Source organism: Mesorhizobium sp. BR115XR7A (assembly GCF_020165315.1).
Taxonomy (GTDB): domain Bacteria; phylum Pseudomonadota; class Alphaproteobacteria; order Rhizobiales; family Rhizobiaceae; genus Mesorhizobium; species Mesorhizobium australicum.
In genome coordinates this window covers 56,190-110,653 of record NZ_JAIUHW010000015.1, presented here as the reverse complement: position 1 = coordinate 110,653, position 54,464 = coordinate 56,190, and the positions used below count along the sequence as shown (strand labels likewise).

Below are 54,464 nucleotides of genomic sequence, written 5' to 3'. Positions count from 1 at the left end.
GCTCCCTGGCGACGGTGCTCGTGGCGGCCGCCTGCACCGACATCAGTGGTGCCCTGCCGCCATGAAACCGTCGACAATAAGAACCGGCGTTGGGGCGGCTCGGCCGACAGGCATTTGGCGTGCCTCACTGTCCCGGAAGCGCCGAATCGCCTTTTGCGAGGATTAGCGAAGGCTGTTTCGCTTGACTCGCCCGGCAAAAACAGGCAGCAAAAAAGCCTTGGAAGGGCTGCAATACCGCGTGCATGGTCGTGGACGAGCCTTTTTCGGCACAAAGTCCACGTCTCTCGATTGGTTTTGAGAGGGATTGGTTAACCAACTTTGTCCATATTTTGAAGCAATCGGCAACTAACGACAGGCGCGGCAAACGCGTCGGGGACCACCTGGGATCACTCACAGAATGGTCGTCGCGGCTATCACAGCCGCGGACGTGGGAGCCGATTGGAGCAAGATTGGTTGCATGGCGTTGTTGAGTCGTAAAATTGTCGGGGACAGGCGTTGCAGCGGCGAGACCGCCTTCGAAGCGCCACGTGCCTCATCCTTCACCCCTGAACGGGTTGTCCGCTGGATTGCGGTGCCGGGCGTCAGCGCCGCCGTCGGCCTATGGCTGATCGGCACCATGGCCGGCCTTAGCTCTGTCGGTGCCTCGCTTTCGGTCACGTCGGTCGGCCTGCCGCAGACGCTGTCCATGCCGGGCACGCTCGCTCTCGCCGATCCGCTGAAGCAGCATTTCCTCAGCTCTTCGGCGCCCTTCATGACAGCCAATACGCATGGCGGCGCGCAGGCGCTGCACGACCATGCCGTACAGTGCGGTGCCAGTTGCTTCAAGCTGGCCGCGATAACCTCCAAGGCGGAGAAATCCGGGCGCCTGGTGGCGCAGGCCAAGCCAACGCCGGCGAAGTCGAAATCGCAGCAGCGCTTCGAACTGATGGAAGCGTCGCTGTCGCCGACAAAGCTCGCCGCTGCCTTCGCCGGCGCGGGAAAGCCTGCGACCGCGGCCAGCACCCATCCAGTGATTTCCAGCGCCACTCCACGGATCACCGAGGCGTCCCTCGTGCCGTCCGTCCAGGTCATGGCCAGCCTGTCCAACGACATGCCGGCTCCGGCGGCGGAACGCTTCGCCCGCGCCGAAACGGGTTCCGTCGTGCAGACCGCGCCGGCGCCGATGGGCTTTGCCCAGTCGGAAACGCCCGACAACGCGCAGCTGGCGCTTGCCCTGGTCGAGTCGATGCCGGTCGAGGACGAAGCTTTCGCCTCGCCGCTGCCGATGACCGAATCCTCCGCCGATGTCGCGGTGGCGCCTGTCGAGACCCAGCAGGAACAGCCGGGCGACGCCGCTTCGCTGCCGGATGCGCTCACCGACGACGTGCCGCTGCCGACCCGCCGCCCGCAATATGACGCGCCGCGGCAACCCCGGATCGTGGAAGAGGACAAGCCGGCCGCACAGCCCAGGACCTTGGAGCAGAAGCCGGCGCCCCAGCCGAAGCCCGTCCAGCAAGCCAGGCAGCCGGCCCGGCAAGGCCGGACCCGTGATGGTGGCGACGTGCTGGCCTATGCCAAGCCGGACACGCCTTCGGGCGGCCTCGGCCAGGCGTTCAGGAACCTGTTCAACGGCCCGAGCGCCGGAAGCGGCGCCGGCCATGGCGTCGCCGTCTATGACATCAGCGCCAAGACCGTCTACATGCCCGACGGCCAGCGGCTCGAGGCGCATTCCGGCCTCGGCGCAATGGTCGACCAGCCGCGCTATGTCCACGTCAAGGACCGTGGCCCGACGCCGCCCAACACCTACAATCTGTCGCTGCGCGAATCCCGCTTCCACGGCGTCGAGGCCATTCGCCTGACCCCGACGAGCGGCGGCAACAAATACAACCGCAACGGCCTGCTCGCGCATACCTACATGCTGCGGGGCGGTCGCGCCGAATCCAATGGCTGCGTCGTCTTCAGGGACTATGCCCGCTTCCTCGCCGCCTTCAAGAAGGGCAAGGTCACTCGCCTCGTCGTGGTGGATCGCCTGAACGGATCGGCGACCCGGGTCGCGTCGAACGGAAGCGGTGCTTGAGATAAGGCGAAACCCTCCGCCACCTCCTGACAGCCTTCTGTCAGGAGCCTGACGCGGCCGCCGGCCCGTCCTCATCGCGCTCTTTCCATTTTGGCCGAGAAATCCCATATTCGGGACATGGCTAAATCCCCCGATAAAAGAACGCCGCCGACGGCGAATGAGGACCGCGCCGCGCCTAAGCGGCGCAGCCCGCTGACCGATTTCCTCGACGCCTCGGAACCGCTGCACAAGGGCGGCTTCGCCGAGATGCCGCAGGCCGAATTGTCGGGCACGCCGCTGACCGGCTCGATCGCCGATTGGGCCGAGCAGATCGAGCAGGAGGCTGAACGGGAAGGACGCGCCACGGGCAAAGGCGGCGGCGCCAAGTCGCCGAAGAAAATACCCGAGCGCTCCGCCGCGCCGGGCCGCACCGCGCGCGGCACCTCGATGGGCGGCGCCGCGTCGGCCCGCGAACGCACGGCGGCCGGCCTCAATCCGGTCGCCGGGCTCGACATCTCGCTGGAAGAAGCCGAGACGATGTCGTCCAGTGGCGTCACCGCCACGGTGGCCGCGCTCTCGGCGCTGATCGAATCCGGCAATCCGCTGCACAAGGACGGCGTGCTGTGGACGCCGCACCGCCCTGCCCGGCCGGAAAAATCCGAAGGCGGCATCGCCATCAAGATGGTGTCGGACTTCGAGCCCGCCGGCGACCAACCGACCGCCATCAAGGATCTGGTCGAGGGCGTTGACAACAACGACCGCACCCAGGTGCTGCTCGGCGTCACCGGTTCCGGGAAAACCTTCACCATGGCCAAGGTGATCGAGGAGACACAGCGCCCCGCTCTGATCCTGGCGCCCAACAAGACTCTGGCCGCGCAGCTCTATTCCGAGTTCAAGAAATTCTTCCCCGACAATGCGGTGGAGTATTTCGTCTCCTACTACGACTATTACCAGCCGGAAGCCTACGTTCCGCGCACCGACACCTTCATCGAGAAGGAATCCTCGATCAACGAGCAGATCGACCGCATGCGCCATTCGGCGACGCGTTCGCTGCTCGAGCGCGACGACGTCATCATCGTCGCCTCCGTATCCTGCATCTACGGTATCGGTTCGGTCGAGACCTACACGGCGATGACCTTCCAGATGCAGATCGGCGACCGGCTCGACCAGCGCGCTCTGCTCGCCGACCTCGTTGCCCAGCAGTACAAGCGCCAGGACATCAATTTCGTGCGCGGCTCGTTCCGCGTGCGCGGCGACACGATCGAGATCTTCCCGGCCCACCTTGAGGACCGCGCCTGGCGCATCTCGATGTTCGGCGACGAGATCGAGGCGATCACCGAGTTCGATCCGCTGACCGGCCAGAAGACCGGCGAGTTGAAGAGCGTCAAGATCTACGCCAACTCGCACTATGTGACGCCGCGCCCGACGCTCAATCAGGCGATCAAGTCGATCAAGGAAGAGCTCAAGCACCGGCTGGTGGAACTCGAGCGCGCCGGCCGTCTGCTCGAGGCGCAGCGGCTGGAGCAGCGCTGCCGCTTCGACCTCGAAATGCTGGAAGCCACCGGCTCCTGCGCCGGCATCGAGAACTATTCGCGCTACCTCACCGGCCGCCAGCCGGGCGATCCGCCGCCCACCTTGTTCGAATACATTCCCGACAATGCGCTGGTCTTCATCGACGAGAGCCACGTCACCGTGCCGCAGATCGGCGGCATGTATCGCGGCGACTTCAGGCGCAAGGCGACGCTGGCCGAATATGGCTTCCGCCTGCCCTCCTGCATGGACAACCGACCGCTGCGCTTCGAGGAATGGGACGCAATGCGGCCGCTCTCGGTTGCCGTTTCGGCGACACCGGGCGGCTGGGAGATGGAACAGGCCGGCGGCGTCTTCGCCGAACAGGTTATCCGCCCGACCGGCCTGATCGATCCGCCGGTCGAGGTGCGCCCGGCCAAGAGCCAGGTCGACGACGTCGTCGGTGAGATCCGCGACACCACCAAGGCGGGATACCGCACGCTGGTGACGGTGCTGACGAAGCGCATGGCCGAGGACCTGACCGAATACCTGCATGAGCAGGGCGTGCGCGTGCGTTACATGCACTCTGACATCGACACGCTTGAGCGCATCGAGATCCTGCGCGACCTGCGCCTCGGCGCCTTCGACGTGCTGGTCGGCATCAACCTTTTGCGCGAAGGCCTCGACATCCCCGAATGCGGCTTCGTCGCCATTCTCGACGCCGACAAGGAAGGTTTCCTGCGTTCGGAAACCTCGCTGATCCAGACCATCGGCCGTGCCGCCCGCAATGTCGACGGCAAGGTCATCCTCTACGCGGACCAGGTCACCGGTTCGATGGAGCGGGCGATGGCCGAGACCAACCGCCGCCGCGAAAAGCAGATGGAGTGGAACGCCGCTAACGGCATCACGCCGGAATCGGTCAAGTCGCGCATCTCCGATATTCTGGACTCGGTCTACGAGAAGGACCATGTCCGCGCCGACATCTCGCAGTTCACCGACAGCGCCGGCGCCATGATGGGCAACAATTTCAAGGCCCATCTCGACGCGCTGGACAAGCAGATGCGCGACGCCGCCGCCAATCTCGACTTCGAAAAGGCGGCCCGCATCCGCGACGAGATCAAGCGGCTGCACGAGATGGAATTGTCGATCTCCGACGATCCGCTGGCGCGCGAGGTGGAAGGCCAAAGTCCGGCCTCTGGCCGCGAAAAGGGGAAGCACAACAAGGGCGTGGCCAAGCATCGGACATTGGAGGAACAGGAACGGTTCCGCAAGCTCGATCAGGCACGCGCCGCCGAAGAGGCAGCCAAGGCCGCCAGGCCGAACCTCTTCCGCAAGCCCGATCTCGACGAGATGGGCGCCGACGGCGCCGTGCCGGTGAAGAAGCCACTGTTCGCCAAGCCGTCACTGGACGACATGGGGCCTGGCACCGACATGCCGACGCCGTCAGGCGCGGTGTCGCGGTCGCTGTTCAAGAAGCAGTCGGCGGAAGAAGCGCATGGCTCCGACTTCGGCATCCCCGGCGATGCGACCAAGCCGCTGTTCAAAAAGAACTCGCTCGACGAGATGACGGTGCGCCGCACCGAAAAACCGGTAGAGGGAAAAGTGCCGGCGAAGCCACAGCCAATCTCCCCCGTGGGGGAGATGTCCGGCAGGACAGAGAGGGGCGCGAAGGATCGCGGCGATGCCGACAAGCCTATCGTCCGTCAACGCTCCGGCATCGGCTCCTACGAGGACCAAGGCGACGCCCGCCGCGAAAAGCGCCGGCCGGGCAAGACAGGCAGGCCCGGACGGTAGCAATTCTTCGCGCCCCCGCTGTCCCTCCAATATAGATCAGCTTTTCCTGCCGCCTTGCCAGTGGTGGGACGAACCTATACGGGCCTTTCAATTCTGCTCTTCCGCTCCGAAAACCATCAGCCAACTCCCCATGAAACCCGGAGACATCGCCGCCTACATCTTCCTGGCTGTCACCTGGGGACTGTCGTTCCTGGTGCTGCTCAAGGTGGTGCATGCCTTTGGCTGGGTCGGCGCGGTCACCTTGCGCGCGCTGATCGCCGGCATCACGCTCTTTCTGCTTGCCGCCGCGACGCGGCGACGGCTGGATTTCAGCGCCGGCTGGCGGCATTTCGCCATGGTCGGCGCGACGACGGTGGCGGCGCAGCTGATCGGCCTGTCCTATGCCACGCCGCGCATCGGCACGGCGATGGCGGCCATCCTGGTTGCCGCCATCCCGCTGTTCTCGATGATCATCGGCCAGCTCTGGGGGCTTGAGCGCATCGCTGTTCGCGGCCTGGCCGGACTGCTGCTCGGCGCTGCCGGCATCATCGTCCTGGTCGGTTTCCCCGCCGTTCCGGTCACCGCATCCTTTGCGATCGGCTGTGCCGCCTCGCTGTTCAGTTCCTTCTCGGCGGCATTCGGCAGCAACTACGCCAATCGCCATTTGCGCTCGGCCGGCTCGCTGGAACTCACCAGCGCCGCCTTCCTGTTCGGCGGCCTGATGACGCTGCCGCTGCTGCTCGCCGTGCCGGTGCCAGCCATGCCGCGACCTGTCGATTTCCTCTACCTGGCCATACTGGCCTGCGTGATGAGCGCATTGACCTATGTCGTGTATTTCCGGCTGGTGGCCAGCATCGGAGCGACCAGGACCATCAGCGTCGAATTCGCCGTCACCACGATCGCGGTGCTGGCCGGAACGATTGTGCTCGGCGAGTCGCTGACCCTGATCCAGGGCTTCGGCGCGGTGGCGATCATCGGCGGCTGCATACTGGTGCTGGCCCCCTTCCCGCGCCGCTTGAAAGCGGCGGCCTTGCCATCAGCCTCGCCTTTGGTGTAGCCAGTCGTCACACTCGAACGTCTCGAAAGGAGGGCTCACGTGTTTACGTTCTATCGTCACCATCGTCAGCGTGGCCCGATTTGCGCCCTGCGAGCCAGCTTGCAGGGCTGACCAGGGACGGTCCGGGTTTTCTCCCGCTTCGATTTTTTGGTCTGCCCTTCGTGGTACGCAACGCCTGGCCTGATGGCCGGCACGCGCACCGTCAAAGTGCATGAGCCGGCATTCCGGCAAGACCAGAGAAATCAAAAAATGGCCCTGATCAGCCTCAAATCCCTCGGCGTCACCATGAGTGCGCCGCTCTTTTCCAATCTCGACCTCAGCATCGGCAACGGCGACCGGCTCGGCATCGTCGCCGCCAACGGCCGCGGCAAGTCGACCTTGCTCAAATGCCTGACCGGCGAATTGGAGCCGACCTCGGGCGACATCACCCGCACGCGCGGCCTGCGTGTCGGCTATGTCGAGCAATCCGTTGCCCCTGCCCTGCTTGGCCGCACTTTTTACGAGGTTGTGGCTGAGGCGTTACCGCCCGAACAGGCCGACAGCGAGATGTGGCGCGTCGATGTGGTTCTCGATTCGCTTGACGTGCCCGAGCCGATGCGCGGGCGAGAAATGCAGGCACTGAGCGGCGGCTGGCAGCGGCTGGCGCTGATCGCCCGCGTCTGGGTCACCGATCCCGACATGCTTTTGCTCGACGAGCCGACCAACCATCTCGACCTTGCGCGCATCAGCCAATTGGAAACCTGGCTCAACGCGCTGCCGCGCGAGGTGCCCGTCATCATCGCCAGCCATGACCGCGCCTTCCTAGACGCCACCACCAACCGGACGCTGTTCCTGCGCCCGGAACAGTCGCCGGTGTTCTCCCTCCCCTATTCCCGCGCCAGGGAGGCGCTGGACGAGGTTGACGCGTCGACCGAACGAAAGTTCCAGCGCGACATGAAGGTGGCGCAGCAATTGCGCCGGCAGGCGGCCAAGCTCAACAATATCGGCATCAATTCCGGCAGCGACCTGCTGACGGTCAAGACCAAGCAACTCAACCAGCGCGCGGAAAAATTGGAAGAGGCCGCCAATCCGGCGCATCGCGAGAAATCGGCGGGCGCGATTAAACTCGCCAATCGCGGTACCCACGCCAAGGTGCTGATCACGCTTGACGACGCGGCGGTCGAAACGCCCGACGGCACGCTGCTGTTCAGGACCGGCAAGCGCCACATCTGCCAGGGCGACCGCATCGTGCTGCTCGGCCGCAACGGCGTCGGCAAGTCGCGCTTCGTCACCATGATCCGCAACGCCATCCTCGAGCCGGACACGGTGCGGAATGTGAAGGTGACGCCGTCCACCGTGCTCGGCTACAGCGACCAGGCGCTGTCGGGCATCAGCGGCGACGACACGCCGCTGGCGATGGTCTCGCGCCGTTACGATGTCGGCGAACAGCGCGCCCGCTCGCTGCTTGCCGGCGCCGGCGTGGTCATCGAGATGCAGGAGAAAAAGATCGGTGTTCTGTCGGGCGGCCAGAAGGCACGGCTGATGATGCTGGCGCTCAGGCTCGCCAATCCCAATTTCTATCTGCTCGACGAGCCCACCAACCATCTCGACATAGACGGCCAGGAAGCGCTGGAGGAAGAGTTGCTGAAGCACCAGGCAAGCTGTCTGCTCGCCTCGCACGACCGCTCCTTCATCCGCGCCATCGGCAACCGCTTCTGGCTGATCGAGAAGCGGAAGCTGACCGAAGTCGAGGATCCGGAGAGCTTCTTCCGCGAGGTGGCTGAGGGAACCGGCTGAGCGGCGGGAGATCGGCATGCCTGTAAATTATTTGCTTACAGGTTCTTGATTTGTGTAAGCGATCTGTTTACATATGTCATGATCAAATCGTTCAAGAACAAGGCGCTGTCCGACCTTTTTCAAACCGGAAAAACCGGCAAGATCGATGCCAAGATGCACAAGCGCATCCTTGTTCGGCTTGACCGCCTGGAAGCATCGGAAAAGCCGGAGGAGATGAACCTTCCCGGCTTCGACTTCCACCCGCTGAAAGGCCTCGATCCCATCCGCTACACGGTCCACGTCAATGGCCCACGGTGCATTACATTTGAATTCGACGGTAACGACGCCGCCCGCGTCGATTTCGAGCAATATCACTGAGGCGGCCAGATTTGGAGAAGTTCGACGTATGACCGTGCACGAGCCGACGCGTCCGATCGAGCGTTGCCCCTCCCACCCGGGAGCGCTGCTTGAGGACATTATCCCGGCAACTGGAAAGACCAAGGTGGAAATTGCAAATCTGCTCGGGATCTCCCGGCAGCAGCTCTATGACATTATCCGCGAAAGGAAGCCGGTTTCGCCGGCGGTGGCCGCTCGCCTTGGGAAGCTGTTCGGCGACGGCGCCGCGATCTGGCTTCGGATGCAGGCGGCTTTCGATGCCTGGCACGCCGAGCGTGAGGTCGATGTTTCGGCTATTCCCACGCTCAAGGTCGCATAGGTTCTCCTCGGCGGCGCCTGAACGAGATGTAAACGCTGACAAAAAATTCTCCGGGCAATCTGTCGGATCGCCCGTTGCTGCCTCGTCCTTGGGATGCCGACACGATGATGCCGGCGCCAAACCAGGGAGAATTCGTCATGTCCGTCCTGTCATCCATCGGCCGCATCGCAACCCGGTATGCCGCGGCGCGCGCCCGTCACCGCAGCGAACGCATCCTGCTGTCGCTGCCTGCCGCGCTGCGCAAGGATATCGGCTTTCCGGAAATCCTCGACACGCGGAACAACCGTTGACGCTCGCCGCCTCTCAGGCGAGCGCGAATCAATCATGTGTATCGCCCGAAAGCGGCGTCGCACGCATCGACGCACGCTTTTCGAAAGCCTCGAACCAGCGCGTCAGCCGCGCCCGCGAACCAAACGACGGAAGATGACGGAACGCCATCCAGGACAGCGTGGTGGCTAGCGCAATATGTCCAACATGGAGCGGCGCCTCGTCGTCAAGGGCGCCCTCGGCCCAGTCGTAGGTCGCCTCGATCTTCTGCCGATATCCTTCGGCAAGAGCATCATAGCGCAGCTGTTCGGGTCTCCTTTCCGTCTCCCAGCGCAAGGCGATGCCCGTCTGCGCAAGGCCTTGGGCGGCCGATTGCAGCCGCAACGCCTGCCAGCGTGCCTCGCCGACCTGCGGCAGCAACTTCCGGTCATCATGCAGCGTATCGAGATAGGCGCAGATGACGTCGGAATCGAAGATCGCCGGCGCACCCGGACGCAGCAGCACCGGCACTTGGCCTAGCGGGTTTTCGGCGTGGACACTGGCGTTGTGCGAGGTCGGGCTGGTTTCGTGATGAATGACCTGGAGCTGATCGGCGACGCCTGCCTCATGCGCGAAGACCAGCGCCTTGCGCGCGAAAGGTGAGTGGGTCTGATAATAGAGGATCATTGTCGTCTCCGGGCTGAGTAGGCGGCGCGCAATCCAACTCTTTTAGCTTGGGAGCCGAGAGAATTGCGCTCTGATTGGAAGCCGCCGACGCAAGTTCGTTGCACGCCTTCCCAACCCATCGGTTGTCGCCCGGCCAAAAATTTTCGGCGTCCTGTAGGATTGCCGTCATCTCATCCGTCCTATGGTCCGCAAGGCCAAACCAACGTGAAGAGGAACATGCAATGACCGACCAGACCCCACCCCGGCCAAAAGTGCTTGGCGGATTGACCCCCTATATTCAGGTCGACGGTGCCATCAAGGCGGCCGAGTTCTACAAGAAGGCTTTCGGGGCCGAGGAAGTCTTTGCCTACCCGGCGGACGAAAAAGGCCGCACCATGCATATCCATCTCTATATCAACGGCTCGACACTGATGCTGGGCGACGCCTATCCGGAACACGGCCATCCGCACCAGGCGGCGCAGGGCTATACGCTGCAGCTCCATCTCGGCAAGGATGACATCGACGCTTGGTGGAAGCGCGCCGTCGACGCCGGCTGCGAGGCCGTCACGCCGCTGCAGGTGATGTTCTGGGGCGACCGCTGGGGCCAGGTGAAGGATCCCTTCGGCGTCGCATGGGCAATGAACGCACCGACGGAATAGGCTTTAGCGAGCGCGCCCCTCGCCGAGGGGATGCGCCCAATCGCGCCGGGTGTATCCCCGCCGACCCGGCGTTCGAATTCAGCAAAGAGGAGACCACCATGTCCTATGTCGATGGCTTCGTGCTTGCCGTGCCGAAGGCAAATCTCGATGACTATAAAAAGCTCGCCAACCTCGCAGGCCCCATATGGATGGAACATGGCGCGCTCGCCTATGTCGAATGCATCGGCGACGACGTGCCCTATGGCGAAATCACCTCGTTTCCGCGTGCCGTTCAGGCCAAGGATGATGAGATCGTCGTTTTCTCCTGGGCCGTATACAAATCCAGGCAGGATCGCGATGCGGTGATGGCCAAGGTGATGGCCGACCCTCGTCTGCAGCGCGATATGGCCACGATGCCGTTCGACGGCAAGCGCATGATCTTCGGCGGCTTCCAGCCCTTCATGGAACTTTGAGACAGCTCGACCGCCGTTCGCAGGCCGGCCTTACCGCGCTATCGGCCTATCCGAGCTTATCCAGCAGTGGTTTCAGCCTGTCGCCATAGCGCTTCCACAGATCGACCGAGCCCTGGTACATGGGCTGGCGCACCTGCGCGGCCGACGCCGTGCGCACCGGCCTGTCGGTCTCGTGGAACGACAGCACGGCATCGTCCCATGGCAGGCCGAGATAGTCGATCAGCGCCCGGCTCTGCCCATCCTGGTCGGCGACGAAATCCTCGTAGCGCACATCGTGCACGACGCCGGGCAGCACCTTGTGCCAATGCGCCATGATGTCGGTGTAGAGATTGTGGAAATCGGCGAGCTCACCGAGGTCATAGCCATAGCGGTGGCTGTCGCCGCGGAAATGCACCTTGTAGATCGACAGGCATGTCGCCGCCGCATCGCGGGCGCAATGGATGATCCTGGCCTTCGGCAGCATCATGTGGATGAAGCCGACAAGCAGGAAGTTGCCCGGCATCTTGTCGGTGACGTGGCGCATATGCGGATACCGGGCATGCAGCATGTCCAGATAGGCCTGCCCCGCCTCGGCGAAATCCCTATCGTCCGTGTCGGCCACCCCCCAGGGGAAGCCGCCCGGCATGTTCGACGGGAACTGCTTGCCGACCGCCGTCTTCAGGATGCTGAGCTCACCCGCGCCATAGACCTGGGGGTGACTGGCGATGATCTGTTCGACCAGCGTCGTACCCGAACGCGGCATGCCGACGACGAAGATCGGCGCGTCGTCGGCAATCGGGCTCGGTCTGTGCTTTTCGAAGAAGCCGGCATCGAACACCGTCTTCATTGCCTCGAATTCGGCGCGCGTCTTCACCGGGTCGTAGTCGATGCCCTTGCGGCGGATGGCATTGCCCTCGGCGAAATAGTCGAAGGCCCTGCCATAATCCTTGAGATCGTCATTGGCCTTGCCGAGGCCAAACGACAGCTGCATGCGTGCCAGGCTGTCCTGAGGCGCCTTGGCGTGCTGCGCCTCCATGCCAGCCATTTCGGCATCGCGCTCCTTCTGGCGCTTGACCTGCGTCAGCATCAGCCACGCGCGGGCCATGCCGGGCTGGATCGCCACCGCCTGCCGGAACAGGTCGGTCGCCTCGTCGAGCTTGCCCTTTTCCATCAGCCCGACGCCCAGTCCGTGCAGCAGGTCGGCATCCCTAGGCCGGATGGTCAGTGCCTCCTGGAAGACAGCCAGCGCCTCGTCGAGGCGTCCGGCTTCCTGCAGGGTTTCGGCAAGCCCGATACGGGCGCGCACATGGAATGGATTGCGCTGCACCGTGCCGCGATAGATGTCCTCGGCCTCGTCGAACCGGCCGATCTGCTTCAGCGACGAGCCGAGATTGTCGCGCGCCGCGAGCTGCTCCGGCCGCAGGTCCACCGCGCCGCGGAAGAAATCGATCGCCGCCGCGACACGGCCCAGATCGCGCATCACCGTGCCGAGATTGTTGAGGAAGTCGGGATTGGTCGGCTGCAGCTGAACCGACTGTTCGAGGAAATCCATGCCTTCTTCGCTGCGCCCCGTCTGGTGCAGCAGCAACCCCAGGAAATGCGCCGCGGCCGCGTGTTTGGGCTGACGCGTCAGCACCTGGCGGTAGATCGCCTCGGCCTCCTGCCGGCGCCCGGCCTGGTGCAGTTGCAATGCCTGCTGCACATACTGGTCGAGGACCAGCGGCGGCTGTCCTCCCCCGCCAGACTTGGCCGCGCCAGGCTTGGTCCCCGCACCCGCCGCTCTTCTCTGATCTCTGTTGATGGGACACCTACCGTGTTCGTGCGCCTGCCGCGATCTAGGCCATCGGCGTTACAGGTTCAAGGCTTTGCTTGATTCTGCGCCTCACGTCGCGGCGAAAGCGATCAAATCAGTCGATTGGTCTCTGCAACCTGCCTGGCCCGCCTCACAGTTCCATCGGTATCGGAGATCGTTCGCCTTGCCGCCTCGTCGCTTCTGATGGTCAGCCGCGCCGACTGGACGGCCATCGGCTTTCCGGCAGCGCCAATGGGGTACGTGGCGATTGACCTGACGATCGGATTGATCGCCATGCTCTTCCCTTTCGAAGTTCTGATTGAATCCATGGCTTTATCCCTTTTAGAAAAAATAAAAACATAAACGCCGAGGAAAAACTCGGCACATCTCCAAGAAATTTTCGAAGATATCCGCAGCCATAGCAGATTTATTCCAAAATTAATATCCGTCTATTTTTCAAATCGAAGCAAAGAATTCCGTTATTATTCTTGAATAGAGCGCCGATTTCCGTTATATATCACATATGGTTTGGGCCAGAATTGGCATCTCGCGGCGTCAGAGGTTCTCGACCCGCCAATCTCATCCCAAAAGGCCAGGACAATGCCCGACCGCACCATCCGTTCCATCGCCCATTTCACCGCGCCATTCATGCTCGGTGGCCTGGAAGGACAACTGCCGGCCGGCGACTACGACATCGATCACGACGAGGAGTTGATCGAGGGCATGTCGCGGCTTGCCTGGCGCCGCGTCGCCACCTTCATCCATCTGCCGGCAAAGGCGGTGAACAACCCGCTCACCAGCCAGCTCGTCGCCATCGACCACCTGGACCTCGAAACCGCGCTGGTGCGCGACCGGGAGAATGCAGCGTGATCCGTTTTCAACAGAATGCGCGACCGCGCACCGACACCCCCTCGCATCTCTTCGCCATCGGCCAGACCGTGCGGATGAAAAGCCGGACCGGCTTGGTCAACAAGGCCGCGGAACTGTTCGAGATCAAGAGCAGGCTGCCGGTCAAGGACGGTTCCCCGCAATACCGCATCCGCAGCGACCAGGAGACCCACGAACGGGTCACCACGGAAGACAATCTCGAACTGGCCGACAATCCGGCCAGCTGAGCGGAGGCCAGCCGACACACCGCGCAACCGCAAACGCCTCGCGGCGTTGAGCCTGCACACCCAGATGCAGGAGTTTTGCGATGTCCCTCACCGTCTTTGCCCTCAACTGTTCGCTGAAAGCATCCGGCGACAAGGAAAAATCGTCCACCGACAAGATCATCGCCGATCTGCTCGCGGCGCTCAAACCGCATGGCGTGGAAGGCGAGGTCGTGCGCACGCTTGATCATGACATCAAGCCTGGCGTGCTCTCCGACATGGGCAGGGGCGACGACTGGCCTGGCCTGCGCGAAAAGATCCTGGCCGCCGATATCTTCATTCTCGGCTTGCCGATCTGGTTGGGCCAACCATCGAGCGTCGCCAAGCGCGTCATGGAGCGGATGGACGCCTTTCTCGAGGAGACCGACGACAAGGGCCGCATGCCGGCCGCCGGCAAGGTGGCGCTGGTGGCGATTGTCGGCAACGAGGACGGCGCGCATCATTGCCATGCGGAGTGCTTCCAGGCGCTGAACGATGTCGGCTTCACCATTCCCGCCAATGGCGGCGTCTACTGGGTCGGTGAAGCCATGCATGACGTCAATTACGTCGACCTGCCGAAAACCCCCGCCAAGGTTACCGAAGCCATCGAAATGGCGGCCTCAAACGCTGCTCATCTGGCCGGCCTGCTCAAGAGCAAAGCTTATGTTGGCGTGGACAAATAATGGCCTTCCCCTCATGCGGAGACGGCAGAATCTCAGCACGGCCCCACGCCGACGATGCGGTAGTCCGAGGCCCGCGCCTCGCAGGCGTTGGGGAAGGTGCGCATCTCTCCATGCCGGCGGGCGCACACCGGAGCATATTCGCGGGTGCAGAACGTCTGCTCGCCACCGCCATCACCGCCGTGACAGGCGCCGTCACGCACGATGCGGTAACCCGCCCGATCGGCCAGACAGGCATTGGCGAAGGTCTGGCGATCTCCGCCGCGCCGGGCGCAGACCGGCTCGTATTGCTTGGTGCAGAATTGCGGTTCAGGGCGCGGCGGACGCGGTCGCGGCCCAGGTCCGTCATCGACGACGACCGTGCAGGCGGCAAGAATTGCCGACAGGAAAAGGACGGCAAAAACCTGCCGTGAAAAGATCGCCGCAAGAAACCTCATGATCGTCTCTCCCTCGATCCCCGTCCCGGTCCGTACCGCCCAAGACTGCGTGGCGGTTCGTTGATGATGATATCGATCAAAACAAGATTTGGATCAGTCACCCAATGGCGTGATCGTCGTCATTCCACCGCCAATTGCAACCCTTGTTTGCGGGTTCTGTAGAGAACGACACCCGAACCGGTGGGCCCCAGCCGCGTCCCCGGCAATCGTCGCTCCTGGCCCATCCATGACCGGTGCTGTGGGCCGATGACCCTTCCGCCAACGAAGCCTATTTGCGGCCGGTCGACGCTTTGATCGGTCGATTTTTGCGTCGGGATGCGCCCATGGCGGCGGCCCGCGGCGCTATCTTGCAACCTTCACGTTTCCGTGCGATAAATTCTGTGTTCGGGCATTTGCGACCCGGAGAGCGGAACGTTTTGGACGACCTTTCCCCGATACTGTGAATCTCTGACGGCCCCGTTTTTCGGCGGGGGGTTTGACCATGCGCCAATGCATGACTGCCGAAAGCAACCACCAGGAACTGCCCTCGACGCCAGGTGGCGGGCAGGACCACCAAGACTGAACGGGTGAAGGAGTTTCCCCAATGGCCCAAACCGGCACCGTTAAATTCTTCAATGCGACCAAAGGCTTCGGTTTCATCACGCCCGACGGCGGCGCCAAGGACGTGTTCGTCCACATTTCAGCGATCGAGGCCTCGGGCCTGCGCACGCTCGTCGATGGCCAGAAGGTCACTTTCGACGTCGAGCCGGACCGCATGGGCAAGGGCCCGAAGGCGGTCAACCTGCGCGCAGCCTGAGCAATCGGCGCGCGCGCATCCCAGGCGGATGGGCGAACGAGGAGCTTGACCAGCACCTGGGCAGGCAGACGGATTTTTGAAAGGCGCGGCGGTTTTCGCCGCGCCTTTTTCATGTCCGCCGCGCAGCGCAGACTCATCTCATCCGGAAGTTCATCCCGGGTCCGGGCCAATGACGCGCATCAAAACAAGCACTTAAAGCGACGTGCTTTAAGTGCCAGCAAAACTTTCTCTTGCCGATAGCGCTAAAATAAAGGACAAATTTGCATTCGGGCATTTGCCGGCCCGAGACTGGAGTTTATGGGATCAAAGGAGCTTCCCATGCCGCAGACCGGCACCGTCAAATTCTTCAACCATGCCAAGGGCTTCGGCTTCATCACACCGGATGATGGCGCGAAGGATGTCTTCGTCCATATTTCGGCCGTGCAGGCGTCGGGTCTCCCCGGTCTCGAAGATGGGCAGAAAGTGACATTCGACACCGAGCCGGACAAGCGCGGCAAGGGACCCAAGGCCGTCAACCTGTCGGTCGGCTGAGCCGGCTTCGGACCGGCTCCGACAGTCAGGTCCGCGCCGAAAGGTGCGGTTTTGAGGCGGTGAAAGAATGCGTGCGGCCAAATTTTCGTTCAGCCCCCGTTCAGCCACGGTCCCATATTAGTCATTCGTAAAGCCGGACTGCATCCCCTGCAAGAAACTGCACGGTCCGGTACGAAGGAGACCAAGATGAACCGCATTTTCAAGACAGCCGTGCTGTCCGCAGCCGTGGTCGCCACCACGCTGGGGACCTTCTCGGCGGCCAATGCCGATGACTGGCGCCGTTGGCACCATCACGGCCATGGCCATGGCGATGCCGTGGCAGCCGGCGTTCTCGGCCTTGCCGCCGGCGCATTGATCGGTGGCGCATTGGCCAATGACCGGCCACCGCCCGATTCCGACCGTTATTACGATGACGGTTACTACGATCGTGACGTGCGGGTGCGCCCTGCCCCGGTCCGCCGCTACTACGCGGAACCGCAGGTGGTCTATGCCGACCGTTACGCCGAACCGTGGACGCGCGGCTGGTACGAGTACTGCTCGGACCGCTACCGCACCTTCAATTCCCGTACCGGCACCTTCACCGGCAGCGACGGCGAACAGCATTTCTGCACCGCCAACTGAGGCTTCCCTGCCCCAAACAAAAATGCGCTGACCGCAAGGCCAGCGCTTTTTTGTTGTCGGTTTGTTGGGCTTCCGGCAGCGATCTCATTCAGGTCAAAAACGGGTTGGTTCGCCGTTCCTCGCCAAAACGCCCGCCGGGGCCATGGCCGCAGATGAAGCCGATGTCGTCGCCGAGCGGCAACAGCTTGTTTTTGATCGAGGCGATGAGGGCCGCATGGTCGCCCCCGGGCAGGTCTGTGCGGCCGACCGAGCCGCGAAACAAAACATCGCCGACATGGGCGAATTTGGCGGCGCGGTTATAATAGACGACATGGCCCGGTGCGTGGCCGGGACAATGCAGCACCTCGAACACATGGCCGCCGAACGACACCGTCTCGCCTTCGGCGAGGAACCGATCAGGCACGCAGTTTCGCACACCGCCGATGCCGTAGCGCCTGCCCTGGTTTTCCAGATTGTCGAGCAGCATCTTGTCGGCTTCATGCGGGCCGATGATCTCGACGCCGAGTGCTTCCTTCAGTTCCATGGCGCCGCCGGCATGATCGATATGACCGTGCGTGATCCAGATCGCCTCGGCCGCGATCGCGTTGTCCTTCAACGTTGCCAGCACCTTGTCGATGTCGCCGCCCGGATCCACGACGACGCCATGCTTGTCCTCCATATCGAACAGGATGGTGCAGTTCTGCTGGAACGGTGTGACCGGCACGATGCCGGCATTGAGCTGACCCATGATCGTCCTTTCGCTGTGTCAGCGATCATGTAGAGGCATCGCTCAAAACCGTCCACAGCCGGAAGGCCAAACAGTGCGTCTCCAAAGGAATGGGCGGCCGAAGCCGCCCATTCTGCGAAGCCCGAGATCGGCAGGCTTATTTCTTCATGGCGCCCATGACCGCGCCGAGAATGCCGGTCAGGATCGCGCCACCGCCGGCGCCACCGACGATGTTCTGCAGGTTGAGCGCGCTGCCCAGGCCGCTGGTCGCCGCCGCGGCCGCGTCAGGACTGATCGCACCGCCGCCAAGCAGGCTGCCGAGGATCGCCGCGCCGCCGACACCGCCGATGGCTCCGCCCAGGATTTTGGGAAGCTGACCCATTGCCGCCGTCTTGATCGCCGCGCCGACCGCCTGACCACCAATGATGCCTGTGATGATCTGAATGATGATCGGAAGAAGCGTGTTCATGTCCATATGATTAGTCCCTCCATAGCTGCCAGCCTCCCGGGCCGACACCATCATGAGACGCCGAATTGGAGGAAAGTCAAATGCAGAAACGCTGAAATAAAAGGGGCGGCCCGAAAACCGCCCCTGCTTGCGCGAAAAGCTGTGACTATCGTTATTCTGCGGCGATAGCATGCTTGGGTTGAACGGCGATAGAATAGTCGTTCATGAGATTCTTGGCGATCTCGCCGACTTCGAATCGGTAAGGGCCGATCTCCGAAACCGGGGTTACTTCCGCTGCCGTTCCGGTCAGGAAGCACTGCTCGAACCCTTCCAGTTCTTCCGGCAGGATGGCGCGTTCGATGATCTCCAGGCCGCGATCCCTGGCGAGACCAATGACCGTGCGGCGGGTAATGCCGTCGAGGAAGCAATCGGGCTTGGGCGTGTGGATCTTGCCGTCCTTGACGAAGAAGATGTTGGCGCCCGTCGCTTCGGCGACCTGGCCCCGCCAGTCGAGCATCATGGCGTCGGCATAGCCCTTGGCCTCGGCGGCATGCTTGGACATGGTGCAGATCATGTAGAGGCCGGCGGCCTTCGACCGCGACGGCGCCGTGCGCGGATCGGGCCGGCGCCATTCCGCCACATCGAGACGGATGCCCTTCAGCTTCTGCGCCGGGTCGAAATAGCTCGGCCATTGCCAAATGGCGATGGCGACGTTGATGCGGTTGTTTTGCGCCGAAACACCCATCTGCTCGCTGCCGCGCCAGGCGATCGGCCTGACATAGGCGTCCTGGAAGCCCTGCTTCTTCAGGAGCGTGGTCGACGCGTCGTTGAGCTCGGCCACCGAATAGGGAATCTTGAAGCCGAGCAGGCGTGCCGATTCATGCAGGCGTTCCGTATGCTCGTTGAGCTTGAAGATCTCGCCGCCATAGGCGCGCTCACCCTCGAAGACCGCGCTGGCGTAATGCAGGCCGTGGGTCAGCACATGAATCTTGGCGTCCCCCCACGGGACGAACGCGCCATTCATCCAGATGAAGCCGTCCAGTTGATCGAAGGGAACGGATGCCATGATAACCTCCCGCGGGTCGCGACCCGCATATCCTAGTGTCGTTGCGTGTTCTTTTTTGGCAGCGCCATGTGGTTGGAGACGCCGGCCGGTGTCTGGAAGCGTAAGCGGATAATCGCGCCCTGGCAAACTCAGGAAGTTCCGGAAAAACCGGCTTGCCTCGCCTTTTCGTTCGCAATCCGCCCAAAAGCTTGTCAAAAATTACCATTGCAGGGAAATTACGTCAATAGTACTGACATAATCTCCCGTTCCCATGGAGAAATGATGACGGACAAAAGCCCAGCTGCCGGAAAACCGATCAGGACCGCAATCACCAGCGAGGACGGCATCGACTTCGCCATCATCGAACTCTTCTTCTTCGCCTATCGCGACTTCACTTCCGATCCCGATCAAATCCTGGCCGACTACGGCTTCGGCCGCGCCCACCACCGCGTGCTGCATTTCGTCAACCGCCGGCCGGGCCTGACCGTCGCCGAATTGCTCGACGTGCTGAAGATAACCAAGCAGAGCCTGGCGCGTGTGCTGAAGCAATTGATCGACACCGATCACGTCGTGCAGTTGCAGGGCCCGCGCGACCGTCGCCAGCGCGAACTCTATCCGACGGCCAAGGGCCGTGCGCTGGCGCTGGCGCTGGCGCGGCCACAGTCACGCCGCATCCGTGCTGCATTGGAAGATTCCGGCGCCACCGAACGGACCTTGGTGGAACGCTTCCTCGAAGCAATGGTCAATCCGGAACTGAGAGCTCAGATCGACGTTGGGTCCGCAAAAATGTCAGGGAAAAGCCATGGAGAGCACTGAGAGGGTCGACACCGCGGCCGCACCGGATGACGACGCACCACATCTGCTCGTGGTCGACGACGACACCCGCATTCGCAATCTTCTCAAGCAGTATCTGACCGAAAACGGCTTTCGCGTCACCGTCGCCGGCAATGCCGGCGAGGCCCGCCGCAAGCTCGCCGGCCTCGATTTCGACCTGCTCGTGCTCGACGTGATGATGCCGGGAGAAAGTGGCGTCGATCTCACCAAGGCGCTGCGCGCCGAGAAGAACGTGCCGATCCTGATGCTGACGGCCTTGTCGGAGACCGACAGCCGCATCTCGGGGCTCGAAGCCGGCGCCGACGACTACCTGCCAAAACCCTTCGACCCGCGCGAGCTGATCCTGCGCATCAACAACATCCTCCGCCGTGGCGGCCCGGCGGCGACGCCCAAGGTCGAGCAGCTGGTGTTCGGCCCCTACACCTTCCAGATCGCCAGGCGCGAACTGAAGCGCGGCGGCGAGGCGCTGAAGCTGACCGACCGCGAACAGGAGATCCTGGCGATCTTCGCCGCGCGCGCCGGCGAAACCATCCCCCGCCACGAACTCGTCGGCGACGATTCGGAAGTCGGCGAGCGCACCATCGACGTCCAGATCAACCGGCTGCGCCGCAAGATCGAGCGCGATCCGTCCAATCCGGTCTGGCTGCAGACCGTGCGCGGTATTGGGTATCGGCTCAGCGTGGAATAGAATGCCGGCGGCGGCCCAAGTGCATGGTCCCGAAAAGTGGGAACCGGTTTTCGGAAAAGATCATGCTCCAACAAAGAGTTGGATCAGGATGACGATTCAGCCAAACGTCATCCCGACCCAACACCGCCGACGGATGAAAAGAGCCAATGGCGACCACGGAACTGGAACAGCCGGACAATGACGGTTTGAGTGCACGCGCCACACGGTCGCTCAAGGCGGTGCCGCGCATCTGGAACCGGTTCTGGCGCCTGGTTTCGCTTTACATGCCCAAGCGCCTCTATGCGCGCTCGCTGATCATCGTCATCGCGCCGATGATCCTTTTGCAGTCGGTCGTCGCCTTCGATTTCATGGAACGCCACTGGGCAACCGTGACGCAACGCCTGTCGCAGGCCACCGTGCGCGACATCGCCGCCATCATCGACCTGATCGAGACTTATCCGCACGACGCCGACTACGCCAACATCATTCGCATCGCGCAGGATCGCATGCAGCTGAAGGTCGATCTCCTGCCGCCCGATCCGCTGCCGCCGCCCGGTCCAAAGCCGTTCTTCTCTATCCTCGACGATGTTCTCTCCGCCGAAATCACCCGGCAGATCAACCGCCCCTTCTGGATCGACACTGTCGGCAATTCCAACATCATCGAAGTGCGCGTCCAGCTCGAGAACAAGGTGCTGCGCGTCTTCGTGCGCCGCAGCCAGGCCTATGCCTCCAACACCCACATTTTCCTGATCTGGATGGTCGGCACCTCGCTGGTGCTCCTGATGATCGCCATCCCCTTCCTGCGCAACCAGATCCGGCCGATCCTGGCGCTTGCCGAGGCCGCCGAAAGCTTCGGCAAGGGCCGGCCGATGCCGCGCGATTTCCGCCCGCGCGGGGCCGAAGAGGTGCGCCGCGCCGGCTTTGCCTTCATCCAGATGCGCGAGCGCATCGAGCGCCAGATCGAGCAGCGCACGGCCATGCTGACCGGTGTCAGCCATGATCTCAGGACCATCCTTACTCGCTTCAAGCTGCAGCTGGCGTTGGCCGGCGGCAAGGCCGAGACCAAGGCGGCGCTCGACCAGGACATCGAGGACATGCAGTCGATGCTGGAAGGCTATCTCGCCTTTGCCAAGGGCGAGGCCTCGGAGGACCCGGGACGTTTCGATCTCGAAGCCTATTTCCACAAGCTTGGCGAAGAAGCGAACTTGCGCAAATGCAGGCTGTCGACGACGCTTTCCGGCGATCCGACCGTGCATGTCAGGCCGAACGCCTTCGCGCGGCTGCTGTCCAACGTCATCGGCAATGCCTTCCGCTATGCCCGCACCGTTGAGGTCACCGCCGACCACGGCCGCGGCTCGCTTCTCGTCACCGTCGACGATAATGGGCCAGGCATTCCGGCCGACAGGCGCGAAGACGTGTTCAAGCCCTTCGTGCGGCTCGACGAAGCCCGTAACCTCGACGCCAGCGGCACCGGGCTCGGTCTGTCGATCGCCCGCGACATCGCCCGCAGCCACGGCGGCGACATCACGCTCGACGACAGCCCGATGGGTGGCCTGCGCGCGGTGATCAAGGTTCCGGCCTGATCTCTATTTGGCATGATCTTGCCTGAAAGCCGCTTTCGACCTTTCGGGATCACGGTCTGCTTCATCCGCCCGTCATGAAACCATGGTCAAGAGCGCGCATGAAGCGCGCGACCGCACTTGATTCGTCCTTGCCGCCTCACTTCGACCCCGTACCCGTCAGGGTGCGCTGGAGCGAAGCGAGGGCGGCCGCATGGTCGCCGTTCCGGCATCGTTTCAAGGCAACCGCCGACCTCCGGAGCAAAGGGCCGCCATGCGCATAGTGATGGTCACCGACGCCTGGCGCCCGCAGGTCAACGGCGTCGTCCACACGCTGGAGCGGCTCACCGAGACCCTGAAATCCTTCGACGTCGCGGTCGAGTTCCTGACCCCGAACATCTTTCGCACCCTGCCCCTGCCGACCTACCCCGACATCCGCCTGGCGCTGACCACGCCCGGCCATGTCGCGCGCCTGATCGACGGCTACAAGGCCGACCACATTCACATCGTCACCGAGGGACCGCTGGGTATCATGGCGCGGCGCCATTGCCGCAATGCCGGCCGGCCGTTCACCACCAGCTACCACACCCGCTTTCCCGAATATCTCAGCGCCCGCCTGCCGGTACCGGAGAGCTGGGCCTATCGCTGGCTGCGCGATTTCCACAATTCGGGCCAAGGCACGCTGGTCGCCACCCAGTCGCTCGCCGACGATCTCACGGCGCGCGGCTTCAACAAGCTGAGGCCCTGGACGCGTGGCGTCGACACCGAGCATTTCCGGCCCGACAAGCGCAAGGACCTCGGCTTCCCCAGCCCGGTCTTCCTCTGTGTCGGCCGCGTCGCCATCGAAAAGAACCTGTCGGCCTTCCTCGACCTAGACCTGCCCGGCAGCAAGGTGATCGTCGGTGAAGGGCCCGAGCTTGCCAAGCTGAAGGCGAAATATCCGAAGGCGCATTTCCTCGGCCATCGCCCCAATGACGAACTGGCCGAAATCTACGCCTCCGCCGACGTCTTCGTCTTTCCCAGCCGCACCGACACTTTCGGTAACGTCATCATCGAGGCGCTGGCCAGCGGCACGCCGGTCGCCGCCTACCCGGTGACCGGGCCGATCGACATCGTTGGTGATGGTGTCGGCGGTGCTGTTTCCACCGATTTGCGCGAGGCCGCGCTGGCCGCGCTCGACGTCAGCCGCGACCAGGCCCGCGAGCGCGCCATGCGCTACAGTTGGAAGGCCTGCGCGGAAATGTTTCTCGACGCGGTCGGGGAAGCACTGGGAACGACGCGCAAGCTGGCGGCCTGATCCGACAGGCCGGCGGGGACGCCAAGGAACGAGGCGGTATTCTGTTTGACCTCGGAAAGCCTAGAACAGCCTGCCGCCATCCGGCACCCTGCGTTCGATGGCGCCCAACACCACGGCGCCCTCTTCATCGGGAAAGCCGAGCGTCAGCACTTCCGACATGAACGGGCCGATCTGGCGCGGCGGGAAATTGACCACCGCGAAGACCTGTCGGCCGATCAAGGTCTCGGGCGAATAGTATTTGGTGATCTGCGCCGAGGACTTCTTCACTCCGATCCCAGGCCCGAAATCGATCTTCAGCCTGAAGGCCGGCTTGCGCGCCTCCGGAAACGGTTCGGCCTCGACGATCGTGCCGGCACGGATGTCGACACGATCGAAATCGGCAAAGCTGATTTCAGGCTTGCGCTCGTTGTTTGAACTCATGTCGAACGCTTCTGCTCAGGCGTTGCCGAAGGTCTCGAACAGCACGCCGGCCAGCGCGTCCTTGGCCGAGGTTCCCGACCAGACGACGAACTGGAAAGCCTGGAAATAGCATTCGCAGGCTTCCAGCGCCGAGGACAAAAGCACCTCGACCTGCTGGCTCGAGGGTTCGACCCCGCCAGCGAGCAGCAGCGACTGGCGGAACATGATCGCGCCTTCCTGCTCCCAGAGGTCGAAATGGCCGAACAGCATCTGTTCGTTGATCAGCGACAACAGCCGCATCACTTCCAGCGTGCGGGCTTCCGGCACCTTGATGTCGAAGGCGCAGGCAAGGTGCAGCGCCTCGAAATCCTCCATCCATGAGAAGGAGACGTGGTAGTCGGTCCAGCTGCCGGCAACCGAGATCGAGATTTCGTCATCGCCGGCCCGTTCGAAGGACCAGTCATTGTTGTGGGCCACCTGCTCGATCACATCCACCGGATGGATTTCGCGGGAAAATTCGAGTTCGAGAAGTTCCATGGAATGCTTCCTGTGTTCAGGGGGAGCGCCACACGCTCCGCGGGGCACACACGACGAACAATCTTGTCTAGAACTCGGACGGCCGGGACTTATCAACGCAAAGACCCCAGACCGAACCCCACCGCCCGGTTGCATGACCCTGCTCCGAATCATGCAACAAATTCAGTCTATTGATCGGGAGTCGCGTGAACAGCCCAATTTTTCGCACTGCGTCATTCGCATGTGGAAAGGTGCCTGTCACAAAGAGTCACGCAATGCCGGTAAGCGATTCACGGCAAAGCGATTTTTAGGCTGGTGCTTTGTGGAAAAGTTTAACGAATTATTTTTTCGGCTTGGGCTTCGCCGGCGCCGCAGGTGTGGCCTGACCGGTCAGCTCGGCGATCCTGGCCTCGAGCGTCTCGATGCGCGAGGCGAGCCTGCCGTTTTCTTCCCTCGCCTTGGCGGCCATCTCGCGCGCGGCCTCGAACTCCTCGCGCTGCACGACATCCATGGAGTTGAGGATGCGCTCCGCCTGGCCCTTGAAGGCCGTCTCCACCTCACGCCGCACACCTTGAGCGGCACCGGCCGCATCGGTCATCAGCTTGGCGAATTCATCGAGAATGCGGTTCGGTCCGGTCGACATGGCAAATCCTCGCTTGCTTGATTTGAATTAGTGACGTGGCGCGAGGAATGCAAGAACGTTGGGGTCCTATGCGACCTCCGCGCTGCTATGGCGCACGGCCCGTATGATGGGCGGGTCCTGCAGGAGCCTCTCGAACGGCTCCGAAGCTGTACTTGGTAGCGGCAACTCGCCTATTTTAAGGCCCTCGTCTCCCTCACGCACGTTTCAATCAGGACAACCAATGGCAACGCCCCCGCGCAGACCGACAAATCCGATGGAAGCCGCCGAAGCTGTTTTCAAGCCGGTCAAGAAACCGGCAGCGGCCCCGCCTCGCGAACCCTCCACCGCACCGAATGTCCGCGAGCTGGTCTCGATCAGGATCGACCGGGCCGTGCTCGATCATTTCCAGGAAGATGGTCCCGGCTGGCAGGACAGGATCAACGACGCCTTGCGCGAAGTGGTGGCCGCCAAGCCCAGGGGGTAAGCACGCCACCACGGCGACGGAACTGGAAGCGAATCTGTTCCTGGACGCGAATCTGTTCCCGGACCATTGACCCCCGTGACCTTGCCTTGACCCTGCCAAAACCCTGCCGCATGGTCCGCGCCGATCGCAACCGAGAGCTCCCCGTTGAACGAATATTTCCTGCTGCCGCTGGCTTCGCTGCCTTTTCCCAATATCAATCCGATCCTCGTCCAGATCGGGCCGCTGGCGGTGCACTGGTACGGCATCGGTTACATCGTCGGCATCCTGTTTGCCTGGTGGTATGCCAAGCGGCTCGCCGCCAATCCTAAACTCTGGCCCGACGGCGTCCTGCCGATGAAGCCTGAGGATCTCGACGATTTCATCGTCTGGGCGGCCATTGGCGTGGTTCTGGGCGGCCGCACCGGCTACGTCCTGTTCTACGACCTGGCGCGCTACATCGCCCATCCGCTTGACATCTTCGCTGTCTGGCAAGGCGGCATGTCCTTCCATGGCGGCCTGCTCGGCGTCATCCTCGCCATGACGCTGTTTTCCATGAAGCGCGGCATCCGCACCTGGTCGCTGTTCGATGTCGTGGCAGCTGGCGTGCCGGTCGGTCTCGGTCTCGTGCGCGTCGCCAACTTCATTAATTCCGAGCTCTGGGGGCGGCCCACCGATGTGCCCTGGGCGATCGAATTCCCCAACGGCGGTCCGTTCACCCGCCATCCGAGCCAGCTCTACGAGGCCTTGCTCGAAGGGCTGGCGCTGTTTGTCGTGCTGCGCATCCTTACCCATTCGCGCCTCAAGCTGAAGACACCGCGCTTTGTCGGCGGCGCCTTCATCTGCGGCTACGGCCTGTCACGAATTTTCGTGGAATTCTTCCGCGAACCCGACCAGCAGCTCGGCTATCTCCTCGGCACCAACTGGCTGACCATGGGCATGATCCTGTCGACGCCGATGGTGCTGGCCGGCATCTGGGCGATGGCGACGGCCAAGCCGGTGACGCAAACGCAGCCGCAGGCAACATGACGCGGCTGAAGGCTCGTATCGTCGACCTGATCGAGGCTGTCGGTCCGATGCCCATCAACGAATACATGGCGCTGTGCCTGTTCGATCCGCGCGATGGTTATTACACCACACGCGAGCCGTTCGGCGCGGCGGGCGACTTCATCACCGCGCCGGAGATCAGCCAGATGTTCGGCGAACTCGTCGCCGTCTGGCTTTACCAGGCTTGGGCAGCGATCGGCCGGCCGATGCCGGTCACCGTCGCAGAGATCGGCCCCGGCCGTGGCACGCTGATGAAAGACATGCTGCGCACCTTGTCGCGGCTCGATCCGGCCTTGGCCAACGGCGCCGCCTTCGCCATGATCGAGACCAGTCCGCGCTTGGCCGAGATCCAGAAGCAGACGCTTGGAGCGACACCCTTCGCGATAGACTGGCATGAAGCGATCGAGACGCTGCCCCATCAACCGCTGTTGATCGTCGGCAACGAATTGTTCGATGCGGTGCCTATCCGCCAGTTCGTCCGTGCCGGCGCCGAGTGGCGCGAGCGCATGGTCGGCCTGGACGATGCCGGCAATCTTTGCTTCTTCGCCGGCGCCGGCTCGGTCGACCCGACGCTGCTGCCCAGGGATGCGGCCGACGCGCGGCAAGGCGCGATCGTCGAAATCGCGCCCGCCCGCACCGCCTTGATGGCGGCGATCGCCGAGCGCATGGCGGCTCATGGCGGCGCCGGGCTATTCCTCGACTACGGCCATCTGCGGCCCGGCGTCGGCGACACGCTGCAGGCCTTGCGCCGGCACAATCACGAAGACGTGCTGGCCAATCCCGGTGAGGCAGACCTTACGTCCCATGTCGATTTCGCCGCTCTTGCAGCGATCGTGCGCGCGCATGGTCTCGATGCCCATCTGTCGACGCAGGGCAATTTCCTGCTCGGCATGGGCATTCTGGAGCGCGCCGGCCAGCTGGGCGCCGATGCCGGCCAGGCGGCACGCGACAACATATCGGATGCCGTCGAACGGCTCGCCGGGCCGCAAGCGATGGGCGAACTCTTCAAGGTCCTGGCCGTCGTTCCACGCGACGTCTCCGTCAGGCCCTTCGCAACGGCGGATTGACTTTTCGTCGCTACCCCTCCCAATCTCCCGTCCGGTAAAAGAGCCGCCGGACTGCCGGCCGCTTTTCCTTGACGAAACCGCCCACACGGACAACAACGCCCGCATGCTCAATCAGACCAAACCGGATCCCATTCGGTCGCCGCTGCTGGACAAGGCACAGGCACAAGGCATCCGCCACGGCTATTTCACCCGCACCGGCGGCGTCTCCACCGGCATCTACCGGGGCCTGAACATCGGCACCGGGTCGGATGACGACCAGGCGCTGGTGACCGAGAACCGCGCCCGTGTCGCCGCCTGGATGGGCGTGCCCGCAAATCATCTGCTGACCGCCTGGCAGGTCCATTCGCCCGACGTCATCGTCGCCAGGGAACCCTTTGCCCGCGAACGGCCAAAGGCCGACGCCATCGTCACCGATCGGCCGGGCATCGCCATCGGGGCCTCGACCGCCGATTGCGGCCCGGTTCTGTTCGCGGATCCCGGCGCGCGCATCATCGGCGCGGCGCATGCCGGCTGGAAAGGCGCTTTGTCAGGCGTGCTCGAAAACACCATTGCCGCCATGGAGAGCCTCGGCGCCCGGCGCGAAAACATCGTCGCCGTGCTTGGCCCTTCCATCGGCCCTGCAAATTATGAGGTCGGGCCCGAATTCGTCGCCCGCTTCGTCGAGGCCGACAGCGAAAATGCCCGGTATTTCGTGCCTTCGGCCCATGCCGGCCATTCGATGTTCGACCTCAACCGCTACACGATCGACCGGCTGACCAAGGCTGGTGTGACGGCCGATGGCCTTGGCCGCTGCACCTATGCCGAGGAAGATCTGTTTTACTCCTACCGGCGCACCACGCACCGCAGGGAGCCCGATTATGGCCGGCAGGTTTCGGCAATCGTTTTGGAGAAGGTATAATGGCGCTGCATTTTGAACGATCCGAATTCGACGCGCGGCGCGACCGGTTGATGATAGAGATGGCCGAGAAAAAGCTCGACGCCATCCTGCTGTTCGCCCAGGAAAGCATGTACTGGCTCACCGGCTACGACACGTTCGGCTTCTGCTTCTTCCAGTGCCTGGTGGTCAAGGCCGACGGCTCGATGGTGCTGCTGACCCGCTCGGCCGATCTGCGCCAGGCGCGCCAAACCTCGATCATCGACAACATCGTGCTGTGGACCGACCGCGACGGCGCCAATCCCGCGGTCGACCTGCGCAACCTGCTTAACGAACTCGACCTGCTCGGCGCCCGCATCGGCGTCGAATACGACACCCACGGCCTGACCGCCTACAATGGCCGCCGCCTGGACGAGCAGTTGCAGACCTTCGGCCAGATCGCCGACGCCTCCGGCATCGTCGGGCGGCTGCGCCTGTTCAAGAGCCCGGCCGAGGTCGCCAAGGCCGAAAAGGCAGCCAATCTCTCCGACGACGCGCTGGACGCGGCCCTGCCGCTGATCAAGCAGGGCGGCGACGAGGCGCTGATCCTGGCCGCCATGCAGGGCGCGATCTTCGCCGGCGGCGGCGACTATCCGGCCAACGAGTTCATCATCGGCTCCGGCGTCGATGCGCTGCTGTGCCGCTACAAGGCCGGACGCCGCAAGCTCACCAAGAACGACCAGTTGACGCTCGAATGGGCCGGCGTCTTCCATCACTACCATGCGCCGATGATGCGCACGGTGCTGACCGGCAAGGTCTCCAAGCGCCATCAGGAGCTGTTCGACGCCGCACGCGCGGCACTTCTGGCCGTCGAAAAGGCGATGACGCCGGGCAACAGCTTCGGCGATGTGTTCGACGCCCATGCCCGCACCATGGAAGCGCACGGGCTGACCAAGCACCGGCTGAACGCCTGCGGCTATTCGGTCGGCGCCCGCTTCACGCCGTCCTGGATGGACATGCCGATGTTCTACCAGGGCAATCCCGAGCCGATCGCGCCGAACATGACGCTGTTTGCCCACATGATCATCATGGACTCCGAGACCGAGACGGCGATGACGCTTGGCCGCACCTACCTGACCACCGAATCCCAGCCGAAGCCGCTGTCCCGCCATGATCTCGACTTGATCGTGCAGTGAATCCATAATGGGAGGCGTTCTTCGCCAAGGAGTTAGAAGGCAAATGAGACGATCGCATGTGACGACCGTGTCATTGCTTGTGGCATTGGCTTTGACCGCCTGCACCAACGCAAAGGACGTCCTCGAACCTTCCGCCATCACCCCGCCGGCGGCCTCGGCGCAGCCCGCACCGGCCACGCAAGGCAGCGCTGCCGCCACCGTTCCCGCCCCGGCGCCATCCACGGCCGCGACGGCCACCACGACGGCGGGCGCGCCCGCGCCCATCACTTCGGCCCAGGCCGCCGCCATCCTGGCGAAGACCCGGCTGCAGATCGCGCCGATCGTCGGCGCTTCGGTGGAAGCCGCAACGCCGCTGACGGCGGAACTGCAGACACGCGCCAGGCAGCGCGGCATCACGCTGGCCGGCAGCCAGGACCAGACCGCGACCCATGTGCTCAAGGGCTACTTCTCGGCGATGACGGAGGGCAAGGACACCACGGTCATCTATGTCTGGGATGTCTACGACCCCTCTGGCAACCGGCTGCACCGTATCAACGGCCAGATGAAGGCGCCTTCCACCGGTTCCGGCGACAGCGCGGGCGCCGACAGCTGGAAGTCGGTCTCGCCAGCCACCATGCAGGCGATCGCCGACCAGACCATCGACCAGTTTGCGGCCTTTCTCAGCGGCAAGGCGAGCTGAGGTGTTGCCAGCCGGTGATGCCGAACAGCTTTCTTAGGCTTAGCCGGCGGATTCACGATCTCGGCGCTTGCAATAGCCGCGCGGGCCGCTAAAAGCCCGGTTAAAAGGTGCAGGAGAGTCCGCCAGGCTTCTCCGTCCTCCACCAGGAACGGTGCATGAAACTCTTCGCGGGCAATTCCAACAGGGTGCTGGCCGAAGCGGTCGCCCGCTATCTCAACGTCCCGCTGGGCAAGGCCAGTGTCAGGCGCTTCGCCGACCAGGAAATCTTCGTCGAGATCCAGGAAAACGTGCGCGGCGAGGATGTCTTCATCCTGCAGTCGACCTCGTTTCCGACCAACGATCACCTGATGGAACTGCTCATCATGATCGACGCCTTCATGCGCTCGTCGGCCAAGCGCATCACGGCGGTTATTCCCTATTTCGGCTATGCCAGGCAGGATCGCCGCGCTTCCGGGCGCACGCCGATCTCTGCCAAGCTGGTCGCCAACATGATCACCCGTGCAGGTGTCGACCGGGTTTTGACGCTGGATCTCCATGCCGGCCAGATCCAGGGCTTTTTCGACATCCCCACCGACAATCTGTTCTCGGTGCCGGTGATGGCCCGTGACGTCAAGGCGAAGTACAAGCAACTCGGCAATGTCGTCGTCGTGTCGCCCGATATTGGCGGCGTGGTGCGTGCGCGTGCGCTTGCCAAGCGTTTCGACGCGCAACTTGCCATCGTCGATAAGCGCCGTGAGCGTCCCGGCGAATCGGAAGTCATGAACATCATCGGCGCGGTCGCCGGCAAGGATTGCCTTTTGATCGACGACATCGTCGATTCCGGCGGCACGCTGTGCAATGCCGCCGACGCACTGCTAGCCAACGGCGCCACCAGCGTCACCGCCTATATCACCCACGGCGTGCTGTCGGGCGGCGCGGTCGCTCGCATCAGTGGCTCGAAGCTGCAGGAACTGGTGATCACCGATTCCATCCAGCCGACGCAAGGCGTGCTCGACGCACCCAACATCCGCGTCATCTCGATCGCCGACCTGATGGGCGAAGCCATTTCGCGCACAGCGACCGAGGAATCGGTCTCGAGCCTGTTCGACTGAAAACCAGTTATCCCTGCGGCCCAAGTTACCCCTGCGGCCCAAATTGCTCATGCGGCCCAAGTTACCCCTGCGGCCCAAGTTATTCCTGCGGCCCAAGTTATTCCTGCGGCAAGGCCGATGGCGTCGGCGCCTCCAACCGGGCCGGGGCTCGCCGCATGCCTTCGCCGGCATCACGCGCGCCGCGCATATAGCCGCGCGGCGAGGAGCCAAGCATGCGCTTGAACATGGTGATGAAGGCCGGCACGCTGTCATAGCCGAGATCGAGCGCCACCCGCGTGATCGGCTCGCCATCGGCGAGCCTCGGCAGCGCCGCGAACAGGCAGGCCTGCTGGCGCCATGTCGACAGCGACAGGCCGGTCTGCCGCTGGAAGGCGCGCGTGAAGGAGCGCCGGCTCATGCCGACGGTATCGGCCCATTCGTCGATGGTCGCGTGCGGTGAGGGTGCGGCGACGAAACGCCGGCAGAGCGCCGCCAGTTTGGGATCCGACGGGAACGGCAGGCCGAGCGGCCGCTCCGGCAATTGCGGGATCTCATGCAGCAGCAGGCTCATGATCAGGCCACCGCGCCCTTCCAGTTCGCCGCCTTGCGGCAGCTTCTCGGATTCCACGATAAGACTGTGCATCAGGTCAGTGACGCCGACGACGCGCATGCCCTCCGGCAGGCCTGGGATCGCCTGCGGTATGACATAGACCGAGCGCATCGAGACGTCGCCGAGCATCTCGACGGAATGTTCGATGCCGGCTGGAATCCACATCGCATGGTCCGGCGGCACCATCCAGCGCCCATGCCGCGTCGTCACCAGCACGACGCCGACCAGCGCATGCAGCAACTGGCTGCGGCTGTGGTGGTGGTGCGGCACGTGGTAGCCATCCGGATATTCGGTCGGCAGCACCACCGCCGGCCCGACCGCCTGCTCGAGCCACTGCCAGCGCAGCCCGTGCAATTGCTCGAGGTCGGTGTGGCCGGCGCCGAAAATTTCCCTGGTTTTTGGCATTCGAGATGGCCCACTTGCGAAACTATTGGACCAAACCACGAAAGAAGTCGCCTGGCAACCGGACTATAAGGCTGCCTGCGGGAAGCGCCCGCCACGTCGCCTGCGGTAACAACCCGCCAAAAAGACTACGGAGCCTATCTTGACCGATACGACCGCCACCAGCGTCGCGCCGCCTGCGACCGCCAGTCACGCGTCAGCCCAGGCTACGGCCTTCACCGTTATCCTGGCGGTGAGCCTCTGCCACTCCATCAACGACATCATGCAGTCGCTGTTATCGGCCATCTATCCGCTTCTGAAAGACAATTACGGCCTCGACTTCTGGCAGATCGGGCTGTTGACCTTCACCTTCCAGGTAACGGCATCCCTGCTGCAGCCGATCATCGGCGCGGTCACCGACAAGCGGCCGATGCCTTACTCGCTGCCCTGGGGCATGGCATCGTCGCTGATCGGCCTGGTCGTGCTGGCCTATGCCGGGCACTACTACCTGCTGCTGATCGGCGCCTCGCTGATCGGCATCGGTTCGGCGATCTTCCATCCGGAATCCTCGCGCATCGCCCGCTTCGCATCCGGCGGCCGGTTTGGCCTGGCGCAGTCGTTGTTCCAGGTCGGCGGCAATTTCGGCCAGTCCATGGGTCCCTTGCTGGCCGCCTTCATCGTCGTGCCTTTCGGCCAGACCAGCATCGCCTGGTTCGCCGTCGGCTCGCTGATCGGCATCGTCATCCTGTGGCAGGTCGGCGGCTGGTACAGCCGCCTGCGCGCAGCGCAAGGCGATCGCAAGGCGGCAAGCTTCGTGTCGCCCTTCCCGCGCCGCAAGGTGATGTGGGCCCTGGCGGTGCTGACCTTGCTGGTGCTGACCAAGAACGCCTACATCGCCAGCCTGGCCAGCTACTACACCTTCTATTCCATCCATAAGTTCGGCGTTTCGGTGCAGATGTCGCAGGTCATGCTGTTCCTCTTCCTCGGCTCTTCGGCGCTGGGCATCCTGCTCGGCGGTCCCTTCGGCGACCGCTATGGACAAAAGGCGATGATCTGGTTCTCGATCGTCGGTGTCCTGCCCTTCACCCTGGCGCTGCCCTACGCCAACATGGAATGGACGATGGTGCTGACCGTGCTGATCGGCCTCATCCTGTCGTCGGCCTTCTCCAACATCGTCGTCTTCGCGCAGGAGCTGGTGCCGGGCCGCGTCGGCACGATCGCCGGCATCTTCTTCGGCTTCGCCTTCGGCGTCGGCGGCATCGCGGCCGCGGTGCTTGGCGTCGTCGCCGACATGAAGGGCATCGACTTTGTCTTCCAGATCTGCTCCTACCTGCCGTTCCTGGGGCTGCTGACGGTGTTCCTGCCCAACATGAAGGAAGCCCGGAAGGCGCAAGCGGCCGCTTGAATCATCTGTTCCAGGCAAAAGGCACCCGCCATATGGCGGATGCCTTTTTCTGTTCAGGCGGAGGGCTTCAGGCCTTGAAGAAAGCCAGCAGGTCGGCGTTGATGACATCGGCGTGGGTGGTGGCCATGCCGTGCGGAAAGCCCTTGTAGACCTTGAGCTCGCCCTTCTTGAGCAGCTTGATGCTCAGCAGCGCCGAGTCGGCGATCGGCACGATCTGGTCGTCGTCGCCATGCATGACCAGCACCGGCACGTCGATCTTCTCGAGGTCTTCGGTGAAGTCGGTCTCTGAGAAGGCCTTGATGCAGTCGTAATGCGCCTTGGTGCCGCCCATCATGCCCTGGCGGTACCAGTTGTCGATAATGCCCTGCGAGACCACGGCGCCCGGACGGTTGAACCCGTAGAACGGGCCAGCGGGAACATCCACGTATAGCTGCGCGCGGTTGGCGGCGACGCCGGAGCGGAAGCCGTCGAAGACCTCGATCGGCAGGCCGCCGGGATTGGCTGGAGTCTTGAGCATGATCGGCGGCACCGCGCCGAGCAACGCTGCCTTGGCGACACGGCCGCCCGCTCCATACTGGGCGACATAGCGCGCCACCTCGCCGCCACCCGTCGAATGGCCGACATGGATGGCGTCCTTGAGGTCGAGATGCGCGACAAGTTGAGCCACATCGGCTGCATAGGTGTCCATCTCGTTGCCGATATCCGTCTGCGTCGAACGGCCGTGGCCGCGGCGGTCGTGGGCGATGACCCGGTAGCCTTGGCCCAGGAAGAACAGCATCTGTGCATCCCAGTCGTCGCTGCTCAGCGGCCAGCCGTGATGGAACACGATGGGCTGACCGGTTCCCCAGTCCTTGTAATAGATCTGCGTGCCGTCCTTGGTGGTGATCGTGCCGCTGCCTGAGCCTGGTTTGGTCTGCGAGGTCATCTCAATCTCCGTTTGATTGCTGTCGCGATAAACAATATCACGATACCAATATCGCTAACCCAGCTCGAGGTTCTTGTCCATGGAAATATGTATCGCGATATCTTTTTCCGTGGTACATAATGCGTGCGCTTAATCGGCAAAGGAATCCACCGTGCCTCTCCCGCTGGACAATCAGCTCTGCTTCACGCTCTACGCCACCAGCATGGCGATCAATCGCACCTACAAGCCGATGTTGGACGAGATGGGGATCACCTATCCGCAATATCTCGTGCTCAACGCGCTGGGAGAGGCCGACGGCATGTCTGTCGGCACGATCGCGCACAGGCTCGCCCTGGAATCGAGCACGGTCACGCCGCTGGTGAAGCGGATGGAGCAGGCCGGCCTGGTTACCCGCCAGCGCAGCCAGACCGACGAGCGCCAGGTACAGGTCGACCTGACACCGGCCGGCCGCAAGCTGCTCGTCCAGTGCAACTGCCTGAACGCGACCCTGGTCGAACGCTCGGGCATGACGCTGGCCGAACTCGACACGCTGAACCGGCAGGTCCAGGCGTTGCGCGACGCGTTGAGCGGCGACCGGTAGCAACGGCCTTCCCACCCGCCGCTTGCACGCCTGCCCGCCTTCCGCTATAGAGCCGCCACCCGCGTAGACACCCTTGGAGGCAACGCGGCGGAAGGCTGCCTTCCCCTTGTGATCCCGAACAAAGATCCGCTCGCTGCGGTTTCCGGCATTCGGACATCGAGGTCTGGCGGCTTTCGACGTTTACGGCCTGGTACATTGCCAACCGTAGGCGCTCCATAACACGCGAAAGGAAAAGCCATGAGCCACGATACTTACGAGCTCAAGGCCGAAGCGCGCGAACAGGTCGGTAAGGGGTCCGCCCGTGCAGTTCGCCGCAACGGTAAAGTGCCTGCAGTAATTTATGGTGACAGACAGCCTCCCCTGGCGATCGCGCTCACCTACAAGGACATCTACTACAAGATCCACGGCGGCGGGTTCCTGACCACGATCGCCACGATCGATGTCGACGGCAAGAAGATCCAGGTCCTGCCGAAGGACTTCCAGCTCGACCCGGTCAAGGATTTCCCTGTCCATGTCGACTTCCTGCGCATCGGCAAGGACACCGAAGTCAACGTCGATGTTCCCGTGCACTTCATCAATGAAGACAAGTCACCCGGCATCAAGCGGGGCGGCGTGCTCAACATCGTGCGTCACGAAGTCGAGTTCCACTGCCCGGCCAATGCGATCCCGGAATTCATCACCGTCGATCTCACCGGCGCCGACATTGGCGATTCGATCCACATCTCGTCGGTCAAGCTGCCGGCCGGCGTCAAGCCCGTCATCTCCGACCGCGACTTCACCATCGCGACCGTTGCCGGTTCGTCGGCGATGAAGCCGGAGACCGAAGAGACAGCTGAGGCCGCGGCTCCCGAAGCGGCTCCCGCCGCCGAAGAGAAGTAACTCTTTTCACGCCCGGAGGCGACGATGCCAGAAAAGACAGCGCTTGTCTTTGCCGGCCTCGGCAATCCGGGCGCGAAATACGCTGAAAACCGGCACAATGTCGGCTTCATGGCGGCGGACGCTATCGCCCGCCGCCATTCCTTTTCACCCTGGTCGAAGAAGTTCCAGGGCCTGATTTCCGAGGGCACGCTCGGCGGCGAAAAGATCATCCTGATCAAGCCGCAAACCTTCATGAACCTGTCCGGCCAGTCGGTCGGCGAAGCGCTGCGCTTCTACAAGCTCGACCTTTCCGCCCTCACCGTCTTCTACGACGAGATCGACCTTGCCGAAGGCAAGCTGCGCATCAAGACCGGCGGCGGCGCCGGCGGCCACAACGGCATCCGCTCGATCGACGGCCATGTCGGCAATGCGTACCGCCGTGTGCGCATCGGCGTCGGCCATCCCGGCGTCAAGGAAATGGTCCAGCATCATGTGCTCGGTGATTTCGCCAAGGCCGACCGCGACTGGCTCGACCCGCTGCTCGACGCGATCGCCGACAATGCGGCGATGATCGTCAAGGGCGACGAATCCGGTTTCATGAACAAGGCCGCCCTCGCCGTCCAGGGCAAGACCGGCGCCGAACCGAAAAACCCGGCGCGGAAGCAGTCGAGCCCGAAACAGCAAAGCCCGAAACAGCAAAGTCATGTCCGCCAGGCCCGCCCTCAGCAGCCGGTCGCCAAGCTGCCGGAAGGCGGCCCCATGGCCGCCATGCTGAAGAAACTCTTCGGCAACAAGGACTGAGGCGTAGGCGCATGCGGCGTCACGGGACTTGACGTTCCCAACCCCTATCGCCCATAGCCTCATCAAATTTCGCTTTTCCCGATAGGACTGGATAAAATGGGTTTCAAATGCGGCATCGTTGGCTTGCCCAACGTCGGCAAGTCGACGCTCTTCAACGCGCTGACGAGGACGGCCGCCGCGCAGGCCGCCAACTACCCGTTCTGCACCATCGAACCGAACACCGGCGAGGTGGCGGTGCCCGATCCGCGCCTGCAGAAGATCGCGGCGATCGGCAAGTCGAAGGAGATCATCCCGACCCGCATCTCCTTTGTCGACATCGCCGGCCTGGTGCGCGGCGCCTCCAAGGGCGAAGGCCTGGGCAACCAGTTCCTCGCCAACATCCGCGAGGTCGACGCCATCGTGCATGTGCTGCGCTGCTTCGAGGATGACGACATCACCCATGTCGAGGGCCGCATCGACCCCGTCGCCGACGCCGAGACGGTCGAGACCGAACTGATGCTCGCCGACCTCGACAGCCTCGAGCGCCGCATCGTCCAGTTCCGCAAGCGCGCCGGCAGCAAGGACAAGGAAGCGACGACCGTGCTGCCGATGATGGAGGCCGCGCTCGAGCTGCTGCAGGCAGGCAAGCCGACCCGCATCCTGCTCGACGGCATCTCGGCGGAAGATCTGCACATTTTGCAGGGCTTGAACCTTCTGACCTCACATCCCGTGCTCTACGTCTGCAACGTCGCCGAGGCGGACGCGGCCACCGGCAACGAGCACACCAGGGCCGTGGAGCAGATGGCCGCAGCGCAAGGCGCCCGCACTGTCGTCATTTCGGCCGCGATCGAAGCCGAGGTTGCGCAGCTCTCCGACGAGGAAGAGATGGAATTCCTGTCCTCGCTCGGCCTCGACGAGCCCGGCCTGAACAAGGTGATCCGTGCCGGCTACGAATTGTTGCAGCTCATCACCTATTTCACCGTTGGGCCGAAGGAGACGCGCGCCTGGACCGTGCACAAGGGCGCCAAGGCGCCGCAGGCGGCCGGCGTCATCCACACCGATTTCGAGCGCGGCTTCATCCGCGCCCAGACCATCGCCTACAACGACTTCGTCACGCTGGGCGGCGAAGTGGCGGCCAAGGAAGCCGGCAAGGCACGCGACGAAGGCAAGGAGTACGTCGTCCAGGACGGCGACATCATGCTGTTCAAATTCAATACCTGAGGAGGTCGCGGCGGAGCGACCCAACCGTCAGTCGGACAGCACCATCCCTGCCGCAGAGTTCTCGCGGGGGTATTGAAGACCATAAGTCGCCTTACCCCGATCAGCACCCGGTGGAGACCGATGAAAGCCATGTCCCATTATTTGCTAACGCAAATTTCTAGCTTGCGCGCGGATGCCCGCCAACACGGCTCGGCTGATCACTGCTAAAATCGACCAATATGCAGCCGAACCGGCCAGCTTGGCGAAAAATGTCAAACGGCTGAAAGACCGGCCAGGCTTCAGGCTTAGGGTCGGGGACTACCATATTATCTTCGATCAGGAAGGCACGGTAATGGACATTCTGGAGATCGGACCGCGCGGTAGCATCTACGAGGACTGAGGACATGAACAAGCCCACCATCATTACCACGCCGAATGGCGACCGTATGGCTATTCTGCCACTCGCTGATTACGAGAGCCTTGTTGAAGCGGCGGAGGACGTGGCCGACATTCAAACCTACGATCAGATCAAGCAAAAGATCGCTGCCGGCGAGGAGGAGCTTATTCCGGTCGCCGTCGTCAACCGCATCCTGGACGGCGAGAATAAGATCCGCGTCTGGCGCGAGCATCGCGGGATTTCGGCTCGCGACCTCGCTGAAAAGACTGAGATCAGCGCAGGCTATCTCTCGCAGATCGAGACAGGCACCCGCGACGGTAGCTTCGACACGATCAAGCGCATCGCCGCCGCCCTCAATGTCTCGGTTGACGATCTCGTATAGCGCCCGTTGCGAAAGACGAAAACGGGCTGTCGTATTCCATGCTCGCAGGCGCTGCCGACGTCGGCACAGGGCCATGTTTATTCGCGCAGGCGAGGCCACTACAAGTGAGCGTAGCTTAGCTACAGCCGACCACCGCCCGGCCTCCGACCCAAACAGTGGCAATATTGGCCCGTGCCGCATTGAGCACGATCTTCTGAAAGACGTCGTCGAGCGTATCGTCGGCGCCGTTGACATGGATGTTCGAGGCGCTCGCTTCGGTGTCGATCAGCAGCGCGTCGAATTCGTGTCCGACGCGAAAACTGCCTGTCGGCAGGTCGAGCGCTTCCGCGCCTCCCGCGGTCGCCAGCCAGAACGCTTCCTGATGCGTGATCGGCTCGCCGGGCGCGCCGCGCTCCTTTGCCGGCAGGCCGGCATGCACGCCGCTCTGCAATGTTCTCGAGGCCGACAGCGCGTTCCGGCAACCGTCGAACAGCGATGGGCTGTAGCCGCCTGAAATATCGGTGCCGAGCCCGACATGCATGTGCCGGTCGAGCGCCTCGCGAAGCGGAAACACTGCATTGGCGAAGTAGACGTTGGACAGCGGGCAATGAGCGACGCCGGCGCCCTTCTCCTTGATCAGGTCCATGTCCTGCCCATCGATGAAGTTCGAATGCGCCAGGATCGTATGACGGGTGAGCAGGCCGAAACCATCGAGGCTTGCCGCATCCGTTTGGCCGAAGCGCGCTTCCACGAACTGCTTTGCCCAATCGCTTTCGGAGCAATGGGTCTGCACGTGGCAACCGAACTCTTCCGAGAGTTCGCCCAGCCCCTGCAAGGCCGCGTCGGTGCAGCTTGGAATGAAGCGCGGCGTGATCACCGGCTGGACAAGCGGCCTCTCGCCCGGATCCAATGACATGACGGCCTCGATGAAGCGCCTGGTATCCGAAACAGCGCTTGCCGCATCGGCATCGCGATAGAAGGGCGGACACTGTTCGGGGTCGTCCATCACCACCTTGCCGACCAGGGCACGCTGGCCTTTCTCAAGACATGTCTCGGCGAGCGCCACGCTCGCCGAGACATGGACGGTGGCGAAATAGAGCGCGGTGGTGGTGCCGTTGGCGAGCAGATTGTCGACCAGATCAGCATAGACCGCGCGAGCATAGTCCAAATCCGCATAGCGGGCCTCGAGCGGAAAAGTGTATTTCCGCAGCCAGACTTCGAGCGGCACGTCCAGCGCCTTGCCCATCTGCGGCCATTGCGGCGCATGGATGTGCAGGTCGACGAGCCCCGGCAGCAGGAACTGCCCCTCGCCAAGTTCCACCAGCCTGCCCGCCCGGCGGGCATCGCTTATCGTGGCCGTGTATTCCGGGTGGCCGGGCGCCAGGATCTCGGCGATGCGCCCCTGTGCGTCGACGCAGAACAGGTGCTCCTCCAGCACCTCCAGCCTGCCGCGCTCAGGCGTATGGAAGGCGGTGCCGAGCAGCATGAAAGGATCTGCCGTCATATCGTCGCTCCGGTGCTGCTGGCGGGCGGGGCTGCCAATGCGTGGCCTAGAAGAAAACAGTTGGCAAACATTTCCGCCGCTGTCCTTTGCCGCCGACTGATCCCATGATCGGCCGGGGATTTCCAGAGGGGACATCATGGAACGCGTTGCGCCAGAAATCAGTTTGATCGCCCAGCCGGACGATCCGTTGCCCCTGGGCAAGGCCGCCCTGCTCGGCCTCCAGCACGTGCTGGCGATGGACGTCTATATCGTGCCGTTCATCATCGCGTCGGTGCTTGCCTTCAGCGTCGGCGACGCCGGCGCCTTCATCCAGTCGGCCTTCGTGGCGGCAGGCATCGCAACCCTGATCCAGTCGCAGTTGCTGATGCGGCTGCCCGTCGTCCAGGGACCGTCCTTCGTCCCGATCGGCGCGGTGCTGGCGATTGCCTTTGGCGCCGGCGGCGGCCTGCCGGGCCTGTCGGCCGTGATCGGCGCACTCATTCCGGGCGCCATACTGGTCATGCTTCTGGGATCGCCCACAAAGCTCTTCCACCGCCTCGTCAACCGCTTCGTGCCGTCCATCGTCGGCGGCGCCATCATCATCGTCGTCGGCGTCGCGTTGATGCCGGTGGCACTGAAGGAGAGCGTCTTCGCTGTCCACGGCACCGCCACCGTCGGCGGCAACATCGTCCTCGCCTTCGTCGCCGCGGCGGTGCTTGTCGGCTGCATGCTGATCGGCATGGCGCTTGGCGCGAAAGGCGCATGGCTGCGCCTGCTGTCCGTGATCATCGCGCTTGTGGCTGGCAGCGTGGCCGCCGCCTTCATGGGCCAGCTCGACATGACGGGCGTTTCCGCCGCGACCTGGTTTTCCATGCCGCGCATCGCCTTCCTCAATCTCGACGTCACCTTCTCCTGGTCGGCGACGCTGACCATGCTGATCGTCTACATCGTCGTCCTGGCCGAAACCACCGGCACCTGGTTCGCGGTCGGTGCCGTCATCGACAAGCCGCTCTCTGACGAGCAGCTCGACCGGGGCGCCACGGGCGAAGGCCTTGGCTGTCTGATCAGCGCGCTGCTGTGCAGCACGCCGGTCACCGGCTATTCGTCCAACGCTGGCATCATCGCCATCACCGGCATCGCCAGCCGTGCCGCCTTCGGGGCGGCCGGCATCTTCCTAGTGCTGTTCGGGCTGATCGGCAAGCTTTCGGCGGTCATCGCCTCAATCCCGGGGCCGGTCATCGGCGGCGTCTTCGGAGTGCTTTGCGTCGTCATCGCCATGAACGGTTTTCGGGTGGTGCGCGGGACGCCGCTGACCGAACGCAACATGCTGGTCATCGGCCTGCCCATCCTGATGGCGCTGTTCGCCACGCTGGTACCGCCGGATTTCGTCAAGACGCTGCCCGATATCGTGCAGTACATTCTGGGCTCATCCATCGCCTTCGGCGCCGTCTGGGCGATCGTCCTGCACCAGATCCTGCCGAACGCCCGCTAGGCGATCGGAGGCGCCGCGGCTGGCCCCTACTGCCGCCGCGGGCCCGATCGCGCCGGCTGGCTCACCAGAAAGGGCTTGACCAAATCGCCCGCGGCCTGCATCCGGGTTTGCCGATCCATACGGATCGCGCGTTCTCAACCGGATTCCAGACCATGACAGGCAAGACATGGGCCTATGAGGACTTCGTCGAGGGGATCTCGTTCGATCTCGGCACCAAACAGGTGAGCGCGGCCGAAATCATCGAGTTCGCCAGCGAGTTCGATGCCCAGCCGATGCATCTCGACGAGGAGGCCGGCAAGGCGAGTATCCTGGGCGGCCTCTCGGCTTCAGGCTGGCACACCTGCGCCATGTTCATGCGCATGCTGTGCGATGCCTTCCTGCTGGACTCCACCTGCCAGGGCGCACCAGGAGTCGATCAGGTCAAATGGAAGAAGCCGGTGCTCGCCGGCGATACGCTGCGGGGCAGCCTGGTGGTTCTGGCCAGGCGCCTGTCGAAATCGAAGCCGCAACTCGGCTTCGTGACCATGCGCAGCGAACTGGTCAACCAGCGCGGCGAAAGCGTCTTCGAGCTCGAGAACTCCGTCATGTTCCTGACGCGCGACGCGGGGAATGCGGCATGACGCTCGACGAATTCTTCCGCATCGGCACCACGGTGACGCTGGGCTCGCACAGATTCGAGCCCGAGGCGATCAAGGCGTTCGCCCGCAAATACGACCCGCAGATCTTTCACATCGACGAAGAGGCCGCGAAGAAGAGCGTGCTCGGCGGCCTCTGCGCCTCCGGCTGGCATACCGCCGCCACCTGGATGAAGCTGAACCTGGAGAGCCGCCTGGACGCCGAAGGCTGGGACGGCCCGGTGCCCGAATTCGGCCCCTCGCCCGGATTCAAGAACCTGAAGTGGCTGAAGCCCGTCTTTGCCGGGCAAACCATCACCTTCACGCGCACGGCGCTGTCCCACCGCCCCATCGCGTCCCGCCCCGGCTGGCGGTTGCTGGCGCTGCTCTGCGAGGCCACTGATTCGACCGGCGGCAAGGTGCTGGAGTTCGAAAGCGCGGTGCTGGTGAAGGTGGAGTAGCACAGGCCCTTCTTCCTTCTCCCACAAGGGGTGAAGGGAAAATGCTCAATGGCCCTCGAACCCGATCAGCGTTCGCACCGGCACGCCGAGCGCTTCGAGCTTGGCGCGCCCGCCCAAATCCGGCAGGTCGATGACGAAACAGGCGGCGAGAATGTCGGCGCCGATCTGGCGCAGCAGCTTGACCGCCGCTTCCGCCGTGCCGCCGGTTGCGATCAGATCGTCAACCAGGATCACCTTCTCGCCGGGCGCGACGCCGTCCTTGTGCATCTCCATCTCATCCAGCCCGTATTCCAGGCTATAAGCGACGCGCACGGTCTCATAAGGCAGCTTGCCCTTCTTGCGGATCGGGACGAAACCGGCCGAGAGCTGGTGGGCGACGGCGCCGCCCAGGATGAAGCCGCGCGCTTCGATGCCGGCGATCTTGTCGATCTTCTGCCCGGCATAGGGATGCACCAGCTCGTCGATGGCGCGGCGGAAGGCGCGCGCATTGCCGAGCAGCGTGGTGATGTCGCGAAACAGGATGCCGGGCTTGGGATAGTCCGGGATGGTACGGATCGAGGCCAGCAGCGTGTCTTCGAGAGAAGGTTTCATGAAGCGGCTCCGAATGATCCGGCTGACAAAGTGAAACGGCGCGGGGCCGATCGTAACCCGGCGCGACCGACAACGGCTAGCGCGATGTGGCGACCGAGACAAGCGCATCCGGCAAAGGAATTGACTACGGGCTGGGAGCAACCATCAGGCGATTTTCCTCCTGTTGGGCGCAGCCACGAAAAAGGGGCGCCCGAAGGCGCCCCGCTCGAACGGATGGCTATCGGCCAAATCCTACATGCCGAGATCGGAACGAAGCTCCGCCCTGGCCACGTCGTACTCGGCCTTGAAGTCATCCCGGTTGAGCAGGACGGCGGCGATGACGCTGCCGGAAATCTTGCCCATCTCGACGTCGGACGGATAGTGGATGCCGCCGACGATGCGGTTGTGGGCGAACTCGGCCGCGCGCGCCATGATCTCAGCACGCCTTTCCGGAACCATGTCGGACAGGATGATGCCCATGATCGTGCCGACGGTCGCATGGCCGGACGGCCAGGAACCGGAGCTCGACAGCTTGACCACCGGCTTGACGAGATCGCTGAGCTGGTGCGGACGCGGGCGCTTCCAGACATCCTTGGCCGGATCGACGACGGCGCCTTCGGTCTCCACCACGCGATCGAAGAAGGCGCTGAATTTCGGCAGCTTGTCCTTGTTGAAATTCGGCCCCATGACATCGGCGAAACGCCAGACGTTTTCCTCGGCGTCGGCGATGGCGCGGGCTTCCATCTCGGGTGTGCGCGTGACCTGCATGGTCAGCACTTCGCCAAGCTCGGCCTTGGTCTCAGCCGAATCATTGGCCGGCGGCGGCGGCAGGATCATCGTCAGGTCGACATCCTTGTTGGTGATGAATGGTTTTGCGTCTTCGGCGCGGGCCGCGGAACCTACGACGAGCAGCAGCAGGCCTGCCGCAAGCGATGCGTATCTTTTCATGGGCGTGATCCTTTGATGAGAGCGCCGCAGGATCGCGATGTGTGGTGACGGCCATGTGACACCGCCGAGACGTGGAGGCGCAATCCACTCAAAAAGCAGAAAGGGCACCTCGCGGCGCCCCATGTTGTACACTGAACGGCCCAGGGCCTTTGAGATTCAGGTCAGGCCGAATCGAAAACGATGGTTTCCGAGAACCGGAGCGGAGCGTACTTGAAGTACGTGAGCACCGGAAGCGCAGGAAGCCATCGTTTGCAGACCGGCCTCACCTGAAGATCAACAGGCCTAGTGCGCGACGGCTTCCCACACCTTGCGCTTGGTCAGGTAGACCAGGGCGCCGAACAGAAGCAGGAACACCAGCACGCGGAAGCCCATCTTCTTGCGGTCTTCCATGTGCGGCTCGGCAGCCCATGTCAGGAAGGCAGCCACGTCGCGGGAATACTGGTCGATGGTCTGCGGCGAACCGTCGTCATAGGTGACCTGGCCGTCGGAGAGCGGCTTGGGCATCTTCAGCGACACGCCGGACATGAAGTACGGGTTGTAGTGCGTGCCTTCGGGGATGACCATGCCGGCGGGCGGCGTCTGGTCGTAGCCGGTCAAGAGCGAATGGATGTAGTCGGGACCACCGGCATCATACTGGGTGAAGATATCGAAGACGAACTGCGGGAAGCCGCGCTCGACGCCGCGCGCCTTGGCCAGCAACGACATATCCGGCGGCGCCGCACCGCCATTGGAGGCAGCGGCGGCTTCCTCATTGGCGAACGGGGCCGGGAAATGGTCGGACGGCTTGCCGGGACGGTCGAACATGTCGCCGGCATCGTTGGGGCCGTCATGGATGGTGTATTCGGCTGACAGCGTCTTGATCTGCGCGTCGCTGTAACCGAGGTCCGAAAGCGTGCGGAACGCCACCAGGTTCATCGAATGGCAGGCCGAGCAGACTTCCTTGTAGACCTTCAGCCCGCGCTGCAACTGCGCCTTGTCATAGGTGCCGAACGGGCCGGTGAAGCTCCAGCTCATTTCCTTCGGCTCGTTGATCGGGAAATGCGTCGGTGCCGCCGCGTTGTGCGCCTCTTCGGCCGCGAACGCCCAAGTGCCTGCAACTCCGGTGCCGGCGGCCACGAGGCCGACCAGCGCAAGCGAGGTGAGAACCTTTTTCATGCCAAATCCCCTTAGATTCTCTACCGCTCAGCCCTTGGTCTCAGGTGCTGCCGTGGCGCCCGCCGGATGCCCGCTGCCACCCTTGTTCTTTTCGAGCACCGCCTCGGTGATCGAGTTCGGCAGCCTGCGGGGTGTCTCGATCAAGCCGAGCACCGGCAGCGCGATCAGGAAGAAGGCGAAGTAGAACAGCGTCGCCATCTGCGCCATGAACACATAGCTGCCTTCCGCCGGCTGCGAGCCCAGCCAGCCCAGCAGGATGGCATCGGCCACGAACAGCCAGAAAAACAGCTTGTACCAGGGCCGGTAGACCGCCGAGCGCACCTTGGAGGTGTCGAGCCACGGCACCAGGAACAGCATGACGATGGCGCCGAACATGCACAGCACGCCGCCGAGCTTGGAATTGATCGGCCCGATGTTGAAGGTGATGGCGCGCAGGATTGCGTAGAACGGCAGGAAGTACCATTCCGGGACGATATGGGCCGGCGTCTTAAGCGGGTTGGCGACCGTGTAGTTGTCCGGATGGCCGAGATAGTTCGGCAGGTAGAAGACGAAGTAGGCGAAGACGAACAGGAACACGATCATGCCGAACGCGTCCTTGATGGTCGCGTAGGGCGTGAAGGCCACGGTATCTGTCTTCGACTTGACCTCGATGCCGGTCGGGTTCGACTGGCCGACGACATGCAGCGCCCAGACATGCAGCACGACGACGCCGGCAATCATGAACGGCAGCAGGTAATGCAGCGCGAAGAAGCGGTTCAGCGTCGGATTGTCGACGGCGAAGCCGCCGAGCAGGAGCTGCTGGATCCAGTCGCCAACCAGAGGAATGGCGCTGAAGAAGCCGGTGATGACAGTGGCGCCCCAGAAGCTCATCTGCCCCCATGGCAGCACATAGCCCATGAAACCGGTCGCCATCATCAGGAGGTAGATGATGCAGCCGAGGATCCACAGCAGCTCGCGCGGCGCCTTGTAGGAGCCGTAATAGAGGCCGCGGAAGATATGCAAATAGACGGCGATGAAGAAGAACGAGGCGCCGTTGGCGTGCATGTAGCGCAGCAGCCATCCGGAATTCACGTCGCGCATGATCTTTTCGACCGAACCGAAGGCGAGATTGGTGTCGGCCGTATAGTGCATGGCCAGCACGATGCCGGTCAGGATCTGCGCCACCAGCATGATCGCCAGGATGCCGCCGAAGGTCCACATATAGTTCAGGTTGCGCGGCACCGGATAGGCGATGAAGCTGTCATAGACCATCCTGGGCAGCGGCATGCGGGCGTCGAACCAGCGTTCGATACCGGTCTTCGGCGTGTAGGTCGAGTGTCCCTCGCTCATCGAAATATCCCCTGCCTCAACCGATAAGGAGTTTGGTGTCGGAAACGAATTTGAATACCGGAATCGCCATGTTCTCCGGCGCCGGGCCTTTGCGGATGCGGCCGGCCGTGTCGTATTGCGAACCGTGGCACGGGCAGAACCAGCCGCCGAAATCGCCTTCCTGGCCGAGCGGGATGCAGCCCAGATGGGTGCAGACCTGAACCATCACCATCCAGGCTTCCTTGCCTGGCGTGGTGCGGTTGGCGTCGGTCGCCGGCGCATCGGACGGCAAATTGGCGTTGCGGGCAATCGGATCCTTGAGATCGGAGAGGCTGACGGCCTCTCCGTCCTTCATTTCCTTCTCGGTCCGGTTGCGCACCACGACCGGCTTGCCGCGCCACTTGACGATCAGCGAGCTGCCAGGCGTCAGCGAGGAGACATCGACCTCGACCGAAGCGAGCGCCAGCGTCGAGGCATCAGGGCGCATCTGGTCGATGAACGGCCAGGCCACGGCACCGGCGCCGACCACGGCGGCCATGCCGGTGGCGACGTAGAGAAAATCTCGACGATTGGGATCGTGGATGTCGGTTGCGCTCACGGGTGCCTGATCCTTTCGCCTCTTCCGCGCCGGTGGCCGAGCCTTGTTCCCCGCTCAATCACGCCAACCCGACAGCGCATGGCGAACAGGCTAGCGAATTCCTCCGGCATTTGGACTTCGGTTTATGCGTGAAGCCCGTTTTTGTCCAGACGGGTGAAGGCACAAGGGCAGATTGTCGCGGGGACAAAATCCCCTCGTGTCCGGCGGGACGGCGAATGGCTGCAAAGGGCGGCTAAACAACCGGGAAATATCAGCAAAATCCAAGGCTCCAGCTTGCCTCGACACAGGGCGCCGGTGTGATCTATCCTCCTTCGCATGGCGCACGTCATCGATCGCGAGCAATGGGCTGTTCGTTCCGACCACTGGAAGGGCGAACTGCAATGCGGTGCCTACGGCTCAAACTCCTGCCTGATCTTCAATCACCTGCCCGACGTCGGCGGCGGCCCGCGGCTGCACGCCCATCCCTATGCGGAGATCTTCATCATCCGCCAGGGAACCGGCCTCTTCACGGTCGGTGACCAGGAAATCGAGGCTTCGGCGGGGCAGATCCTGATCGTGCCGCCCAACACGCCGCACAAGTTCACCAATCTCGGTCCCGGTCCGCTGGAAACGACCGACATTCACGAAAACGGCAGCTTCATCACCGAATGGCTGGAGTGATTTCTAAAAACTGATTTTACGCGGCGCCCAGCCTCACTAGAACCGCCCTGGGGATATTGTATTCGCGGATCACGGCGTCATGCTTGCGAAGGCCGCACAGTTCGCGCTGGATGAAATAGGCGTGAACGGCCACGGCAGCCTCCTTGAGCAGACGGGGGCGCAACTCATCGTCCCCGTTATCGCGCAACCTGGCCAAGGTTTCTTCGACGCGCTGGCCGGCCCGCCCGAGCGCCGCCGCCTTCTCTGCCAGGATTTCATGGCCAAGCGCGTCGAAGGCCGCGTCGGCGGCCGACGTGCCGGCAAGATGGGATGGCGGACGCAAGGACATTTCAGTTCCCTTTCCTGAACACCATGCGATGGGTAACGAATTCTTCGCCCTCCACGCGCTGAAAACCAAGCCGTTCATAGAAAGCGAAGGCTTCTGGCGGCGCGCGGGTGTTCAACACGGTGAAATACCGGCAGGCTCGGTCGATCACGATCTCGACCAGCGTTCGGCCAAGGCCGGCGCGACGGTGACGCGCGCTGACGAACAGGTGGCGGACCCGGCCGTGGTCCCTGCCCTCGAAATAGGGATCGATGTTCAGCCCGCAGACACCGGCGAGTTCGGCGCCATGCCAGGCTCCGAACAGCGCCTCGCCCCGCTTCAGGAACTTGTTGCGGCCGCTTGCCCAGCCATCGCCCAGACGCACCAGCATCCAGTAGCCTTCCAGCCGGCTCTCTTCCTTCAGCATGTCGAAGGCCGCCACGGTTGGCCGCAAACGCTTGAGCGTGTAGCCGATCTCTGGGCCGATCTCCGGACTGAGCTCTGCCGATCCACCCACGCGCCTACTCCGCCGGCCGCGTCTCTTCCAGCACGCTTTCCTCGTGATAGAGGAACCCGCCGGACTGGCGCTTCCACAGCCGGGCATAAAGCCCGTCGAGCGCCACCAGTTCGTCATGTGTGCCTTGCTCGACGATGCGGCCGCCGTCGAGCACCACCAGGCGGTCAAGTGCCGCGATCGTCGACAGCCGGTGGGCAATCGCGATCACGGTCTTGTTCTCCATCAGCCGCGTCAGATTCTCCTGGATCGCCGCCTCGATGTCGGAATCGAGCGCCGACGTCGCCTCGTCGAGGATCAGGATCGGCGCGTCCTTGAGGAAGACGCGGGCGATCGCCACGCGCTGGCGCTGGCCGCCCGACAGTTTCACGCCGCGCTCGCCGACAAAGGCTTCGTAGCCCTGGCGGTCCCTGTTGTCGCGCAAGGTCAGGATGAATTCATGGGCCTCGGCTTTTTTCGCCGCCGCGATGACCTGCGCATCGGTTGCGTCGGGCATGCCGAGCTTGATGTTGTCACGCAGCGAACGGTGGAACAGGGCCGTGTCCTGGCTGACGACGCCGATATTGGCGCGCAGCGAATCCTGCGTCACACCAGAGACGTCCTGGCCGTCGATGGTGATCTCGCCGCTTTCGAGATCGTAGAGGCGCAGGATAAGGTTCGCCAGCGTCGTCTTGCCGGCGCCCGAAGGCCCGACCAGCCCGACCTTCTCGCCCGGCTTGACGACAAGGTCGATGCCGTTCAGCACCCCAAACCCCTTGCCGTAGTGGAACTCGACATTTTTTACGTCGATGCGCCCACCCGCCACGACCAGTTCCCCGGCGTCCGGTGCATCGGTCAGGCCGAGCGGCTGCGAGATCAGCGCCTTGGAGTTCTCCAGCACGCCGAGATTCCGCAAGATGCCGTTCATCTGCATCATCAGCCGGCCGAGCAGCATGTTGAGCCGCAGCACCAGGCTGAGCGTGAAGGCGACCGCCCCGACCGTGATCGAGCCCTCGACCCAGAGATAAACGGCAAAGCAGCCGATCGCCGTGATCATGATGCCCGACAGCGTCGTCAGCGCCATGCGCACGCCGGTCAAGCGGCGGGTGAAGGGCCGCAATGCGTCGAGATAGATGTCGAAGCCGTTCCTGATGTAGCGATCGTCGCCGTCGGCCGCGAACAGTTTCAGCGTCTGCACATTGGAGTAGGAATCGACAATGCGGCCATTGATCATGGAGCCCGCCTCCGCCGTCGCTTCGGCGTGCTTGCGGATTGCCGGCAAATAGCGCTTCGCCAGAAAGCCGAAGGCGGTGATCCAGACCACCACGAGTGCCGCCAGCCTGAGGTCAAGCCCGGCGACCAGCGCCAGCGTCGTCGCCGTATAGACGACCATGAACCAGACGACCTCGATGAAACTTTCCATCAGGTCGCCCGTTGCCTGCCCGGCCTGCCAGACTTTCGTCGCGATGCGGCCGGCAAAATCGTTCTGGAAGAAGGCGTAGGACTGGCGCGAGACGTGCCGGTGCGCCTGCCAGCGCACCAGATTGTAGAAGCCGGGCGTGATCGTCTGTTCGTCGACCAGCGCCGACAAGGCGACGACCACGGTGCGGATGATCAGCACCACCGCGACCATGAACACCAGTTCGGGTCCGGCGGCGGTCCACAGCGCGTGCCAGCTCCGTTCGCCGGGCAATTGGTCGAGAATATCGACCAGCCGTCCGACGAAATAGAACAGCCCGGCCTCGACGAGCGGCGCGATGCCGCCGATGACCAGCATGGCGAAGAAGGCGAACTTCGCTTGCCCGACATAGTGCCAGAGGAAGCCCGTAACGCTGGCCGGTGGCCGAAGATTCGCCGGCTCCCTGAACGGGTAGACCCAGGTCTCGAACCAGCGGTAGACGGCTGTCATCATGCGGCGGCCATCATTCTGCGGCTTGCCCCTTTGCTATTGCGTCATTGGCGGCTTCGACTGGGACGTCATCGAGCAGGAACCCACCCGACTGGCGCTGCCAGAGCTGCGCGTAGAGCCCGCCTCTGGCGACCAGTTCCTCGTGCGAGCCCTCCTCGATGACGCGACCCTGGTCCATCACGACGAGCCTGTCCATCGCCGCGATGGTTGACAGCCGGTGCGCGATGGCGATGACGGTCTTGCCTTGCATGAGCTTGTAGAGGTTCTCCTGGATGGCGGCTTCCGCCTCGGAATCGAGCGCCGACGTCGCCTCGTCAAGGATAAGTATGGGCGCGTCCTTCAACATAACGCGAGCAATGGCGATGCGTTGCCGCTGACCGCCGGACAGTTTGACGCCGCGGTCGCCCACATAGGCGTCGAACCCCTTGCGTCCATGATGATCCGAAAGTCCTGATATGAAATCCATCGCCTCGGCTCGCCGCGCCGCCTCGAGCAGCATCTCGTCGGTGGCATCGGGCCGGCCGTAGAGGATGTTCTCGCGCACCGAACGATGCAGCAGCGAGGTGTCCTGCGTGACCATCCCGATCTGGGCGCGCAGCGAATCCTGTTTCACGCCGGCGATCTCCTGGCCGTCGATCAGGATCCGGCCGCTTTCCAGGTCGTAGAAGCGCAGGAGGAGATTGACCAGCGTCGACTTGCCGGCGCCCGAGCGGCCGACAATGCCGACCTTCTCGCCCGGCTTCACCGCCAGCGACAGGTTTTCGATGACGCCCTTCTGCTTGCCGTAATGGAAGCGGATATCCTCGAAGCGGATATCGCCTTTGGAAACGATGATCTCCTTGGCATCCGGCCTGTCCTCGACCAGGCGCGGCAACGAAATCGAGGCAATGCCGTCCTGCACCGTGCCGATATTCTCGAACAGGCTCGACATTTCCCACATGATCCACTGCGACATGCCCCACATCCGGAGCACCAGGCCGATGACCACGGCGACCGCACCGATCGTCACCACTTGCCCCATCCACAGCCACAGCGAGATGGCGGTGACCGAGAACAGCAGCAGCGCGTTCAGTATGTAGAGCGAGCCGAACAGCAGTGTCACCAGCCGCATCGACCGGTAGACCGTGTCGAGGAAGCCCATCATGCCTTCCCTGGCGAAGGCGGCCTCGCGGCGTGAATGGGAAAACAGCTTGACCGTCTGGATGTTGGTGTAGCTGTCGACGACGCGGCCGGTCATGGTCGAGCGCGCATTGGCCTGCTCCTCGCCGACCTTGCCCAGGCGCGGGATGAAGAAGCGCAGCAGCAGGATGTAGCCGACCATCCAGACGCCGAGCGGCGCGGCCAGCCGCCAGTCGGCCGAACCGACGATCAACAGCATGCCGAGGAAATAGACGACGACGTAGTTCAGGACGTCGATCACCTTGATGACGCATTCGCGCACGGCAAGCGCGGTCTGCATCAGCTTGGTGGCGATGCGGCCGGCGAACTCGTCCTGGTAGAAGCTCATCGATTGCTTGAGCAGGTAGCGGTGCACCTGCCAGCGGATGCGCATGGGGTAATTGCCCATCAGCGTCTGCTGGTTGAGCAGGGAATGCAGCCAGACCGTGCCGGGCAGCGCAAACAATACAATGAAGGCCATGCCGGCGAGCTTCCAGCCCTCCGTCTGCAGGAAGGTCTCGCGGTTCTGCCCCGACAGCCAGTCGACGATGCGGCCGAGGAAGCCGAACATCCACACTTCCGCGATGGCGATGGCCGCGACCAGCACCGCATCGACAAGAATATAGGGCCATGCCCCGCGCGTATAATGCAGGCAGAAGGCAACAAGCGTCTTGGGCGGCTCGACCGGTTCCGCGGCCGGGAACGGATCGAGCTTTCTTTCAAACCAGCTAAACAACAACATAGGTCACGCCTGTGAGATCTGTTTTCCGCTTACGCGGCTTGGCGGCGTACGAAGTCCTCGGACCGCATGGCATCGAGGGCCGACGCTCCGGAATCATCCGGAGCGTCGGCCCTGCTTCGCGCTATATAGGGGTTCGCCGGCTTTTCGCCGACAGCCACCTTTGTCGATCCTGACGACATGGCGCCACCAGTCCGGTTTTTCGCGCCTGGCCGGATCAGCCGGATGATCCGGCGCACCAGCGACGGACGGCTCGGATCGGGTACCGCGCGCGAGAAATCGACATCCGGCAGCATGCCGCGATGTGGACGCCGGCGTACTTCGGCATGAACCGCCGACGAATAGGTGTCGCCGATCAACAGCGCCCAAGCCACCACCTTCGGGTGTTGCAGGCTCCTCGAGCCCGGTATCCTGTAGGGATCGAACATCGGTCCGTCCTCCGTGTTGAAATAGAGATAAAAAGGATGATCGACATCGTGCCGCGGGATCGGCGGCGGATCAGTCGGAACGCGTTGGGACGGGGCCATCGGCCCCTTCGGCAGCTTGAAAAACATCGCGGGTTTCCTTCGAAGACCAGGGTATGGTTTCGGCGGAAAATCGGTGCGGAAGTGTCTAAAAGATCAGGAGAAACGTCGTACCGAAACCGCCAGGGCGCAAATAAGCCCACAGGTGGGGCGCTGGATGTACATGGCCATCATGAATTACCCCTCCATCGGTTCGGGTTGACAATGCTGGTCGTATACCCGACTTCGAAAAAAATGGCCACCCGCAGGCCCAGGAATTTCCAAAACCAGGAGGCTGCTGTGGCCGATCTGCCACTTATTAGAAGGACGCGGAAGTGAACCCTGGTCTCCGCATCGCGCTCTACCAGCCTGACATTGCCGGCAATACCGGGACAATCCTGCGCTTCGCCGCTTGCCTCGGCCTCGGCGTCGACATCATCGAGCCGGCCGGCTTTCCGCTCTCCGACAAAGCGCTCAAGCGCGCCGGCATGGACTACCTCGAAATGGCTGCCCTGACCCGGCATGTCGACTGGGACGCCTTCGAGGAGTGGCGCAAGGCCCGCGCGGATCGCATGGTGCTGCTGTCGACCAAGGCTACGACCCCCTACACCGACTTCAGCTTCACCGACCGCGACATCCTCCTGTTCGGTCGCGAATCCGCGGGGGTGCCGGATCCAGTCCATCAGGCGGCGGATGCGCGGCTGACCATCCCGATGCAGCCCGGCGCGCGCAGCATCAACGTCGCCCTTTCCGTCGCCATGGTGGCGGGCGAAGCCGTCCGGCAACTCCGATAGGGGATCGCCGGCAGCGCCGTCAGCGGTGATTTTTGCCCAGGCGCACATCCGCCTTCTCCTTTGGTTTGCACAGTCAGGCTTTCTTGGCTACAAGCTCAACTTAACTTGAGGTCAAGCGGAAAGTGAGAAAATGGCGCCGGTAACGGAATTGACGGTCGGCCAGGTGGCCGCGCGCAGCGGCGTGGCTGTGTCGGCACTGCATTTCTACGAGGCCCGCGGTCTGATCCGCAGCCATCGTACGGCAGGCAACCAGCGGCGCTACGGCCGTGACGTGCTGCGCCGGGTGGCCATCATCCGGATTGCCCAGGAGGTCGGCATCTCGCTCGCGGAAATCGGTGCCGCTCTTGAATCATTACCTGAAGGCCGCACGCCGACGCGCGAGGATTGGAATCTGCTTTCAACGGCTTGGCGCGATAGCCTCGACCAGAAAATCAGCCAGCTAAGGAAGCTGCGCGACGGCTTTACCGACTGCATAGGCTG

62 protein-coding genes (1 of these 62 only partly in view) are annotated in these 54,464 nt (G+C 63.2%); 40 read left to right on the top strand and 22 right to left on the bottom strand.

Annotated features, from left to right (window positions below; all coding sequences use genetic code 11):
• Window positions 1-457: 457 nt before the first annotated feature.
• The 7 genes from LB557_RS27010 (at window position 458) to LB557_RS26980 (ending at window position 9,134) form a co-directional block, all read left to right on the top strand.
• The gene (locus LB557_RS27010; RefSeq protein WP_224642560.1) at window positions 458-2,056 is read left to right on the top strand and encodes a DUF2778 domain-containing protein; all 1,599 of its coding nucleotides are present in this window, start codon (window positions 458-460) and stop codon (window positions 2,054-2,056) included.
• A gap of 117 nt (window positions 2,057-2,173) precedes the next feature.
• Entirely contained in the window at window positions 2,174-5,338 is a 3,165-nt protein-coding gene (gene uvrB / locus LB557_RS27005) for an excinuclease ABC subunit UvrB (protein WP_224642561.1), read from the top strand.
• A 130-nt stretch (window positions 5,339-5,468) separates the two neighbouring features.
• Window positions 5,469-6,374, top strand: a complete 906-nt coding sequence (locus LB557_RS27000) for a DMT family transporter (RefSeq protein WP_224642562.1) — start codon at window positions 5,469-5,471, stop codon at window positions 6,372-6,374.
• Window positions 6,375-6,623: 249 nt separating this feature from the next.
• Entirely contained in the window at window positions 6,624-8,150 is a 1,527-nt protein-coding gene (locus LB557_RS26995; protein ID WP_224642563.1) for an ABC-F family ATP-binding cassette domain-containing protein, read from the top strand.
• 78 nt (window positions 8,151-8,228) lie between these two features.
• Window positions 8,229-8,507, top strand: coding sequence for a type II toxin-antitoxin system RelE/ParE family toxin (locus tag LB557_RS26990; RefSeq protein ID WP_224642564.1), 279 nt, complete (start codon window positions 8,229-8,231; stop codon window positions 8,505-8,507).
• A 28-nt stretch (window positions 8,508-8,535) separates the two neighbouring features.
• Entirely contained in the window at window positions 8,536-8,844 is a 309-nt protein-coding gene (locus LB557_RS26985; RefSeq protein WP_015316118.1) for a HigA family addiction module antitoxin, read from the top strand.
• Window positions 8,845-8,981: 137 nt separating this feature from the next.
• Window positions 8,982-9,134: a hypothetical protein gene (locus LB557_RS26980; RefSeq protein ID WP_083883193.1), complete on the top strand. Its 153-nt coding sequence runs from the start codon at window positions 8,982-8,984 to the stop codon at window positions 9,132-9,134.
• Between the two features lie 28 nt (window positions 9,135-9,162).
• Here the strand turns inward: LB557_RS26980 and LB557_RS26975 are convergent, their stop codons facing one another.
• Window positions 9,163-9,777: a glutathione S-transferase gene (locus LB557_RS26975; RefSeq protein ID WP_224642565.1), complete on the bottom strand. Its 615-nt coding sequence runs from the start codon at window positions 9,775-9,777 to the stop codon at window positions 9,163-9,165.
• Window positions 9,778-9,998: 221 nt separating this feature from the next.
• On the opposite strand from LB557_RS26975, the gene LB557_RS26970 reads away from it, so the two are divergent.
• Both LB557_RS26970 and LB557_RS26965 read left to right on the top strand, forming a co-directional pair.
• Entirely contained in the window at window positions 9,999-10,415 is a 417-nt protein-coding gene (locus LB557_RS26970) for a VOC family protein (protein WP_140823225.1), read from the top strand.
• A gap of 98 nt (window positions 10,416-10,513) precedes the next feature.
• Window positions 10,514-10,867 (top strand): DUF1428 domain-containing protein, encoded by a 354-nt coding sequence (locus LB557_RS26965; RefSeq protein ID WP_140617709.1) that lies wholly within the window; start codon window positions 10,514-10,516, stop codon window positions 10,865-10,867.
• 46 nt (window positions 10,868-10,913) lie between these two features.
• Here LB557_RS26965 and LB557_RS26960 read toward each other — a convergent pair whose 3' ends face one another.
• On the bottom strand, window positions 10,914-12,548 hold the full coding sequence (locus tag LB557_RS26960; protein ID WP_411970578.1) for a tetratricopeptide repeat-containing sulfotransferase family protein: 1,635 nt from the start codon (window positions 12,546-12,548) through the stop codon (window positions 10,914-10,916).
• A 213-nt stretch (window positions 12,549-12,761) separates the two neighbouring features.
• On the opposite strand from LB557_RS26960, the gene LB557_RS26955 reads away from it, so the two are divergent.
• The 4 genes from LB557_RS26955 to LB557_RS26940 all read left to right on the top strand — a co-directional run bounded on the left by LB557_RS26955 (window position 12,762) and on the right by LB557_RS26940 (window position 14,451).
• Complete coding sequence (locus tag LB557_RS26955; RefSeq protein WP_181172906.1) at window positions 12,762-13,001, top strand: hypothetical protein; 240 nt, start codon at window positions 12,762-12,764, stop codon at window positions 12,999-13,001.
• A 237-nt stretch (window positions 13,002-13,238) separates the two neighbouring features.
• Window positions 13,239-13,508, top strand: coding sequence for a hypothetical protein (locus LB557_RS26950; protein WP_224642567.1), 270 nt, complete (start codon window positions 13,239-13,241; stop codon window positions 13,506-13,508).
• Window positions 13,505-13,753, top strand: a complete 249-nt coding sequence (locus LB557_RS26945) for a hypothetical protein (RefSeq protein ID WP_015316110.1) — start codon at window positions 13,505-13,507, stop codon at window positions 13,751-13,753. The genes LB557_RS26950 and LB557_RS26945 overlap by 4 nt, the downstream gene beginning before the upstream one ends.
• An 80-nt stretch (window positions 13,754-13,833) precedes the next feature.
• Window positions 13,834-14,451 (top strand): flavodoxin family protein, encoded by a 618-nt coding sequence (locus LB557_RS26940; RefSeq protein ID WP_140713649.1) that lies wholly within the window; start codon window positions 13,834-13,836, stop codon window positions 14,449-14,451.
• 32 nt (window positions 14,452-14,483) lie between these two features.
• Here the strand turns inward: LB557_RS26940 and LB557_RS26935 are convergent, their stop codons facing one another.
• A complete protein-coding gene (locus LB557_RS26935) occupies window positions 14,484-14,885 on the bottom strand; it encodes a Kazal-type serine protease inhibitor domain-containing protein (protein ID WP_140617705.1) in 402 nt (133 codons plus the stop codon).
• 583 nt (window positions 14,886-15,468) lie between these two features.
• Between LB557_RS26935 and LB557_RS26930 the strand changes: the two genes are divergently transcribed.
• The 3 genes from LB557_RS26930 to LB557_RS26920 all read left to right on the top strand — a co-directional run bounded on the left by LB557_RS26930 (window position 15,469) and on the right by LB557_RS26920 (window position 16,833).
• Window positions 15,469-15,681 carry a cold-shock protein gene (locus LB557_RS26930; RefSeq protein WP_006202520.1) on the top strand — a complete coding sequence of 71 codons (213 nt, stop codon included), beginning with the start codon at window positions 15,469-15,471 and terminating at the stop codon, window positions 15,679-15,681.
• A gap of 318 nt (window positions 15,682-15,999) precedes the next feature.
• Window positions 16,000-16,212 carry a cold-shock protein gene (locus LB557_RS26925; RefSeq protein WP_008877668.1) on the top strand — a complete coding sequence of 71 codons (213 nt, stop codon included), beginning with the start codon at window positions 16,000-16,002 and terminating at the stop codon, window positions 16,210-16,212.
• Window positions 16,213-16,398: 186 nt separating this feature from the next.
• Window positions 16,399-16,833: a BA14K family protein gene (locus tag LB557_RS26920; protein ID WP_015316107.1), complete on the top strand. Its 435-nt coding sequence runs from the start codon at window positions 16,399-16,401 to the stop codon at window positions 16,831-16,833.
• A gap of 88 nt (window positions 16,834-16,921) precedes the next feature.
• Here LB557_RS26920 and LB557_RS26915 read toward each other — a convergent pair whose 3' ends face one another.
• The 3 genes from LB557_RS26915 to LB557_RS26905 all read right to left on the bottom strand — a co-directional run bounded on the left by LB557_RS26915 (window position 16,922) and on the right by LB557_RS26905 (window position 19,053).
• Window positions 16,922-17,560, bottom strand: a complete 639-nt coding sequence (locus LB557_RS26915; protein ID WP_015316106.1) for an MBL fold metallo-hydrolase — start codon at window positions 17,558-17,560, stop codon at window positions 16,922-16,924.
• 136 nt (window positions 17,561-17,696) lie between these two features.
• On the bottom strand, window positions 17,697-18,014 hold the full coding sequence (locus tag LB557_RS26910) for a hypothetical protein (protein WP_015316105.1): 318 nt from the start codon (window positions 18,012-18,014) through the stop codon (window positions 17,697-17,699).
• A 145-nt stretch (window positions 18,015-18,159) separates the two neighbouring features.
• Window positions 18,160-19,053, bottom strand: coding sequence for a branched-chain amino acid aminotransferase (locus LB557_RS26905; RefSeq protein WP_140617704.1), 894 nt, complete (start codon window positions 19,051-19,053; stop codon window positions 18,160-18,162).
• Between the two features lie 261 nt (window positions 19,054-19,314).
• Between LB557_RS26905 and LB557_RS26900 the strand changes: the two genes are divergently transcribed.
• The 4 genes from LB557_RS26900 (at window position 19,315) to LB557_RS26885 (ending at window position 23,389) form a co-directional block, all read left to right on the top strand.
• Window positions 19,315-19,848 (top strand): MarR family winged helix-turn-helix transcriptional regulator, encoded by a 534-nt coding sequence (locus tag LB557_RS26900; RefSeq protein WP_015316103.1) that lies wholly within the window; start codon window positions 19,315-19,317, stop codon window positions 19,846-19,848.
• Complete coding sequence (locus LB557_RS26895) at window positions 19,835-20,554, top strand: response regulator (RefSeq protein ID WP_023770265.1); 720 nt, start codon at window positions 19,835-19,837, stop codon at window positions 20,552-20,554. The genes LB557_RS26900 and LB557_RS26895 overlap by 14 nt, the downstream gene beginning before the upstream one ends.
• Before the next feature lie 146 nt (window positions 20,555-20,700).
• On the top strand, window positions 20,701-22,116 hold the full coding sequence (locus LB557_RS26890) for an ATP-binding protein (RefSeq protein WP_224642568.1): 1,416 nt from the start codon (window positions 20,701-20,703) through the stop codon (window positions 22,114-22,116).
• Between the two features lie 250 nt (window positions 22,117-22,366).
• On the top strand, window positions 22,367-23,389 hold the full coding sequence (locus tag LB557_RS26885) for a glycosyltransferase family 4 protein (RefSeq protein ID WP_015316100.1): 1,023 nt from the start codon (window positions 22,367-22,369) through the stop codon (window positions 23,387-23,389).
• Between the two features lie 60 nt (window positions 23,390-23,449).
• On the opposite strand, the gene LB557_RS26880 is transcribed toward LB557_RS26885, so the two are convergent.
• The 3 genes from LB557_RS26880 to LB557_RS26870 all read right to left on the bottom strand — a co-directional run bounded on the left by LB557_RS26880 (window position 23,450) and on the right by LB557_RS26870 (window position 24,947).
• Entirely contained in the window at window positions 23,450-23,809 is a 360-nt protein-coding gene (locus LB557_RS26880) for a tRNA-binding protein (RefSeq protein ID WP_015316099.1), read from the bottom strand.
• 15 nt (window positions 23,810-23,824) lie between these two features.
• Window positions 23,825-24,325 (bottom strand): YbjN domain-containing protein, encoded by a 501-nt coding sequence (locus LB557_RS26875; protein ID WP_015316098.1) that lies wholly within the window; start codon window positions 24,323-24,325, stop codon window positions 23,825-23,827.
• 319 nt (window positions 24,326-24,644) lie between these two features.
• Entirely contained in the window at window positions 24,645-24,947 is a 303-nt protein-coding gene (locus LB557_RS26870) for an accessory factor UbiK family protein (protein ID WP_015316097.1), read from the bottom strand.
• A gap of 220 nt (window positions 24,948-25,167) precedes the next feature.
• On the opposite strand from LB557_RS26870, the gene LB557_RS26865 reads away from it, so the two are divergent.
• The 7 genes from LB557_RS26865 (at window position 25,168) to LB557_RS26835 (ending at window position 31,319) form a co-directional block, all read left to right on the top strand.
• The gene (locus LB557_RS26865; protein WP_140617702.1) at window positions 25,168-25,410 is read left to right on the top strand and encodes a BrnA antitoxin family protein; all 243 of its coding nucleotides are present in this window, start codon (window positions 25,168-25,170) and stop codon (window positions 25,408-25,410) included.
• Window positions 25,411-25,554: 144 nt separating this feature from the next.
• Window positions 25,555-26,415 carry a prolipoprotein diacylglyceryl transferase gene (gene lgt, locus LB557_RS26860; RefSeq protein ID WP_224642570.1) on the top strand — a complete coding sequence of 287 codons (861 nt, stop codon included), beginning with the start codon at window positions 25,555-25,557 and terminating at the stop codon, window positions 26,413-26,415.
• Window positions 26,412-27,500, top strand: coding sequence for a class I SAM-dependent methyltransferase (locus LB557_RS26855; RefSeq protein ID WP_224642572.1), 1,089 nt, complete (start codon window positions 26,412-26,414; stop codon window positions 27,498-27,500). The genes lgt and LB557_RS26855 overlap by 4 nt, the downstream gene beginning before the upstream one ends.
• Before the next feature lie 103 nt (window positions 27,501-27,603).
• Window positions 27,604-28,398 carry a peptidoglycan editing factor PgeF gene (pgeF, locus tag LB557_RS26850; protein WP_224642575.1) on the top strand — a complete coding sequence of 265 codons (795 nt, stop codon included), beginning with the start codon at window positions 27,604-27,606 and terminating at the stop codon, window positions 28,396-28,398.
• A complete protein-coding gene (locus tag LB557_RS26845) occupies window positions 28,398-29,549 on the top strand; it encodes a M24 family metallopeptidase (protein ID WP_015316092.1) in 1,152 nt (383 codons plus the stop codon). The genes pgeF and LB557_RS26845 overlap by 1 nt, the downstream gene beginning before the upstream one ends.
• A 43-nt stretch (window positions 29,550-29,592) precedes the next feature.
• A complete protein-coding gene (locus LB557_RS26840) occupies window positions 29,593-30,228 on the top strand; it encodes a hypothetical protein (RefSeq protein ID WP_140617698.1) in 636 nt (211 codons plus the stop codon).
• Between the two features lie 155 nt (window positions 30,229-30,383).
• Entirely contained in the window at window positions 30,384-31,319 is a 936-nt protein-coding gene (locus LB557_RS26835) for a ribose-phosphate pyrophosphokinase (RefSeq protein ID WP_015316090.1), read from the top strand.
• A 97-nt stretch (window positions 31,320-31,416) separates the two neighbouring features.
• Here LB557_RS26835 and LB557_RS26830 read toward each other — a convergent pair whose 3' ends face one another.
• Window positions 31,417-32,313, bottom strand: coding sequence for an AraC family transcriptional regulator (locus LB557_RS26830; protein WP_015316089.1), 897 nt, complete (start codon window positions 32,311-32,313; stop codon window positions 31,417-31,419).
• 139 nt (window positions 32,314-32,452) lie between these two features.
• Between LB557_RS26830 and LB557_RS26825 the strand changes: the two genes are divergently transcribed.
• Window positions 32,453-33,694, top strand: a complete 1,242-nt coding sequence (locus LB557_RS26825) for an MFS transporter (RefSeq protein ID WP_224642576.1) — start codon at window positions 32,453-32,455, stop codon at window positions 33,692-33,694.
• A gap of 67 nt (window positions 33,695-33,761) precedes the next feature.
• Here the strand turns inward: LB557_RS26825 and LB557_RS26820 are convergent, their stop codons facing one another.
• Window positions 33,762-34,619, bottom strand: a complete 858-nt coding sequence (locus LB557_RS26820) for an alpha/beta fold hydrolase (protein ID WP_224642577.1) — start codon at window positions 34,617-34,619, stop codon at window positions 33,762-33,764.
• Window positions 34,620-34,770: 151 nt separating this feature from the next.
• Between LB557_RS26820 and LB557_RS26815 the strand changes: the two genes are divergently transcribed.
• From LB557_RS26815 to LB557_RS26790, 6 genes are all read left to right on the top strand, one after another.
• Window positions 34,771-35,199, top strand: a complete 429-nt coding sequence (locus tag LB557_RS26815; RefSeq protein WP_140617695.1) for a MarR family winged helix-turn-helix transcriptional regulator — start codon at window positions 34,771-34,773, stop codon at window positions 35,197-35,199.
• A 237-nt stretch (window positions 35,200-35,436) separates the two neighbouring features.
• A complete protein-coding gene (locus LB557_RS26810) occupies window positions 35,437-36,078 on the top strand; it encodes a 50S ribosomal protein L25/general stress protein Ctc (protein WP_015316085.1) in 642 nt (213 codons plus the stop codon).
• A gap of 24 nt (window positions 36,079-36,102) precedes the next feature.
• Window positions 36,103-36,858, top strand: coding sequence for an aminoacyl-tRNA hydrolase (gene pth, locus LB557_RS26805; protein WP_224642579.1), 756 nt, complete (start codon window positions 36,103-36,105; stop codon window positions 36,856-36,858).
• A 96-nt stretch (window positions 36,859-36,954) separates the two neighbouring features.
• A complete protein-coding gene (gene ychF / locus LB557_RS26800; protein WP_015316083.1) occupies window positions 36,955-38,058 on the top strand; it encodes a redox-regulated ATPase YchF in 1,104 nt (367 codons plus the stop codon).
• 172 nt (window positions 38,059-38,230) lie between these two features.
• Window positions 38,231-38,437, top strand: a complete 207-nt coding sequence (locus LB557_RS26795) for a type II toxin-antitoxin system RelE family toxin (protein ID WP_224642580.1) — start codon at window positions 38,231-38,233, stop codon at window positions 38,435-38,437.
• 4 nt (window positions 38,438-38,441) lie between these two features.
• Window positions 38,442-38,816, top strand: a complete 375-nt coding sequence (locus tag LB557_RS26790; protein WP_140713631.1) for a helix-turn-helix domain-containing protein — start codon at window positions 38,442-38,444, stop codon at window positions 38,814-38,816.
• Window positions 38,817-38,931: 115 nt separating this feature from the next.
• Here LB557_RS26790 and guaD read toward each other — a convergent pair whose 3' ends face one another.
• Window positions 38,932-40,299, bottom strand: coding sequence for a guanine deaminase (guaD, locus tag LB557_RS26785; RefSeq protein ID WP_224642581.1), 1,368 nt, complete (start codon window positions 40,297-40,299; stop codon window positions 38,932-38,934).
• Between the two features lie 136 nt (window positions 40,300-40,435).
• Here guaD and LB557_RS26780 point away from each other — a divergent pair, with 136 nt between their 5' ends.
• From LB557_RS26780 to LB557_RS26770, 3 genes are all read left to right on the top strand, one after another.
• Entirely contained in the window at window positions 40,436-41,770 is a 1,335-nt protein-coding gene (locus tag LB557_RS26780) for a uracil-xanthine permease family protein (protein WP_015316080.1), read from the top strand.
• A gap of 152 nt (window positions 41,771-41,922) precedes the next feature.
• Entirely contained in the window at window positions 41,923-42,390 is a 468-nt protein-coding gene (locus LB557_RS26775; RefSeq protein WP_140617690.1) for a MaoC family dehydratase, read from the top strand.
• Complete coding sequence (locus tag LB557_RS26770) at window positions 42,387-42,845, top strand: MaoC family dehydratase (protein WP_015316078.1); 459 nt, start codon at window positions 42,387-42,389, stop codon at window positions 42,843-42,845. Before LB557_RS26775 ends, LB557_RS26770 begins: the two co-directional genes overlap by 4 nt.
• Before the next feature lie 45 nt (window positions 42,846-42,890).
• Here the strand turns inward: LB557_RS26770 and LB557_RS26765 are convergent, their stop codons facing one another.
• The 5 genes from LB557_RS26765 to petA all read right to left on the bottom strand — a co-directional run bounded on the left by LB557_RS26765 (window position 42,891) and on the right by petA (window position 47,424).
• Window positions 42,891-43,436, bottom strand: a complete 546-nt coding sequence (locus tag LB557_RS26765) for an adenine phosphoribosyltransferase (RefSeq protein WP_013893474.1) — start codon at window positions 43,434-43,436, stop codon at window positions 42,891-42,893.
• Between the two features lie 231 nt (window positions 43,437-43,667).
• Complete coding sequence (locus LB557_RS26760; RefSeq protein ID WP_224713129.1) at window positions 43,668-44,363, bottom strand: acid phosphatase; 696 nt, start codon at window positions 44,361-44,363, stop codon at window positions 43,668-43,670.
• A 282-nt stretch (window positions 44,364-44,645) separates the two neighbouring features.
• Window positions 44,646-45,518, bottom strand: coding sequence for a cytochrome c1 (locus tag LB557_RS26755; protein ID WP_224642583.1), 873 nt, complete (start codon window positions 45,516-45,518; stop codon window positions 44,646-44,648).
• A 27-nt stretch (window positions 45,519-45,545) separates the two neighbouring features.
• On the bottom strand, window positions 45,546-46,847 hold the full coding sequence (locus LB557_RS26750; protein ID WP_015316074.1) for a cytochrome b: 1,302 nt from the start codon (window positions 46,845-46,847) through the stop codon (window positions 45,546-45,548).
• Between the two features lie 16 nt (window positions 46,848-46,863).
• A complete protein-coding gene (gene petA / locus LB557_RS26745) occupies window positions 46,864-47,424 on the bottom strand; it encodes a ubiquinol-cytochrome c reductase iron-sulfur subunit (RefSeq protein WP_015316073.1) in 561 nt (186 codons plus the stop codon).
• A 315-nt stretch (window positions 47,425-47,739) separates the two neighbouring features.
• Between petA and LB557_RS26740 the strand changes: the two genes are divergently transcribed.
• Complete coding sequence (locus LB557_RS26740) at window positions 47,740-48,084, top strand: cupin domain-containing protein (protein WP_140617686.1); 345 nt, start codon at window positions 47,740-47,742, stop codon at window positions 48,082-48,084.
• A 16-nt stretch (window positions 48,085-48,100) separates the two neighbouring features.
• Here LB557_RS26740 and LB557_RS26735 read toward each other — a convergent pair whose 3' ends face one another.
• Genes LB557_RS26735 through LB557_RS26715 form a run of 5 tightly spaced genes read right to left on the bottom strand, consistent with a single transcriptional unit; the run spans window position 48,101 to window position 53,241 of the window.
• Window positions 48,101-48,412, bottom strand: coding sequence for a DUF6665 family protein (locus LB557_RS26735; RefSeq protein ID WP_015316071.1), 312 nt, complete (start codon window positions 48,410-48,412; stop codon window positions 48,101-48,103).
• Between the two features lies 1 nt (window position 48,413).
• A complete protein-coding gene (locus tag LB557_RS26730; RefSeq protein ID WP_224642584.1) occupies window positions 48,414-48,905 on the bottom strand; it encodes a GNAT family N-acetyltransferase in 492 nt (163 codons plus the stop codon).
• Between the two features lie 4 nt (window positions 48,906-48,909).
• A complete protein-coding gene (locus tag LB557_RS26725) occupies window positions 48,910-50,793 on the bottom strand; it encodes an ABC transporter ATP-binding protein (protein ID WP_224642586.1) in 1,884 nt (627 codons plus the stop codon).
• Window positions 50,794-50,803: 10 nt separating this feature from the next.
• Complete coding sequence (locus tag LB557_RS26720) at window positions 50,804-52,690, bottom strand: ABC transporter ATP-binding protein (protein WP_224642588.1); 1,887 nt, start codon at window positions 52,688-52,690, stop codon at window positions 50,804-50,806.
• A gap of 29 nt (window positions 52,691-52,719) precedes the next feature.
• A complete protein-coding gene (locus LB557_RS26715; RefSeq protein ID WP_224592855.1) occupies window positions 52,720-53,241 on the bottom strand; it encodes a hypothetical protein in 522 nt (173 codons plus the stop codon).
• A 284-nt stretch (window positions 53,242-53,525) separates the two neighbouring features.
• Here LB557_RS26715 and LB557_RS26710 point away from each other — a divergent pair, with 284 nt between their 5' ends.
• Together LB557_RS26710 and soxR are read left to right on the top strand one after the other, a co-directional pair.
• On the top strand, window positions 53,526-53,984 hold the full coding sequence (locus tag LB557_RS26710) for a tRNA (cytidine(34)-2'-O)-methyltransferase (protein WP_015316066.1): 459 nt from the start codon (window positions 53,526-53,528) through the stop codon (window positions 53,982-53,984).
• Between the two features lie 130 nt (window positions 53,985-54,114).
• Window positions 54,115-54,464, top strand: the 5' portion of a protein-coding gene (soxR, locus tag LB557_RS26705; RefSeq protein ID WP_224643113.1) for a redox-sensitive transcriptional activator SoxR. Its footprint extends 97 nt past the window's final position; the window shows 350 of its 447 coding nt (coding positions 1-350); the start codon lies at window positions 54,115-54,117; its stop codon lies beyond the right edge, outside the window.

What these genes read in the sequence shown, in the direction of transcription:
- LB557_RS27010 (WP_224642560.1), top strand. Translation starts at nt 458, where the DNA reads ATGGCGTTGTTGAGTCGTAAAATTGTCGGGGACAGGCGTTGCAGCGGC.
- uvrB (WP_224642561.1), top strand. Translation starts at nt 2,174, where the DNA reads ATGGCTAAATCCCCCGATAAAAGAACGCCGCCGACGGCGAATGAGGAC.
- LB557_RS27000 (WP_224642562.1), top strand. Translation starts at nt 5,469, where the DNA reads ATGAAACCCGGAGACATCGCCGCCTACATCTTCCTGGCTGTCACCTGG.
- LB557_RS26995 (WP_224642563.1), top strand. Translation starts at nt 6,624, where the DNA reads ATGGCCCTGATCAGCCTCAAATCCCTCGGCGTCACCATGAGTGCGCCG.
- LB557_RS26990 (WP_224642564.1), top strand. Translation starts at nt 8,229, where the DNA reads ATGATCAAATCGTTCAAGAACAAGGCGCTGTCCGACCTTTTTCAAACC.
- LB557_RS26985 (WP_015316118.1), top strand. Translation starts at nt 8,536, where the DNA reads ATGACCGTGCACGAGCCGACGCGTCCGATCGAGCGTTGCCCCTCCCAC.
- LB557_RS26980 (WP_083883193.1), top strand. Translation starts at nt 8,982, where the DNA reads ATGTCCGTCCTGTCATCCATCGGCCGCATCGCAACCCGGTATGCCGCG.
- LB557_RS26975 (WP_224642565.1), bottom strand. Translation starts at nt 9,777, where the DNA reads ATGATCCTCTATTATCAGACCCACTCACCTTTCGCGCGCAAGGCGCTG.
- LB557_RS26970 (WP_140823225.1), top strand. Translation starts at nt 9,999, where the DNA reads ATGACCGACCAGACCCCACCCCGGCCAAAAGTGCTTGGCGGATTGACC.
- LB557_RS26965 (WP_140617709.1), top strand. Translation starts at nt 10,514, where the DNA reads ATGTCCTATGTCGATGGCTTCGTGCTTGCCGTGCCGAAGGCAAATCTC.
- LB557_RS26950 (WP_224642567.1), top strand. Translation starts at nt 13,239, where the DNA reads ATGCCCGACCGCACCATCCGTTCCATCGCCCATTTCACCGCGCCATTC.
- LB557_RS26940 (WP_140713649.1), top strand. Translation starts at nt 13,834, where the DNA reads ATGTCCCTCACCGTCTTTGCCCTCAACTGTTCGCTGAAAGCATCCGGC.
- LB557_RS26935 (WP_140617705.1), bottom strand. Translation starts at nt 14,885, where the DNA reads ATGAGGTTTCTTGCGGCGATCTTTTCACGGCAGGTTTTTGCCGTCCTT.
- LB557_RS26930 (WP_006202520.1), top strand. Translation starts at nt 15,469, where the DNA reads ATGGCCCAAACCGGCACCGTTAAATTCTTCAATGCGACCAAAGGCTTC.
- LB557_RS26925 (WP_008877668.1), top strand. Translation starts at nt 16,000, where the DNA reads ATGCCGCAGACCGGCACCGTCAAATTCTTCAACCATGCCAAGGGCTTC.
- LB557_RS26920 (WP_015316107.1), top strand. Translation starts at nt 16,399, where the DNA reads ATGAACCGCATTTTCAAGACAGCCGTGCTGTCCGCAGCCGTGGTCGCC.
- LB557_RS26915 (WP_015316106.1), bottom strand. Translation starts at nt 17,560, where the DNA reads ATGGGTCAGCTCAATGCCGGCATCGTGCCGGTCACACCGTTCCAGCAG.
- LB557_RS26910 (WP_015316105.1), bottom strand. Translation starts at nt 18,014, where the DNA reads ATGGACATGAACACGCTTCTTCCGATCATCATTCAGATCATCACAGGC.
- LB557_RS26905 (WP_140617704.1), bottom strand. Translation starts at nt 19,053, where the DNA reads ATGGCATCCGTTCCCTTCGATCAACTGGACGGCTTCATCTGGATGAAT.
- LB557_RS26900 (WP_015316103.1), top strand. Translation starts at nt 19,315, where the DNA reads ATGACGGACAAAAGCCCAGCTGCCGGAAAACCGATCAGGACCGCAATC.
- LB557_RS26895 (WP_023770265.1), top strand. Translation starts at nt 19,835, where the DNA reads ATGGAGAGCACTGAGAGGGTCGACACCGCGGCCGCACCGGATGACGAC.
- LB557_RS26890 (WP_224642568.1), top strand. Translation starts at nt 20,701, where the DNA reads ATGGCGACCACGGAACTGGAACAGCCGGACAATGACGGTTTGAGTGCA.
- LB557_RS26885 (WP_015316100.1), top strand. Translation starts at nt 22,367, where the DNA reads ATGCGCATAGTGATGGTCACCGACGCCTGGCGCCCGCAGGTCAACGGC.
- LB557_RS26880 (WP_015316099.1), bottom strand. Translation starts at nt 23,809, where the DNA reads ATGAGTTCAAACAACGAGCGCAAGCCTGAAATCAGCTTTGCCGATTTC.
- LB557_RS26875 (WP_015316098.1), bottom strand. Translation starts at nt 24,325, where the DNA reads ATGGAACTTCTCGAACTCGAATTTTCCCGCGAAATCCATCCGGTGGAT.
- LB557_RS26870 (WP_015316097.1), bottom strand. Translation starts at nt 24,947, where the DNA reads ATGTCGACCGGACCGAACCGCATTCTCGATGAATTCGCCAAGCTGATG.
- LB557_RS26865 (WP_140617702.1), top strand. Translation starts at nt 25,168, where the DNA reads ATGGCAACGCCCCCGCGCAGACCGACAAATCCGATGGAAGCCGCCGAA.
- LB557_RS26855 (WP_224642572.1), top strand. Translation starts at nt 26,412, where the DNA reads ATGACGCGGCTGAAGGCTCGTATCGTCGACCTGATCGAGGCTGTCGGT.
- pgeF (WP_224642575.1), top strand. Translation starts at nt 27,604, where the DNA reads ATGCTCAATCAGACCAAACCGGATCCCATTCGGTCGCCGCTGCTGGAC.
- LB557_RS26845 (WP_015316092.1), top strand. Translation starts at nt 28,398, where the DNA reads ATGGCGCTGCATTTTGAACGATCCGAATTCGACGCGCGGCGCGACCGG.
- LB557_RS26840 (WP_140617698.1), top strand. Translation starts at nt 29,593, where the DNA reads ATGAGACGATCGCATGTGACGACCGTGTCATTGCTTGTGGCATTGGCT.
- LB557_RS26835 (WP_015316090.1), top strand. Translation starts at nt 30,384, where the DNA reads ATGAAACTCTTCGCGGGCAATTCCAACAGGGTGCTGGCCGAAGCGGTC.
- LB557_RS26830 (WP_015316089.1), bottom strand. Translation starts at nt 32,313, where the DNA reads ATGCCAAAAACCAGGGAAATTTTCGGCGCCGGCCACACCGACCTCGAG.
- LB557_RS26820 (WP_224642577.1), bottom strand. Translation starts at nt 34,619, where the DNA reads ATGACCTCGCAGACCAAACCAGGCTCAGGCAGCGGCACGATCACCACC.
- LB557_RS26810 (WP_015316085.1), top strand. Translation starts at nt 35,437, where the DNA reads ATGAGCCACGATACTTACGAGCTCAAGGCCGAAGCGCGCGAACAGGTC.
- pth (WP_224642579.1), top strand. Translation starts at nt 36,103, where the DNA reads ATGCCAGAAAAGACAGCGCTTGTCTTTGCCGGCCTCGGCAATCCGGGC.
- ychF (WP_015316083.1), top strand. Translation starts at nt 36,955, where the DNA reads ATGGGTTTCAAATGCGGCATCGTTGGCTTGCCCAACGTCGGCAAGTCG.
- LB557_RS26795 (WP_224642580.1), top strand. Translation starts at nt 38,231, where the DNA reads ATGCCCGCCAACACGGCTCGGCTGATCACTGCTAAAATCGACCAATAT.
- LB557_RS26790 (WP_140713631.1), top strand. Translation starts at nt 38,442, where the DNA reads ATGAACAAGCCCACCATCATTACCACGCCGAATGGCGACCGTATGGCT.
- guaD (WP_224642581.1), bottom strand. Translation starts at nt 40,299, where the DNA reads ATGACGGCAGATCCTTTCATGCTGCTCGGCACCGCCTTCCATACGCCT.
- LB557_RS26780 (WP_015316080.1), top strand. Translation starts at nt 40,436, where the DNA reads ATGGAACGCGTTGCGCCAGAAATCAGTTTGATCGCCCAGCCGGACGAT.
- LB557_RS26775 (WP_140617690.1), top strand. Translation starts at nt 41,923, where the DNA reads ATGACAGGCAAGACATGGGCCTATGAGGACTTCGTCGAGGGGATCTCG.
- LB557_RS26770 (WP_015316078.1), top strand. Translation starts at nt 42,387, where the DNA reads ATGACGCTCGACGAATTCTTCCGCATCGGCACCACGGTGACGCTGGGC.
- LB557_RS26765 (WP_013893474.1), bottom strand. Translation starts at nt 43,436, where the DNA reads ATGAAACCTTCTCTCGAAGACACGCTGCTGGCCTCGATCCGTACCATC.
- LB557_RS26760 (WP_224713129.1), bottom strand. Translation starts at nt 44,363, where the DNA reads ATGAAAAGATACGCATCGCTTGCGGCAGGCCTGCTGCTGCTCGTCGTA.
- LB557_RS26755 (WP_224642583.1), bottom strand. Translation starts at nt 45,518, where the DNA reads ATGAAAAAGGTTCTCACCTCGCTTGCGCTGGTCGGCCTCGTGGCCGCC.
- LB557_RS26750 (WP_015316074.1), bottom strand. Translation starts at nt 46,847, where the DNA reads ATGAGCGAGGGACACTCGACCTACACGCCGAAGACCGGTATCGAACGC.
- LB557_RS26740 (WP_140617686.1), top strand. Translation starts at nt 47,740, where the DNA reads ATGGCGCACGTCATCGATCGCGAGCAATGGGCTGTTCGTTCCGACCAC.
- LB557_RS26735 (WP_015316071.1), bottom strand. Translation starts at nt 48,412, where the DNA reads ATGTCCTTGCGTCCGCCATCCCATCTTGCCGGCACGTCGGCCGCCGAC.
- LB557_RS26725 (WP_224642586.1), bottom strand. Translation starts at nt 50,793, where the DNA reads ATGATGACAGCCGTCTACCGCTGGTTCGAGACCTGGGTCTACCCGTTC.
- LB557_RS26720 (WP_224642588.1), bottom strand. Translation starts at nt 52,690, where the DNA reads ATGTTGTTGTTTAGCTGGTTTGAAAGAAAGCTCGATCCGTTCCCGGCC.
- LB557_RS26715 (WP_224592855.1), bottom strand. Translation starts at nt 53,241, where the DNA reads ATGTTTTTCAAGCTGCCGAAGGGGCCGATGGCCCCGTCCCAACGCGTT.